The sequence below is a fragment of the Bdellovibrio bacteriovorus genome (assembly GCF_002208115.1).
GTDB classification, from domain to species: domain Bacteria; phylum Bdellovibrionota; class Bdellovibrionia; order Bdellovibrionales; family Bdellovibrionaceae; genus Bdellovibrio; species Bdellovibrio bacteriovorus_C.
Map to the genome: position 1 here is coordinate 3,041,289 of NZ_CP020946.1, position 57,238 is coordinate 3,098,526.

55 protein-coding genes (2 of these 55 only partly in view) are annotated in these 57,238 nt (G+C 50.9%); 27 read left to right on the forward strand and 28 right to left on the reverse strand.

Annotated features, from left to right (window positions below; translation table 11 throughout):
* The 3 genes from lpdA to B9G79_RS14615 all read left to right on the forward strand — a co-directional run.
* Positions 1–159: the end of a dihydrolipoyl dehydrogenase gene (gene lpdA / locus B9G79_RS14605; protein WP_088566157.1), read on the forward strand. It extends 1,263 nt beyond the left edge of the window; the window shows 159 of its 1,422 coding nt (coding positions 1,264–1,422); its start codon lies beyond the left edge, outside the window; it ends in the stop codon at positions 157–159.
* 163 nt (positions 160–322) lie between these two features.
* Positions 323–961 (forward strand): hypothetical protein, encoded by a 639-nt coding sequence (locus B9G79_RS14610; RefSeq protein ID WP_232468714.1) that lies wholly within the window; start codon positions 323–325, stop codon positions 959–961.
* Positions 962–1,055: 94 nt separating this feature from the next.
* Entirely contained in the window at positions 1,056–1,481 is a 426-nt protein-coding gene (locus B9G79_RS14615) for a DUF3011 domain-containing protein (RefSeq protein WP_232468716.1), read from the forward strand.
* 76 nt (positions 1,482–1,557) lie between these two features.
* Here B9G79_RS14615 and B9G79_RS14620 read toward each other — a convergent pair whose 3' ends face one another.
* Positions 1,558–2,289 (reverse strand): hypothetical protein, encoded by a 732-nt coding sequence (locus B9G79_RS14620; RefSeq protein ID WP_088566159.1) that lies wholly within the window; start codon positions 2,287–2,289, stop codon positions 1,558–1,560.
* Positions 2,290–2,455: 166 nt separating this feature from the next.
* Here B9G79_RS14620 and B9G79_RS14625 point away from each other — a divergent pair, with 166 nt between their 5' ends.
* Positions 2,456–3,256: an SdiA-regulated domain-containing protein gene (locus tag B9G79_RS14625; protein ID WP_088566160.1), complete on the forward strand. Its 801-nt coding sequence runs from the start codon at positions 2,456–2,458 to the stop codon at positions 3,254–3,256.
* Positions 3,257–3,276: 20 nt separating this feature from the next.
* On the opposite strand, the gene B9G79_RS14630 is transcribed toward B9G79_RS14625, so the two are convergent.
* Positions 3,277–4,026, reverse strand: coding sequence for a tyrosine-protein phosphatase (locus B9G79_RS14630; protein WP_088566161.1), 750 nt, complete (start codon positions 4,024–4,026; stop codon positions 3,277–3,279).
* A gap of 128 nt (positions 4,027–4,154) precedes the next feature.
* On the opposite strand from B9G79_RS14630, the gene B9G79_RS14635 reads away from it, so the two are divergent.
* On the forward strand, positions 4,155–5,297 hold the full coding sequence (locus B9G79_RS14635) for a hypothetical protein (protein WP_232468718.1): 1,143 nt from the start codon (positions 4,155–4,157) through the stop codon (positions 5,295–5,297).
* A 270-nt stretch (positions 5,298–5,567) separates the two neighbouring features.
* On the opposite strand, the gene B9G79_RS14640 is transcribed toward B9G79_RS14635, so the two are convergent.
* Entirely contained in the window at positions 5,568–7,196 is a 1,629-nt protein-coding gene (locus B9G79_RS14640; protein WP_088566163.1) for a hypothetical protein, read from the reverse strand.
* A 207-nt stretch (positions 7,197–7,403) separates the two neighbouring features.
* On the opposite strand from B9G79_RS14640, the gene lipB reads away from it, so the two are divergent.
* The gene (gene lipB, locus B9G79_RS14645) at positions 7,404–8,063 is read left to right on the forward strand and encodes a lipoyl(octanoyl) transferase LipB (RefSeq protein WP_088566164.1); all 660 of its coding nucleotides are present in this window, start codon (positions 7,404–7,406) and stop codon (positions 8,061–8,063) included.
* Between the two features lie 57 nt (positions 8,064–8,120).
* Here lipB and B9G79_RS14650 read toward each other — a convergent pair whose 3' ends face one another.
* From B9G79_RS14650 to B9G79_RS14670, 5 genes are all read right to left on the reverse strand, one after another.
* Positions 8,121–8,552, reverse strand: coding sequence for a DoxX family protein (locus tag B9G79_RS14650; RefSeq protein WP_088566165.1), 432 nt, complete (start codon positions 8,550–8,552; stop codon positions 8,121–8,123).
* A 66-nt stretch (positions 8,553–8,618) separates the two neighbouring features.
* On the reverse strand, positions 8,619–9,047 hold the full coding sequence (locus B9G79_RS14655; protein ID WP_088566166.1) for a BLUF domain-containing protein: 429 nt from the start codon (positions 9,045–9,047) through the stop codon (positions 8,619–8,621).
* Positions 9,044–9,463, reverse strand: a complete 420-nt coding sequence (locus B9G79_RS14660; RefSeq protein WP_015089911.1) for a MaoC family dehydratase — start codon at positions 9,461–9,463, stop codon at positions 9,044–9,046. Before B9G79_RS14660 ends, B9G79_RS14655 begins: the two co-directional genes overlap by 4 nt.
* An 18-nt stretch (positions 9,464–9,481) precedes the next feature.
* The gene (locus tag B9G79_RS14665; RefSeq protein WP_088566167.1) at positions 9,482–10,825 is read right to left on the reverse strand and encodes a PhoH family protein; all 1,344 of its coding nucleotides are present in this window, start codon (positions 10,823–10,825) and stop codon (positions 9,482–9,484) included.
* A gap of 155 nt (positions 10,826–10,980) precedes the next feature.
* Positions 10,981–11,490, reverse strand: coding sequence for a PilZ domain-containing protein (locus tag B9G79_RS14670; protein WP_088566168.1), 510 nt, complete (start codon positions 11,488–11,490; stop codon positions 10,981–10,983).
* 92 nt (positions 11,491–11,582) lie between these two features.
* Between B9G79_RS14670 and B9G79_RS14675 the strand changes: the two genes are divergently transcribed.
* The gene (locus B9G79_RS14675; protein ID WP_088566169.1) at positions 11,583–12,470 is read left to right on the forward strand and encodes an energy transducer TonB family protein; all 888 of its coding nucleotides are present in this window, start codon (positions 11,583–11,585) and stop codon (positions 12,468–12,470) included.
* A 9-nt stretch (positions 12,471–12,479) separates the two neighbouring features.
* Here B9G79_RS14675 and B9G79_RS14680 read toward each other — a convergent pair whose 3' ends face one another.
* Together B9G79_RS14680 and msrB are read right to left on the reverse strand one after the other, a co-directional pair.
* Positions 12,480–13,199 (reverse strand): DUF3750 domain-containing protein, encoded by a 720-nt coding sequence (locus B9G79_RS14680; RefSeq protein ID WP_088566170.1) that lies wholly within the window; start codon positions 13,197–13,199, stop codon positions 12,480–12,482.
* Positions 13,200–13,261: 62 nt separating this feature from the next.
* The gene (gene msrB, locus B9G79_RS14685; RefSeq protein WP_088566171.1) at positions 13,262–13,678 is read right to left on the reverse strand and encodes a peptide-methionine (R)-S-oxide reductase MsrB; all 417 of its coding nucleotides are present in this window, start codon (positions 13,676–13,678) and stop codon (positions 13,262–13,264) included.
* Positions 13,679–13,765: 87 nt separating this feature from the next.
* Between msrB and B9G79_RS14690 the strand changes: the two genes are divergently transcribed.
* From B9G79_RS14690 to B9G79_RS14735, 10 genes are all read left to right on the forward strand, one after another.
* Positions 13,766–14,338 carry an outer membrane beta-barrel protein gene (locus B9G79_RS14690; RefSeq protein ID WP_088566907.1) on the forward strand — a complete coding sequence of 191 codons (573 nt, stop codon included), beginning with the start codon at positions 13,766–13,768 and terminating at the stop codon, positions 14,336–14,338.
* Positions 14,335–15,384, forward strand: a complete 1,050-nt coding sequence (locus tag B9G79_RS14695; RefSeq protein WP_088566172.1) for an aminopeptidase — start codon at positions 14,335–14,337, stop codon at positions 15,382–15,384. The genes B9G79_RS14690 and B9G79_RS14695 overlap by 4 nt, the downstream gene beginning before the upstream one ends.
* A gap of 358 nt (positions 15,385–15,742) precedes the next feature.
* The gene (locus B9G79_RS14700; protein WP_088566173.1) at positions 15,743–16,276 is read left to right on the forward strand and encodes a protease; all 534 of its coding nucleotides are present in this window, start codon (positions 15,743–15,745) and stop codon (positions 16,274–16,276) included.
* Positions 16,277–16,304: 28 nt separating this feature from the next.
* Complete coding sequence (locus tag B9G79_RS14705) at positions 16,305–19,001, forward strand: hypothetical protein (protein ID WP_088566174.1); 2,697 nt, start codon at positions 16,305–16,307, stop codon at positions 18,999–19,001.
* On the forward strand, positions 19,001–19,591 hold the full coding sequence (locus B9G79_RS14710) for a cation-transporting ATPase (RefSeq protein WP_088566175.1): 591 nt from the start codon (positions 19,001–19,003) through the stop codon (positions 19,589–19,591). Before B9G79_RS14705 ends, B9G79_RS14710 begins: the two co-directional genes overlap by 1 nt.
* Before the next feature lie 31 nt (positions 19,592–19,622).
* A complete protein-coding gene (locus B9G79_RS14715; RefSeq protein ID WP_232468721.1) occupies positions 19,623–20,654 on the forward strand; it encodes a protease in 1,032 nt (343 codons plus the stop codon).
* Positions 20,655–20,700: 46 nt separating this feature from the next.
* Complete coding sequence (locus B9G79_RS14720) at positions 20,701–22,272, forward strand: hypothetical protein (RefSeq protein WP_088566176.1); 1,572 nt, start codon at positions 20,701–20,703, stop codon at positions 22,270–22,272.
* Between the two features lie 2 nt (positions 22,273–22,274).
* On the forward strand, positions 22,275–23,108 hold the full coding sequence (locus B9G79_RS14725; protein WP_088566177.1) for a pilus assembly protein: 834 nt from the start codon (positions 22,275–22,277) through the stop codon (positions 23,106–23,108).
* A gap of 8 nt (positions 23,109–23,116) precedes the next feature.
* Positions 23,117–24,307 carry a hypothetical protein gene (locus B9G79_RS14730; protein WP_232468723.1) on the forward strand — a complete coding sequence of 397 codons (1,191 nt, stop codon included), beginning with the start codon at positions 23,117–23,119 and terminating at the stop codon, positions 24,305–24,307.
* Positions 24,298–24,699, forward strand: coding sequence for a hypothetical protein (locus B9G79_RS14735; RefSeq protein WP_232468725.1), 402 nt, complete (start codon positions 24,298–24,300; stop codon positions 24,697–24,699). Before B9G79_RS14730 ends, B9G79_RS14735 begins: the two co-directional genes overlap by 10 nt.
* A gap of 31 nt (positions 24,700–24,730) precedes the next feature.
* Here the strand turns inward: B9G79_RS14735 and B9G79_RS14740 are convergent, their stop codons facing one another.
* The 8 genes from B9G79_RS14740 to B9G79_RS18165 form a co-directional block, all read right to left on the reverse strand.
* The gene (locus B9G79_RS14740; protein WP_232468727.1) at positions 24,731–25,105 is read right to left on the reverse strand and encodes a hypothetical protein; all 375 of its coding nucleotides are present in this window, start codon (positions 25,103–25,105) and stop codon (positions 24,731–24,733) included.
* A 135-nt stretch (positions 25,106–25,240) separates the two neighbouring features.
* On the reverse strand, positions 25,241–25,720 hold the full coding sequence (locus B9G79_RS14745; protein WP_011163303.1) for a hypothetical protein: 480 nt from the start codon (positions 25,718–25,720) through the stop codon (positions 25,241–25,243).
* Between the two features lie 6 nt (positions 25,721–25,726).
* Complete coding sequence (locus tag B9G79_RS14750) at positions 25,727–26,347, reverse strand: RNA polymerase sigma factor (protein WP_011163302.1); 621 nt, start codon at positions 26,345–26,347, stop codon at positions 25,727–25,729.
* Between the two features lie 443 nt (positions 26,348–26,790).
* Complete coding sequence (locus B9G79_RS14755) at positions 26,791–27,723, reverse strand: diguanylate cyclase (protein WP_041583460.1); 933 nt, start codon at positions 27,721–27,723, stop codon at positions 26,791–26,793.
* Positions 27,724–27,760: 37 nt separating this feature from the next.
* Positions 27,761–28,978: a glucose-6-phosphate isomerase gene (locus tag B9G79_RS14760; protein WP_088566180.1), complete on the reverse strand. Its 1,218-nt coding sequence runs from the start codon at positions 28,976–28,978 to the stop codon at positions 27,761–27,763.
* Positions 28,979–29,212: 234 nt separating this feature from the next.
* Positions 29,213–30,292 (reverse strand): metallophosphoesterase, encoded by a 1,080-nt coding sequence (locus B9G79_RS14765; protein ID WP_157678792.1) that lies wholly within the window; start codon positions 30,290–30,292, stop codon positions 29,213–29,215.
* A gap of 61 nt (positions 30,293–30,353) precedes the next feature.
* On the reverse strand, positions 30,354–31,646 hold the full coding sequence (locus tag B9G79_RS14770) for a hypothetical protein (RefSeq protein ID WP_232468731.1): 1,293 nt from the start codon (positions 31,644–31,646) through the stop codon (positions 30,354–30,356).
* A gap of 118 nt (positions 31,647–31,764) precedes the next feature.
* Positions 31,765–31,917 (reverse strand): hypothetical protein, encoded by a 153-nt coding sequence (locus tag B9G79_RS18165; protein WP_157678793.1) that lies wholly within the window; start codon positions 31,915–31,917, stop codon positions 31,765–31,767.
* A gap of 291 nt (positions 31,918–32,208) precedes the next feature.
* Between B9G79_RS18165 and B9G79_RS14775 the strand changes: the two genes are divergently transcribed.
* Together B9G79_RS14775 and B9G79_RS14780 are read left to right on the forward strand one after the other, a co-directional pair.
* A complete protein-coding gene (locus B9G79_RS14775; RefSeq protein ID WP_088566182.1) occupies positions 32,209–34,011 on the forward strand; it encodes an alpha/beta hydrolase in 1,803 nt (600 codons plus the stop codon).
* 6 nt (positions 34,012–34,017) lie between these two features.
* On the forward strand, positions 34,018–35,706 hold the full coding sequence (locus B9G79_RS14780) for a GMC oxidoreductase (protein WP_088566183.1): 1,689 nt from the start codon (positions 34,018–34,020) through the stop codon (positions 35,704–35,706).
* A 31-nt stretch (positions 35,707–35,737) separates the two neighbouring features.
* On the opposite strand, the gene B9G79_RS14785 is transcribed toward B9G79_RS14780, so the two are convergent.
* The 3 genes from B9G79_RS14785 to rlmN form a co-directional block, all read right to left on the reverse strand.
* Positions 35,738–36,631 (reverse strand): hypothetical protein, encoded by an 894-nt coding sequence (locus tag B9G79_RS14785; RefSeq protein WP_157678794.1) that lies wholly within the window; start codon positions 36,629–36,631, stop codon positions 35,738–35,740.
* 171 nt (positions 36,632–36,802) lie between these two features.
* Positions 36,803–37,711 carry a PfkB family carbohydrate kinase gene (locus tag B9G79_RS14790; RefSeq protein ID WP_011163293.1) on the reverse strand — a complete coding sequence of 303 codons (909 nt, stop codon included), beginning with the start codon at positions 37,709–37,711 and terminating at the stop codon, positions 36,803–36,805.
* Between the two features lie 10 nt (positions 37,712–37,721).
* Positions 37,722–38,921 (reverse strand): 23S rRNA (adenine(2503)-C(2))-methyltransferase RlmN, encoded by a 1,200-nt coding sequence (gene rlmN, locus B9G79_RS14795; RefSeq protein WP_011163292.1) that lies wholly within the window; start codon positions 38,919–38,921, stop codon positions 37,722–37,724.
* 282 nt (positions 38,922–39,203) lie between these two features.
* On the opposite strand from rlmN, the gene B9G79_RS14800 reads away from it, so the two are divergent.
* From B9G79_RS14800 to B9G79_RS14815, 4 genes are all read left to right on the forward strand, one after another.
* Positions 39,204–40,355 carry an MFS transporter gene (locus B9G79_RS14800; RefSeq protein WP_088566910.1) on the forward strand — a complete coding sequence of 384 codons (1,152 nt, stop codon included), beginning with the start codon at positions 39,204–39,206 and terminating at the stop codon, positions 40,353–40,355.
* The gene (locus tag B9G79_RS14805; RefSeq protein ID WP_088566185.1) at positions 40,346–41,146 is read left to right on the forward strand and encodes a hypothetical protein; all 801 of its coding nucleotides are present in this window, start codon (positions 40,346–40,348) and stop codon (positions 41,144–41,146) included. Before B9G79_RS14800 ends, B9G79_RS14805 begins: the two co-directional genes overlap by 10 nt.
* Before the next feature lie 129 nt (positions 41,147–41,275).
* A complete protein-coding gene (locus B9G79_RS14810; protein WP_232468733.1) occupies positions 41,276–41,620 on the forward strand; it encodes a KH domain-containing protein in 345 nt (114 codons plus the stop codon).
* A gap of 104 nt (positions 41,621–41,724) precedes the next feature.
* Complete coding sequence (locus B9G79_RS14815) at positions 41,725–42,360, forward strand: substrate-binding periplasmic protein (RefSeq protein ID WP_088566912.1); 636 nt, start codon at positions 41,725–41,727, stop codon at positions 42,358–42,360.
* 5 nt (positions 42,361–42,365) lie between these two features.
* On the opposite strand, the gene B9G79_RS14820 is transcribed toward B9G79_RS14815, so the two are convergent.
* Genes B9G79_RS14820 through B9G79_RS14830 form a run of 3 tightly spaced genes read right to left on the reverse strand, consistent with a single transcriptional unit; the run spans position 42,366 to position 50,241 of the window.
* A complete protein-coding gene (locus B9G79_RS14820) occupies positions 42,366–44,447 on the reverse strand; it encodes an NHL domain-containing protein (protein WP_088566913.1) in 2,082 nt (693 codons plus the stop codon).
* A gap of 21 nt (positions 44,448–44,468) precedes the next feature.
* On the reverse strand, positions 44,469–49,997 hold the full coding sequence (locus tag B9G79_RS14825; RefSeq protein ID WP_088566186.1) for a beta strand repeat-containing protein: 5,529 nt from the start codon (positions 49,995–49,997) through the stop codon (positions 44,469–44,471).
* Positions 49,990–50,241, reverse strand: coding sequence for a hypothetical protein (locus tag B9G79_RS14830; RefSeq protein ID WP_088566187.1), 252 nt, complete (start codon positions 50,239–50,241; stop codon positions 49,990–49,992). Before B9G79_RS14830 ends, B9G79_RS14825 begins: the two co-directional genes overlap by 8 nt.
* Positions 50,242–50,629: 388 nt before the next feature.
* Here B9G79_RS14830 and B9G79_RS14835 point away from each other — a divergent pair, with 388 nt between their 5' ends.
* Positions 50,630–51,244 carry a DUF4423 domain-containing protein gene (locus B9G79_RS14835; RefSeq protein WP_232468735.1) on the forward strand — a complete coding sequence of 205 codons (615 nt, stop codon included), beginning with the start codon at positions 50,630–50,632 and terminating at the stop codon, positions 51,242–51,244.
* Positions 51,241–51,675: a hypothetical protein gene (locus B9G79_RS14840; RefSeq protein WP_088566189.1), complete on the forward strand. Its 435-nt coding sequence runs from the start codon at positions 51,241–51,243 to the stop codon at positions 51,673–51,675. Before B9G79_RS14835 ends, B9G79_RS14840 begins: the two co-directional genes overlap by 4 nt.
* Before the next feature lie 15 nt (positions 51,676–51,690).
* Here the strand turns inward: B9G79_RS14840 and B9G79_RS14845 are convergent, their stop codons facing one another.
* The 3 genes from B9G79_RS14845 to rfaE1 all read right to left on the reverse strand — a co-directional run bounded on the left by B9G79_RS14845 (position 51,691) and on the right by rfaE1 (position 53,799).
* Positions 51,691–52,170: an FKBP-type peptidyl-prolyl cis-trans isomerase gene (locus B9G79_RS14845; protein ID WP_088566190.1), complete on the reverse strand. Its 480-nt coding sequence runs from the start codon at positions 52,168–52,170 to the stop codon at positions 51,691–51,693.
* A gap of 210 nt (positions 52,171–52,380) precedes the next feature.
* Positions 52,381–52,758 (reverse strand): DOPA 4,5-dioxygenase family protein, encoded by a 378-nt coding sequence (locus B9G79_RS14850; protein ID WP_088566191.1) that lies wholly within the window; start codon positions 52,756–52,758, stop codon positions 52,381–52,383.
* 12 nt (positions 52,759–52,770) lie between these two features.
* Positions 52,771–53,799: a D-glycero-beta-D-manno-heptose-7-phosphate kinase gene (rfaE1, locus tag B9G79_RS14855; RefSeq protein WP_088566192.1), complete on the reverse strand. Its 1,029-nt coding sequence runs from the start codon at positions 53,797–53,799 to the stop codon at positions 52,771–52,773.
* 116 nt (positions 53,800–53,915) lie between these two features.
* Between rfaE1 and B9G79_RS14860 the strand changes: the two genes are divergently transcribed.
* Entirely contained in the window at positions 53,916–54,827 is a 912-nt protein-coding gene (locus B9G79_RS14860) for an alpha-ketoglutarate-dependent dioxygenase AlkB (RefSeq protein WP_088566193.1), read from the forward strand.
* Here the strand turns inward: B9G79_RS14860 and B9G79_RS14865 are convergent, their stop codons facing one another.
* Positions 54,828–56,456, reverse strand: coding sequence for a hypothetical protein (locus B9G79_RS14865; RefSeq protein ID WP_232468737.1), 1,629 nt, complete (start codon positions 56,454–56,456; stop codon positions 54,828–54,830).
* Positions 56,457–56,644: 188 nt separating this feature from the next.
* Between B9G79_RS14865 and B9G79_RS14870 the strand changes: the two genes are divergently transcribed.
* Positions 56,645–57,238, forward strand: partial view of a Glu/Leu/Phe/Val family dehydrogenase gene (locus B9G79_RS14870; RefSeq protein ID WP_088566195.1) — the beginning only. The gene runs 681 nt beyond the window's last position; the window shows 594 of its 1,275 coding nt (coding positions 1–594); the start codon lies at positions 56,645–56,647; the stop codon falls past the right edge of the window.

The following is a 57,238-nucleotide window of genomic DNA, read 5'->3' on the forward strand; positions in this document are numbered from 1 at the left end:
ATCTCTGAAGCAGTTTTGGCGATCGAAATGGGCGCACGCATTGAAGACCTGGCGCTTTCCATCCACCCTCACCCGACTTTGGGTGAAACCATGATGGAAGCCGCAGAGGCGACCCTGGGTCACGCGATCCATATCATTCAAAAACCTTTGAAAGCATAAGCTTTCTGCGAAAAGGCCGGCCGCAAGCCGGCCTTTTTCATACAGCCGTGAGATTTTTGCCTGTTTCTCCCCCATCTGCCTTACAAATCTGTAAGTAAGTTCAAAAGTGCACCCACTTTCAGTCCTTATCCGGTATGAATTATACCTAAATACGGATTAGATTATGGAATTAGCATTAAATACACAGACAGCCATCTATCGCTCAAAACTTATTGAGTTGGCCTCCCTGCTGAAATGCCTGGGCATTGAAATGCGCGCTTATGACAACCCTCAATTGCAATACTTTACAAAGCTGTCTCCCGCCCAGCAGGCGACGGTAAGCCAAGCGCTGGAAGCCTATGTGGGTGCCTTGCGCTCTGAGTATGTAGAGGGTGATTTTTCCAACGAGCGCTTTGTGCTGCAGTTTCTGTTTCGCATGGGCATCGTTCCGCCGTCGGATCTGCACGACACTCTGGACAAGGAAAAGTACATCCAGATCTATAATGCCGACCAAATTCAGATCTTCCGCTCTTTAAGCTGCTATGACCGCTGTTCCTTCACTCTGGAACAACTGACGACTCACACGTGGTTTGATCTGTGGGAACGCGACAGCCTGTTTTATTACGCCTGCTTTGGATTGGCGGCCACGGCTTTGAAGATCGTAAAGTTCACCAAACTGCGCTTGAACTTCCCTTATCACCGCGTGACTGAAATTAACTCGGCCCACGAATTCTCATTTGATTACCGTATCAAATCCCTGAGCGCCTTGACCCGTCAGGGAAAGCTGCAGGCGGCTCTTTTGATCGAAGACTGGAAATTTTAGCCATTCTGACACCAAAAACCGTCGGCATCGTTCCTGCATAAAAGCGGGGTACAAGATTTTTGAAGTCATAATGACACCTTTTTTGGGGGAAACGATGAAAAACCTATTCTTTGCAATGCTAATTGTCTTTGGTTTGGCACCATGGGCTCACGCCGATGTTTTGGAAAGCCAGTATCAAGACGCGGAAACAAGCTACATCCGCCCAGGACCGCGCCCAGCGCCTTATCCAGGCAACCCGCGCCCGGATCCATACCCGCATCCAAATCCACGTCCAAACCCACCAGCTCCGTACCCGAATCCATATCCAGGTCCGGGCCCAGGTGTTGAGTACATCACTTGTGAATCCTGGAATTACTATTATCAAGAGTGCTACTTCAACCCGTACAGAATTCACTCTGTCAGACTTTACAATGTGATCTCTTACGATGCGTGCCTGTACAACAACACGTACGGCATCTATGGGGATCGCGTGTGGGTGAACCGTGGCTGCCGCGCTATCTTTGAAGTCATCCGCTACTAACATTGGGATACATTCAAAATCAAAAAGCCGACCTTGCAGGGGTCGGCTTTTTTTTGTTTTTAACGCCAGTGCTTTTCTAGCGAACGCGCAAAAAGGACTTGCGCTGATTCAACTGCATCAGTTTTTCAGCCACTTTATTCTGTCGACTTTTCGATGTGCGATCAACAAAGACCACACCCGGCGCGGATGATTTCAGGATAGAACTAACATCGGCAAACACCGCCACCCCGCTTTGACCAGGCAACAGTCCGCTGTAAACTCCTCCGTAACCCGTCACCCCTTGAGCACTAAACCCGGTGAACAGATTCGCGACGATCCCGGCACTGAGAGAATCCGTACCCAAGGCATACCCCAGCACCACCTTGGGAGCCTGCAAATCCAGATTCAGATATAGCTTCGAGACACGACTGTCGCTCAGTGGGATCGAATACCATTCTTCCGCCTTCACTCCCATGACCGGAAACAGGGTTCCGTTGGGCAAACCTTTTTCCGCCTGCAAAGCGGGAATCTTGGTCACCCGAGAAAAGTTCAATACCAGATCGATATCGGTAATCCCCGGCACTAGGGACGAGACATTGAGCATTCCCAGCATCTCCACTGGGTTTTCCGGATTATAAATCGGCAACTGCACGCTCATAATCTGCAGGTTGTTGGAATCCACCTGAGTTTTTAGAGAAACATACACGTCGCCTTGGGTGATTTTGGAGGAAAGGGCCGCCCCTTTAATAAGGCCTTCCTGCGAACAAGCGGCCAGGGTCAACACCGTGGCAGCCAACAGCACTGTTTTTTGAATCAGGGATGAGATCATTGAAACGCACTCCTTGGTTGAAACGAACAAACTTGCCCCTCCAGTTTCGGAAAAAGCCAACTGGACTAAAGGGGGGCTGTTTAAATCTTTACAAAATCGAAACTCAGTCAGAATATTCTTTCAGGCCCTACTGTCTCAGGTTAAGAATTCCGCGCGGGAGATATTCATGAAAACTCAAATCGTTCTGGCCACTTTGCTGTCCTTATCCACATCTGCTTTCGCAGCCGAAACAGTTTCGGTCCAAAAAGCTTTGCCCGAGGTCGGCAGCAATCTTTCCGGGATCACATACAATTACGACAGTGATTCTTACTTTCTGATTCAGAACAATTCAGGAAATATTTTTGAATACAAAGCCGACTTTACCAAACCCGTGCGCACGATCCGCATGACCAATCTGACTGACGCAGACACCGAAGACATCGTATATCTGGGCAACAATCAGTATGCGATCAGCACGGAATCAAACCAGGTGCTGATTTTGAAAATTGATGAGGTTCAAACGACGGTGGATGTTCGCGACTCCCGCGACGATGTGCAAATGATGCAACTTCCGGCTCCAGCGAAGCACAACAAGGGACTGGAAGGAGTATGTTTTTCAAAGAAACACAACACGTTCTATGCCGTTCAGGAGAAAAAGCCCAAGCGCATCTTTGAATGGACCCGCCCTTCTCATGGCAATGACATCGCCGACGCTGCGGCTTTGGGTGTGAAAGAACCGTTCGATACCGAAAAGATTCTAAAACACGTGATGAGCGATCTGTCGGCGTGCATTTATGACGATAAAAATGACCAGTTGCTGCTGCTAAGCCACGAATCTTCCCGCGTGATGCGACTGAACCGTCAGGGACAGGTGGTCAGCACCACAGATCTTCCACTGCTTCCAGATCAATACGAAGGAATGACGTTCTCGAAAGACGGAAAGCTCATCGTGGTCAGCGAACCCAACATCGTGGTGATCCTGAAATAGGATCACCACCCTAAAGAGGACTATTCCAGATAGTTCTTTTTCAAAGCGGCGAGCTTTTCAGGGGTCAGGGAATATTCGACGGCAAAATAGCGATCCATACTGCCGTAACGCTCATGAATTGCATCCAAGGCCGAACCCAGGAAGTTCTCTTTTACTGACATCAGGTAATGCAGGTTCTCAAGCCCCTTGGTGGACAGCTTGGATTCAACTTTGCTTAAGACTTGTTCCCGGAACGGCTGCAGGGTCTGCTCGGTGCGCAGATAATCTTCCAAAACAGCGTCACGGGACACTCCCAAAGACAACAACATCAAAGCCGAACCAACACCCGTGCGATCTTTACCGACAGCACAGTGCTGAACCAACGCGCCCGTTTCAAGGGGCTGCACACGTTCAAACAATCTGTGATAAGCGCGATTGGCAAAAGGCAGCTGCTTATACAGGCTTTCCATAAAGTCATGGGGAATCACACGCAGGTTTTCATCGGCCCAAAAATCGTGATTGTCGTTTTTGACAGAGTGAGATTCCGGATTGGCCGGATGGCATTCATACCGAGCCCCATTCCAAACCACATCTTTGTCGGCGGCGGACTCTTTCAGATCGCGATAATCCAGAATATCAGTCACCCCAAGAGATTCCAACTGAGCACAGTCTTCAGCCGTCAAACGAGACAGGGAGCCGGAACGATATAGACGGTTTTTTTTAACCCGTCTGCCGTCCGTTGTCAGATACCCACCCATGTCCCTGAAATTGATTCCGCCCTGAAGTTTCATTCCGCACCTTTCCGTAAAAACCCATGATAACACGAAGCGCGTTTAATTCATTTTCAATTAGGTCCTTGGCCCGGCGTTTTATGGGAATCTTGTTGAATTGGCGCATCAAAAATGGAAATTTGCGTCGCATGAAAGCCAAATTCGCATTCGTTTTTGCCCTGTTCCTGGGTCTTCAGGCCACCGCCGCCTGGGACCTGAATGACGTCTCTTATCTGATGCCATTGCCAGTCCGTTTTGGCGACGACAATCTGATGGGTATCAACACCCCCGGCCGCGGCGGCCCGCTGCTGAATCCGGCCTTCATGGGAACGATTCCCCCACTGACTCCGGTAATGAGTGAAAACGACGTAGCCACATCCCTGCGTGTGATTGCCGTGCGCATCGACCCGTGCTTCCCCCTGCCAACCCCACAATCCTGCCAAAAACAAATCCGCCTGGTATGGCAACCGCTGGAACCGGGCTTCCACAACCGCGTGCAAACGGTCGATGCCGCCCTTCACAGTTTTTATGTGCTAACCGACGCCGACTTTGATTCCCTGACAAAGGATCTGATGGCGTGGAAAGCCCGGAACAAAGTCGAAACCAAAGGTCTGCCTTTGCAGGTGCACCCCGCATGGGCCGTACAAGCCGATAAATCTCCAACGTTGTTAGAGTTCAACCACATCGTGCGCAAATACGCAGGCCCCGTAAACCTGACCCGCATCACCGCAATGGTGGTACGAGGCGCCGGCGACATGTGGTCCTTCCAAGGCTTTGAAGTGCGCAATGGTCAGTTAAAATTGATGAAGATCCCACGCGTAGACAGATCAGCCCAAGCCTTCGTCAACTTCGCAGTCCCTTCAGACCACTTCGAACGCGGCCTGATTTCCCCGGAAGCCACCGGAGAAGATTCTTTCAACAAAGTCATCGGCAATTCCGCCCGCATGAAAGTAGGCAACGAAGACCTGCTAAGAAAAGAACTGCGCGCTATCCACCGCGCCGAAGACCCGCACAGCTTCAACCCAGAAAACATGGACTGCGCCAGTTGCCACGTAGCCCAGCCAGCAAGAGTATGGTTGGAAAGAAACCGCACAGATCTAAACCTTGAAAGCCTGTGGAATACCCACGCCTACAAAAACCCAGCTTATGATTTGTCCAACGTAAGCCCCGACCAAAAAAACACCCAAATCATCCGAGCCTTCGGCTACTTCCTGGAAAACCCAGCCATCAGCCAACGAGTCATCAACGAATCCGCCGAAGTAGCCACAGCCCTAAACCAAATCCTAAAATAGCTCTGCACGAAAAGCGGCGCGCGATAGCGCCAGCGCTCTCCCAAAAGGCGGCGCCCGAAAGGGCCAGCCAAAAAAACCGCGGCGCGCGCAGCGCCAGCCCCCCCCGAACCCCGAAAACGCAAAAAACCAACCACCTGGAACAGCGGTTGGTCAAAAGGGTTCAAGCGCAAGGCGGAGGGTCCTACCGCAGCGGAGGCGTGCTCCAAGCACGTCGGAGCGAGGACAGGGCCCGACAACGCAGTCGATTGGGCCCTTTTCACCAACCGTAGCTTACTTAATGCATGAGTAGTAAACTTCGTAGTTTCCTTGTGGCAGCATTTGGTCGAAGACTAGGTTCAGTCCTTCCATCTTGCGAGTGCCATCATAAACCTGCCCATCTTTCAGAACCAGGATGGATCTCATGGCATCCACAACCGGCGCGCACGTCAGGGTGATGGATTTCAAAGTCTTGCGCACACCTTCGGCGATGCCCTGAACTTGGGCTGCATAATCAGATGCACACACGTCCCCGATCACACCGCCGGTCAGTTTGGAGATCTGCTCATAGCGGAAGCCGGCAGAATAACCTTCACCTTTCAAACACGCCTGATCATCAGGACGCGCGATGATGGAATGGAAGCTCATGGCTTTCTGGGAACCGAAGCTGTCGGCCACGAACTTCACAAAGTTTGCAGGATCATTCTTAGGACCGTTGGCCGATTCATCTTCGTCCGAGATCACCACAACCGCCAGTTGGGAATCGTTACGGATGAAGTTCGCGTTGCCACCAGAGGCCGTCATCGAGCGTTCGATGGCGCGGTAAGCAGCGAAGATACCCTGCTCACTGCCGGAACCGGTTTCAGATCTTTGCAAAGTGTTGCTCAATGTTGTGCGGGCTTCAGCGTCGTTCATGGAGGACGTCAGAATATACTGCCCCGGTTTGTTATAGAGAGGAACCAAGCGACCATCACCCAGGGTCTTGTGGACTGGATCGGTGGTGGTCACGGCAAGCTGCCAGTCCAGACCTTTCACCACATCCAGGAAGTTACGAACTCGGGACGCCATGCTTTTTTGCTCGTATTCCATGGAACCCGAGTTGTCGATCACGAACAGAATATCCACTTTTTGGTATTCGTTCACTTTCACATTGTTCACCATCTGTTTGTACATGGAGGACACTTTGAAAGAGATGGATTTTTCAGACGCATGACCCAGTTTGTCTTTTGCAGAAACTTTCAGAGTGTAATCACCACCAGCAAGCTTTGGCAGAACGATCTTGTTCTGACCAGCAGCGCAGGCTTTGGTGGAAGTGCCCATAGAACAAGTCACAGAGGCCACACCGGCACCCGCGTCCGTCACGGTGAAGATCAGTTCCACATCCAGGCCTTCTTCAACCGGAGCGGAAGGATATTTTGCAAACACGATGTCCGGACCGATCTGGTCAATATAGATATGACGAACATAGCAGGAACTTGTGCGTCCGTCGTGATCGCGGAACTGCACGCTGACAGGAACATTCTGATTGGTCTTTGAGCTTAGCAAGGTGCCAGAGTCCGCATAGTCCACCCAAGCACCGCCGCCGCAGGATTCATTTTCAGAAACCTTGGTGTAAGCCGTGTGGAACGGAGGATAGAAATCAAGACTGAGGGTGGTGGAAGCAGTCAGAACAGCGCCTTTGTTGATGTCAAAACCATCCGGTTCGGAAGGAGCTGGAGTGCCGCCACCATTGTCGCCCCCGGTACTGCCCTCTTCGCTGCTGCCGCCGCTGGAGCCGCCACCAGAGCCTGTTTCCGGCTCAGTGATCACACTGAAGTCACCATTGTTGAGGTCTTGTTTCACCTCGGTGCCGCCGCCATTGTCCAGACATCCAGTCAGAGCGATCGCTGCGATCAATGTGCTCATCAGTCCTAGATTCTTCATACCCTCTCCCTGCTTCTTTTGTGTTCCTTGAAACCATTTTGTCGGTATCCTCCGCCGCTTCTCAAGCGAATCTCATTTTGAAATTTTTGTGACTAGTGCGTTTACACCTCGAATGAAATTGCTGTCCAAAGGTTGCACACTGCTTTCTGAATTGGACCTTTGAAGAGAAAGAATGACTTGGACCTAAATCAGTGGCACAAACAAAATATGGCTGATCTGATTTTTCAGGATTGGGGACTTATCAACTATGATGAGGCCTTAAAAAAACAAAATGACCTGGTGGAAAAGGTGCATAACGAAGACCTTCCGGGCTTTCTTGTGTTCTGCACGCATCCTCCGGTGGTGACTGTGGGTCGCGCCACTCAGGCCGAGGATATCTTTGCCTGGCAAGGCCCGCTGGTGGAAGTCACTCGTGGAGGCCGCGCCACTTATCACGGTCCCAGCCAGCTTGTGATCTACCCGATTTTGAATCTTTCCCACACCCGCAAGGGTCGCAAAGACCGCGAGATCAATCCTTACTTGAAAGTGTTTGAAGACGCCATTGTCGACGTGTTGAAAACTTATGGACTCAACGGCATCGAAGGTCGCTCTTCGGCCAAACAAAACCTGAACCGCCATGATGCCGATGACACGGGTGTCTGGGTGCAAGATCACAAGATCGCCTCTGTTGGCGTGGGTGTGCGCAAATGGGTCGCCTTCCACGGAGCGGCCATCAATCTGACTTTTGATGAGAAGGCCTTCCAAGGGCTTCGTCCCTGCGGCTTCCCACCGGAGGTGATGATCAGCCTTGAACAACTGCTCAAGGCGCCGGTCGACGTGAAGGAATTTAAAGAAAAACTGAAACGCCGTTTGCTGGAAGTGCTTTGATTCCACAAAAACAAAAGGAGCCTTGCAGCTCCTTTTTTGTTTCCCTTGAATCAGGAATTACTTCTTTTTCGTGATCAGGTGATCGACGGACCAGCGGCCCGCCCCGTGCAACACAAAGAACAAACCCGTGAACAGGTACAACAGACCCATTTCCTTCTTCACAAACGGATCGGCGGCGTGCACACCAAAGACGGCTACGACCATCGTGAACACCATGAAAGCCGCTGCCGGACGAGTCAACAGACCCAACGCCAGCAAAATACCCCCGGCAAATTCAGCCAGGCCCGCACACCATGCAAAGAATTCCGGCGCCGGGAAGCCCATAGAGCGAACACCTTCCACCAGCATCTCTGGCGGAGGAACTTTCCCCAAACCGTGAGAGAATGCCATCGTCAGACCAATGAACACGCGCAGTACAGTCAGCGCAAAATCATCCATCTTGGTATTGAAATTTCTAGGTGCAATCAGTTTGCTCAGCAGTGTTTTCATCAGGGAATCCTTTCTATGATGTTCATTTACAACGCACAGTGGGACTAAAAAAGAACCAGGAACCTTTTATTTTAACTCGGGGGCGGAGGCGCGGAACTTTTTCAGGATTGGCATGATCAGCGCACGCTTGCTCAGATCACTGGCGGATACTGATTCAAACAATTCCACCAGATGCTCGCTGGATGCTGTGGTGATATCGCCGTCATGAAATGCCATGGACCAGTCCGGGAACAGACGTTCTGCCCCGATGGCTTCAATCAAAACTTTGACGGAATAATTTCGATCATCGTCACGGATGGCAGTCAGTACGTTGCGCACCGGAGCCTCGTCCCCTTCCAGAAGCTGAACGAAATATCCATCACGAAAAATCAGCAGACCCGTAATGCCCAGGCGGGCATTGTTTCTTCGGGACACTTCGAGGATCTCACGGATGTCCGTGTAGCTCAGATCCTCGGCGGCCTTGCTGAAGTAGACCAGATGGAAGACTCCGCTCATATGCCGGCAGGGCCAGTCGTAGACATCATGATCACGGCATCACCCTTAACCACAACGTCACCATTAACCTTCGCCACGTTCGTTTCAACCGTCGCGATGCCTTTTTCTTTTCTCAAACCGGTGATTTTGATGGTGATAACAATCGTATCATCAACGAATACCGGATTAACGAATTTCATATTTTGAGCAAGGTAAATACCACCCTGACCGATACCATCAACCAGCGCTCTGGAAATCAGAGCGCCGACGATCATACCGTGAGCGATACGACGACCAAAACGGGTTTTTGATGCGTATTCATCATTCAAATGAATTGGATTGTGGTCTCCGGATAGCTCCGCAAATTGCTGGATCATTTTGTCCGTCACTTGCACAGTTACCTTTGCTTCAAATCCTACATCAATCACTTCAGCCATGAAAAAACTCCTAAAAACCTACAAGATATTTGCTGCCAGCTCGGCCAGCTCAGATCTTTCACCTTTGGTCAGAGTCACATGGGCCGCAATTGGGTGGCCCTTGAATCTCTCAACCGCATAGGTCAAACCGCTGTTCGCGGAATCCACGTAAGGATTATCGATCTGATAGACGTCGCCCGTAAGGACAACCTTTGTCCCTCGACCGGCACGCGTAACAATTGTCTTGATCTCGTGCGGAGTCAAGTTTTGTGCTTCGTCGACGATCAGGTACTGCTTCGGAATGCTGCGACCGCGAATGTAAGTCAGAGGCTCAATGTTCAGCATCCCCTGATTGATCAATTCTTGCGCACGCCCCGCTGCTTTTTTGTCCGCACCCATCAAAAATTCGACGTTATCGAAGATAGGCTGCATCCAAGGATTCAATTTCTGCTCGATGTCACCAGGCAGGTAACCGATATCGCGTCCCATAGGGAAAATCGGACGGGACACCAGCAAACGCTGGAACTGCCCTTGATCCAAAGTTTTATGAAGACCCGCGGCAATCGCCATCAATGTTTTACCCGTACCGGCTTTACCCACCAGGGATACAAACATGATTTCATCATTCAGCAAACAGTCCAATGCGAAGGCTTGCTCGACATTTCGGGCATGAATACCCCAGATGGAATCAGCGGCCTGCATCAAAGGAACAATGGCCTTGTCCGCCAGGCTGTAACGACCAATCGCAGAATGATTCGGGTTCGCCGCATCTTTCATGATCACGTACTGATTGCCATAAAGTTTCACGTCTGTGATGAAGCGTTTTTCGCGATAGAAGGCATCAATCTGCTCTGGAGACACCATGATCTCCTGATAACCCTCGTAAAGATCATCACGGTTGATATCGTTGGCATCATAGTCATTGGCAATGACACCGTAAACATCCGCCTTGATACGCAGGTTGATGTCTTTGGTGATCAGCTCAACCTTGTAGCGCGGGTGCTGCTTTTGCAAAGCCAAAGCTGTGTTCAGAATACGGTTGTCCGCTTTCTGATGATCCAGCTCTGACGGCATACCTGCCAGCATCAGATCCGTGTTGATGTATACCATGGTTTCGGAGTTGTCGATCTGAACACCGCTGGCCAATGAGCCCTTGGACCGAAGAACGTCGATAAAGCGGCTGAACTGACGCGCATTTCGACCGTTTTCACCCTGGTCACGTTTGAACTTGTCGACTTCCTCGATAACAGAGATAGGAATGTGTACGTCAGCCTCACCGAATCTCAGGATTGCCTGGGAATCGAAAAGGATCACGTTCGTATCGACAACAATTTTTCTGCGCTTAGCTTTGCTCAATGGACACCCTCCGTAGTTATAGTCCATGCGTGCTGCAAACTGTTTTCAGCTGCAAACACTTCACAGCTAAATTGCAACAAATCGCAGGACCAAAGTCCACGCAAAACGGCGTCCCAAAAAATAAAAAGACCCGGCGAAAAATCACCGGGCCTTTGCCACTTTCATAATATCAGGACAGGTTATCAGGAGATGTGAGAAACAAGAACGTCGCCGGAATCTGTTTTCAGACTCGCACTGACGTTTTCGATGAACTTCACAAAGTGATGAAGCGCTACATCATTCATCGTGCCTTTGACAAAACCGGCACCATGACGAACAACGCCTTCGTCTTCGATGGCACGGCTGTTGGACACAGTGATCGTGAATGGGAAGTACGTGGAGTGATTCAAATACACTCGCATCGCCACTTCATCCCCGGCCACAAAGCCGCCTTCAGCCAGCTCCAGATCAAAAGCCAAACCGTTTTCCGAAATGTCGTATAGCGCGGCCTTCAAAAGGCCCTTTTCAGGAAGTACGACAAAAGCTCCCACGAATTCAGTTAAAATTGTTCTTTTTACGTCACGACGGTCCCGGCTCAAAATTTCCTGGCGGGCCTCTGTAATGTCGAGAACTTCCGCGCGGACCTCAATTCCCTTGTTTTCCAAAGAATTCTGAGATCTTAGGCGTGGCGTAATATCGAGAACTTTCCCCATTTTTCCCCCTGTTGACTCATTTCTTATCGGCAGAATGTGTTTCAACTTTAGCCGTCTTGCCCAAAGGTCCAGTTTCGGCTTAAAATGAGACAATGGCAGTCATTAGGGCGATTCTCTGCAGTTTTATGTTCCATTTTTTGGTCATCGTGGGCCTGATCTGGCTTGCGCCCAAACTGCAACTGCCAGAACCCGAGGTAATCGAAGTCACCCTTTCCGACGAACAGAAAATCTTCAATGCCCTGAAACCCAAAGACCGCTCCGTGGTACGCCAGGCGGTGGTGCCGGAGAAAATGAAACTGCCCGAGGATGAAACTTTGGCGCGCTTTCTGTCTGAGCAAAAACAGCGCGTGAAAGAAGAAACTCAGGCGGCAAAATCCGGTATGACCCAAAACCGCAGCAACCGTGAAAGTGCGGTGAACAAACCCGAGTCCGCCCCGCCAAAAGTGGCTGAACAGAAAAAACAGCAGCACAACACCGAGGATGTCGACAAAGACGGCTATCGCAATGTGGATATTTCCAAAGAACTGGCCGAAATGAAACGCTACAATGACGGCTTTTCTTCCGTCGGCGAATCCCTGCCCACCGATGTGAAGGTCGGCTCATTCACCGCCCTGAACACAGACCGATATCTGTTTTATACTTTTTATGCCAGAGTGGAAGAGCTGATCCGCTACCGCTGGGAAACCCGCGTGCAGCAGGCCATCGATCAGTTCGATCGCATTGATCGCATCAACGCCGGGAACCGCAACTGGGTGACTCAGGCTGAATTTATTCTGGATCGCAACGGCAATCTGCGTTCGGCATTGATTATGAAAAGCTCAGGAATCAAAAACTTTGATATGGCGGCGGTGAATGCCTTCAAGGAAGCCCGCATCTTCCCGAATCCGCCGCAAGAGATGTTGAAAGAGGATGGCTACATTCACCTCGTGTTTTCTTTCACTGTGCGCTACAGCCCACCAGCTCTGGTGAACCGCAACTAAAGATCACGACTAAGGCTTGTCGCTCATTCCAACCCGGCCAACCATCGGCAGCTTCAATGCCGGTCGCATGAAATCAACCCCGAAGTTCAGGCCCAGCAGATTCAGCTCAACACCCTCGCCCAAGCCCACAGTCAGCCCCAGCATTCCAAACAAGGAAAACTGCACGCCGGTCTTGGATTCACTCCAGCCGACAATGTCCGCCTGATTGATCCAGTCCTTGCCGATAGCGTGCGGAGGAAGTTCCACCTTCAGTTCCGGCACGTTGCGGATGATATGGGAAATAAAGGTGTTGCTGTTCGGGCCCGGATAAGCGCGGTAAGTGTTTTTGTAGGCATAATCGCGCGCCAGCTTGTCGATTTGCGGAATGGCAGCTTCCGCCTCGGCACCCCGCAGGTCTTCGATCAGTTCGGGCTTGGCACCAAACCAGTGACGATCCGGAATGTCCGCCTCGATGCGAACAGCCTCCAAACCTCTTTTCACTCGCCACCCGATCACGTGATAGGTCCTATAGTGATCGGCATCTTTGGCCTTGGTCGCGATCCAGGAATGAACGGCAAAGTAGCCACGCCAACTGACCGTGCGGGCCGCATACACCTGAACCACGGCGCCTTTTTCTTCCTGAGGGGTTGGCGCCAGATGTGCACTGTCCCGGGTGGCCGTGCGCCAGTCTTGCGCTTGCGATTGAAAACCCAACAACATGAAAGCAATAAAAGATCCGATGAATTTCATTTCACCAGTATGGACTAATTTTTATTTTTTTGCGGGATTAAATGCTGAGGTCTGCTCAGAACTTAAGCTTTCCGCGGAATGAATTTCAACGACGCCGAATTGATGCAGTAACGAAGTCCCGTTGGCTCCGGTCCGTCATCAAACACATGCCCCAAGTGGGAATTCGACGACGACGCTCGCACCTCGATACGAGTCATGCCATGGGAATAGTCGGCGATCTCTTTCACCGCATCCGCAGAAATCGGATGCGTGAAGCTGGGCCAGCCCGAACCGGAATCAAATTTGTCGTCGCTGGAAAACAGCGGCACTCCGGAAATCGCATCGACATAAATGCCCTGCTCATGATGATTCCAATAGGCATTCTGGAACGGACGTTCAGTGCCATTTTCAACCATGATGCGATATTGTTCAGGGGTCAGAATCTTTTTCAGCTCGCTCTCGTCAGAGGGAAGCCCGCATTTTAAAACCTTGTCAGCCATACTTTAGTTGTACCCGGTCCAGGAGCTTTAGTCCAGAGTGTGGCCGAATTCATGTCGTTCGCCACTCAACCTTGCTACTATGTGGGAATGAAGAAGTTTTTATCCCTGACCCTATTGGCCGTTCTGATTTCGACCTCTATGCCCGCTTATGCCATGTTCACAGAATTGGGCCTGTCTTACGGAAGAAAAACCACCACCTTCGACAAAGACAACTCTTTTGACTCTGAATCCATCACAGGTTCGCTGTCCCTGTATTTCCTGGAGCGCCTGGCTCTGGAACTGAGCTACACCGACGCCACGGGCCTGCGTGAAGAAAAAGCCAGTCCATCCGACGCCCGCCGTACAACGACACAAAAATCCCAGATCCTGGGGGCGGATTTGATTTTGGTTTTTGCGGATAAAACCGCGTTGTTCCAGCCTTACATCAAAGGCGGCGGAGCGCAGATCAGCCGCTATCAGCAGATTAAAATCGAAGGTCAGGACACTTACACAATCGAACCTGAATCCGTCACCGTTCCCAGCTATGGCGTGGGCTTGAAGATCAAAGTCACTGAATCTTTGGGCATCAAACTGAGCTATGACGTATGGAAGACACCGATCGGTGACGGCCTGCAAACGGACGACAGCTCCATCCGGGCCGGTGTGACCTGGGCATTATGAGGCTGAAACTTGGCCTGACACTTCTTGCCGTCGCCACGCTGAACAGCGGATGTCAGATGGGCTATCTGATGAAGTCGGGCTATGGGCAGATGAAGCTGCTAAACAGCCGCATTCCTGTCGATGAAGCTCTGAAAGATCCAAACCTGGATGAAGGCAAAAAGAAAAAGCTGAAGCTTGCGCAGGAAGCCCGCACCTTTGCCGAAACCGAACTGCATCTGAAATCCACCAAGAACTACACCTCTTACGTAGAACTGGGCCGCCCCTATGTCACCTACGTGGTCAGCGCCGCCCCCAAGTGGGAACTGAAACATCACCAGTGGTCTTATCCGTTCATGGGAAAAATGCCTTACAAAGGTTACTTCAATGAAGACGACGCCAAGGAAGAGGAAAAGTCCCTGCAGCAGGACAACCTCGACACCTACATGCGCGGCGTTTCAGCCTACAGCACGCTGGGCTGGTTCAATGATCCGATTTTAAGTTCGATGCTTCGCTATGATGACTATGATCTGGTGAACACGATCATTCATGAAACTGTGCATGCCACTCTGTACATCAAAAATTCCGCCGACTTCAACGAACGCCTGGCCACGTTTCTGGGCAACAAAGGCGCCGAGCTTTTCTATTTGAAAAAAGAAGGTGCAGACTCGCCGACACTGAAGTTGATTCAGTCTGAAAACGACGACAGCAAAGTCTTTTCGCAGTTTATTTCGGCTGAACTGGATGCACTTGAAAAGTGGTACAAGGAACTTCCATCCAGTGAAAGATCCGAAGAAAAACGCACGCAGCGAATACAGCAAATTCAGAGTAAATTTTCGGCTGAAGTGGTGCCGCGCCTGAAGACGGAAAGCTATAAAAGATTCGCCGATGCGAAGCTGAACAATGCCCGCTTGCTGGTGTATCGCACGTATATGCAGGACTTGAGTGACTTCGAAAAGCTGTACGAACTCAGGGATCGCAGCTATTTTTCCTTCATTGAGGCCTGTCGCGGCCTAGAAAAAGCCAAAGATCCGTCCGCAGAACTCAAAAAAATGCTCTCTCCCCCGTAAGGGCTAACCCCCGAAAATCAGGCTTATTCCACAGCCTCCTGTTTAGGCAAAAATCTGCGAAATTTTCTGCCAGTTTTGTAATGTTTCGCTAAACACGTAAAACCACGATCAAAATCCAGTTCAAATAGCAGCCGAGCATTGTTAAGAATCTAACAATGCGAAATTGCTAAAGTATCATATAACCCATTCGGGTGATGTGACCCTTTGATATCATTGAAGAATTCTTTACACGCGCAGTGTGTCTCTGCTGGCGGAATAAAAAAAATACGACTAAAACTCGCTCACTTTCAAAAAACCATGTCAGGAAGTAACAGAACGTAACAGGACCCTGACAAGTCACAAAGAAACCGGAGAGAGCATGAAATTGAAGTTCCTAGGCGCTGCCCTTGTAGCACTAGCAATGTCCCTTACTGTCCACGCTGATGAATTCGATGGTGGCAGCCCAGATTACGATCCTCGTCCAAATCCACATTACACAGAAGCAGAGATCCAGAGAAAGATCGAAAACGAAATGGCCGTGGCTTGCAGAGGCAACCTTTGCTCTATCGTAGGAACTGATGGTCACGGCGAAGGCTGGACGGTGAGCTTCCAGGTTGGCTACGGCGACAATCCAAACAGCGGCGGCAACAACTTCTACATCGGCGACAGCCAGAATTCCACGAACAATGGTGGTGACTACTACGCAGGTATCACAGTGACTTACAAGAACTACTCCTGCAACTCCACTCTGCGTGTGACTCCTTCGGTTTATCGTTTCGTGAACACGTACATGTACAACATGGTGAACGCCGACGGCTCAACAAAGCGTAACTTCTCTCCTGCAGATCAAACTGTGATTCTGTTCTACACGACGATGCTGAACAAAGTCGATAACTGCAAAGCGCTGAACTAAACCCGGTAACTGGAAATACAGAGGACTCATGAACAAACTCACGTTGATCACTTTACTGATGGCCTGCACCCTGCCGGCACTAAGCCGTGCGGAAGTGCCAGCCCATCAGACAAGTCTTCTGAGTCCTCTGAAATTCACCAACCGCGCCCAGTGCGCGCTGGATTCTGAAAAACCGACATCCTCCATCATGATCATGATTGATGGTTACAATGCCGGCAAAACCGCGAACTCCGTCGCCAAATTGCGCGGCCTGAACACGGAAGAATACAGCAACAAGGCCATGAAGGAATTCCGACTTTCGGTGGCCTACATGACCCTGAACATCATGAACAAAATGATCCGTGGGCAGCTTCCGGTGCTGCCCATGAATCTGAAAACTGCGGATCTGCCAAAGTATCTGCAGGTCAACCGCAGCTGCGAAGCCAGTGGTGGCAATTGCACCGAGTTGAATGACTACCTTTCTCAAATCTGGGCCCGCGCCGGAAAACGCGCTGAACTGCTAGCCTTTGACAGCTTCACTCAACAAAATTTCCCTCTGCATGCCTCCAAAGACCGCCTGGGCTGCTATTACATCAAAAAATTCTCGGCTCTGCAGGGGCATCTGCAAAACCCTGAAGTCAACCAGGCCAACCTGCAGGACATCGCCCTGGCCTACCTGAACGAAGCGGACTATCTGACGGGTTGCTTTAACGCCGATGACAAACTGAACAACCGTTTCGTGACCCTGCAAATCGACTGGGAAACGAATGCAAACTCCCTGGCACAACAGGGTTTCGACTTCTGGAACAGCTTGAAAATCTATCTGTCCTGGGCGTGGAGACACACCAACGAAGTTGAACAGCTAAGCCCTTCATTCGGTCGCATCTTCCGCTCTATCGCCTTGGAAGAATCCATCATGTTCACGCCGAACGGCTGCAAGTCCATGACAAAGCCTTCCTGTGACAGCGAATATCTTTCTTCAAACAGCATCCGCGAGCTGGCTAAAATCAGCGGCCCGACGCCTGAACACTTCGACACCGTCCCGGTGGGAACGGAAGCCGAGATGCTGGAAAAAGGCGTTCGTGGCGTGAACAATGACTTCCTGGGCACGCAGTCCTTCGACAGCGCTCAAGAATGGCTGGCGAACTTCCGTAAAAATGTGATTCAGTCCCGCGCTCTGATGAAAACCAAGTATCAGGCCGCGATCACCATTTTGAACCTGTTGCAGGATCAACTGGGCGCCGCCGTGCTAAGCACTGTGGTTTCCAAAGACATCAGCGCTCACCGTGGCAATGAAGCCATGATGAATGAGCTTTACTACATGTGCACTGAGATCCGTCTGGCCGGCGACGAGACCCTGGACTTCCTCAAGTCCGATATCGATCGCATTGCTCAGCTTAAAAACATGACTCAGATGCAGTACTCTGACCGTCGCTCTTTGCAAGAGCACGTGAACTTCTTCAATGCGGTTTCAGCGCAGGTTCTGCCCTTCTGTAACGAGCTTGAAAAACAAAACTACTGGAATAAATCCGGATACACCGTGAACAAGTCCGGATTCGCCCCCTGGGCGAAAGAGATGATGCAGCTTCAGGCCAATCCGGAAGAAGCCAAATTCATCCCGACAGCATTCAACAACCAGCCTCTGCTGTCCTGGAACAACCAGTCCGTTGCGGGCGCCCAGGCGATCTGCTACAGCTCTGTGGACTGCACCCGTCTGATGGTGAAAAGCATGGTGGACCTTTATGCGGTTTCTACCTATGCCGATGCGCTGGTTCCCCTGGCAGGTAAAACTTCTGATCCGAATCTGTTCAACCCGTACTCTGAACTGAAAACCTGTAAAATGTACGATCCCTGGTTCCAAACCCAGCGCATGAACAAAGTGCTGATGGTGGATCTGGCCAATACCGCCCTTTTCGGCTGGAACATCCTGCCAATCTATGTGGACGTGAACTTTACCGCTCCGAAAGTGGCTTCTTTCAACCAGTTGGTGAAAGACGGTAAAATCAAATTTGATCCACGTGTGGAAAAATCCAAAATGCAAACATCTCTGGTGGCAGATTTTGGTCCTTTGCTGGGCGCACCCTGTGCGGTTTCCCTGAATAACAACGGTATCAAGAACTATAACTTCTATTCTTTCTCTGGTCTGACGGTGAATTACTGTGATTCCAAACAGTCCAATGAAGTTGTTTCCAACAATCCAAGTGATTTTGCGACCGGCGCAAAAACCGCACGTTCTTTCTGCGGCGGCTGCACCCTGAACTTCACTGCGGTGGCGGCAGCATCCACCTCCACATTCGGCGTGGTGAATCCCGCGAAGTTTGTAGTGTATCTGTTCCGCACCTTCCAGAAGTACTTCTCTGCGAAGAAAGACAAAGTAAACATCCCGAAATCCTGGGAAGTGAACGCCGCCTACGCGGCCGAAGTTTACAAAAAATACGGCCAGATCCCATCCCACTGTGTGGATCAGCTCAGCAAAGGTCTGAAATGTTTCAGAGACAGTTGTGCCGCCAAAGCCGCTGATGTCTTTGAAAAGGCCTACAACACCAAGGTTCACGAAGTTTATATCCGCGAAGATGATGACAGCCAATGGCCGCCATCCGACACCAAAGAAGCATGGATCAAGTCTGATCTGTGCAAAGGCGAAGCGGTCATTCGCTTCACCTGCAATGAGCGGAAAGTTGAAAACTTCAGAACACATTCCATGTACGGATTCCACAAGTCCTGCAGAAGAGCGATGGGGAAATAATGAAATCGATTTTTCTGTCCCTGATGCTTCTTTTGAACGCCCCAGCAGCCTTTGCCTGGTCGGTTGAATCCGCTGTCGGCACTGGTCCTCGCGGCGAATTCCAGGACACCGTCACTCTTTACTGCCGTCCCGACGAAACCCTGTGCCAGGAAGTTTGCAAATCCCAGAATTCATGCTGGAAAGAGCAGGAGCTTTGCTTCAACTGCCTGGGCACCACCAACCCGATCCTGCGCACCGTGTTTACCGAGATCGACCGCCTGTACCGCAACAATCAGCGCGTTCTGCCTGCAGCGGAAGTGGCCCGAGTGTTCACAAAGGATCACATCTTTGTGGCCGCCAAAAGCATCTATAACTTCTATTCCGCCATCGACAATCAGGAAGTGATGGCAAGATTCCAAGGGCTGTGCCCGACCGGCACCGGGCAACCGCTGATTGTCCTGGAAAAAAACAAGTTTCAGGAACCTTCCCGGATCAAATTCATAGTTTGCGAAGGGACCGGCCAATACAACCAGGGAATGTACGTTTTGGAGTACAACCCTCAAGTGGAAACCGGAACCAACAACGAAATTAAAGTGAACAGTAAACCTTAAAAACAGAACGTTAGATCAAAAGGAGAAAACAATGACTAACTTGATGAAATTTGCAGCGGTAGCCATGCTACTGATCTCTGCACAAAGCGCGAACGCAATCTCTTTGCGTTTCAAATTCAAAACCTTCAGCTCTGGTCCAGACATCTACGCTTGTAATGCTGGTTTGAAGCACAATGCATCCGCTCACAAAGCGTGCTACTTCGAAGACACTCAGATCGCTTGTACTGCGGGTACTTGTACTGATGCTACCTGCCACACTCGTTGCGTTTGCACTAACGACAACGGTGGTGAGTACCTGATGGACTACATGAAGGGTCAATACAGCTCTTGGAACACTGGCGATGCTAAATGGAACACAAACTGGACAGCGACTACCCGTCAAGCTGGTCAGGGTTCTTTCGCAACTTTGGTAAACCACGAAGATGCATTCTCTAACCGTATCAAAGAACTGAGCTTCAACCTTGGTTCCGAGCTTTATGGTGCTGAGTACTTCGTTGATATCTGCTACCGTGGCCCTCAGATTGAGTACTGGGAAGACAACGTAGTTGCTAACTTCAGCCTGTTGGCTCAGGTTTCTGCAACTGACTTCGTTGCTACTGGCGTTAACCCAGGTGACAACAACCCAGACGGTCCAGGTTTCAACCACGGTCGTGATGGTTTGAACATGACTCCAAACATCAAGTACACGACTTTGTCCGGCTTGACTGTTGAGTCTTACACTGTGTGCGACCTTCAAGGCATGAACACATTCAAATACGCTCGCAACAACGCTAACCAGTACAACATGCTGGATAACGAAGCGAAGTTCTCTGACTGGAATGCTCCACAAAACGGTGGCGGTGACTTCTTCACTGGTACAAACCAGCCAACCACTTTGAATGGTGCTAAAGACCTTTACAACACATGGATCAACCAAAACACAAAAACTCCACGCTTCTGCCGTGTACGTTATGTGTTCAAAGAGACAAATCATGCTGCTGCCATCAAAAACCTGAGAAAATGGCAACGTCACGGTGCTGAAATGTGTACTTACACTAAAATCGAAGAAGGCGCTGCGAACTAATCGCCCTCTTGGTCTCTGAAAGGATCGGTCTTATGAGATCGGTCTTATGAAATTCAAAAATCTTACGGTTCTGATCCTTTCAGGGGTTGTATTTGTGCTGGCAGGCGAAGCTTTCGCCTGCCGCGCTTCTCGTGACATGAAACACAATTTTGCGATCAACTTTGAATCCAATCCGCCGATCCGTATTTACGGCGATGGCGAAGGTTCGACGATCCTTCCGCAAATGATCGACAAGTGCACTGAAAGTGCCGGCAGCTTCCTGATGCTTTCCAAAGGCGTCTATATGCCGAGTGATGTTTCGGATGTGGCGGATATTTCCCTTGATGGTGACCTACCGGATGAAAACATCTGCAAAATCGAAAATTCGATTTTCAGCAAGCCGATGGATCACAATCAAAAGAAATCTCTGGTTAAACGACAGCACAAATTCCTGCAGCAATGCGCCTTTGTGACCGTGGCCGAAGTCAACGGCCGCCCCCTTCGTTATAAATCCGACCAGCAATACTGCAAAACCATCCCGCAGGGTGCCAGCATGGTGCAAATGGAAGGGGAGTACTGCTTCCTGACCATCAACCCCAGCTACAATCTTTCCATCACCATGGGTTTAAAGCCTGAGTGCGCCACTCAGGAAAAAATGAAAGAACTGGGGCTTGAGTTCGGCGACATCGAAGCGGCTTTGAATTCTTATGTTGCAGGCGATGATTCCGGTCTCAGCCCTGACGTGACTGCCATTGGTTCTTCCCGCTATCGTTTTACTCTGCAGGCTCCCGCCAACATGATGGAGCTAAGCGAAGACGTGGGAATGGAGGCTCCACGCTTCCCCACCACTTACAATGCTGAATTCAACATGGGCGACCTTCAGTTCCGTCAAGCCGGTGAAGAGCGCGTGGATCTGAACATGTACCTGTCCGTGGATAACCGACAGCCTTTATTCTGCAACCAGGCTGGCCTGTGCACGGCACCGTCTGCTTACAACATCCCGGTGGCGGCCGAAGTTGAAGTCTTTAAGGTCGGCTCGCAAAAGTCTGTCTTCATCGACGGATGGACCAGCGGCGGCACCATTCAGGGCAACTGGCAGGGGCTGATGCGCTTCCCGCAACAAAGCATTGATGGCCTGAATTTCGTCAAAGGTGAGCGCTATAAAGTGGTTGTAACCATGATTGACCCGTTTGAGGACTTCTACATCTATCTGAACAGAGCCGAGCAGTTTCTGATCGATCTGAAAGCGGCCAATGGTGTTGCGGGATTGGATCAAATCCAGTCCATTCAGCCATTGTCTGACCTGCTGGGCCTGCCACGTTTGACGGGCTTGCCGCATATTTCCTCCGGCGATCTGAATTCAGATCTGGACATGTCCTTGAGCTATTTCAAGAAACTGGGTTCCACGCGCCTGTGGCCGACTTACTATGAGCGCCTGTGCGATCCCAGCCATGGTCAGTGCTATCTTTCCGGAAAACAAAAGTTCTGGAACCGCTTCTCTGCTGAATTCACCGTGGGTGAAAAGGGTGATGGTGGCAACTTCGACTTGAATGACATCCGCGTGATCAAAGAATCCCCGCAGGGCGTGGTTATGAACAAGCAGGTGAAAACTCTGCCTCGCTACAGATGTGAGCCGTAAGAATGAAAGCACTTCTTGTCACCCTGATTGCTGTTTTTTCCTGCCCTGCTTTGGCCCAGGTGGATGTCACAGTTTCATCCAGCTCTGAGGATATTTTTGTCTGCAACCTGACCCGCACCGCTTCACCTGTGGCCCCTTCTCCGGGCTCGTTTTCGGGCAGTGTGAGCTATGAGGACCTGAGCTCTCCGGTAAGTTCCCCCTGGCGCAACCGCAGTGTGGGACTGGCGCTGAATGAGGACTCTGACAAGCTGTTCTCTTTTGCCAATCAGTGGTTGTCCCGCATCACCCGCCTGAAGATGTCTTTTTCGTATGAGACCATGGGTGTCGGATACAAAGTGCACATATGCTATCTGGGCCCACTGGCTCAGTGCAAAGGCAATAATGGCAATGGCGAGGGCCATGGCTATGGCAATTGCAAAAACAATGGCAACAACGGCAACGGTGTTGGTAACGGCAATACCGGTGAAGAAGACTTCAGCGAAAGAATTTATTCATTGGCCGCCAACGTCCGAAATTCTGCCAATGCCTATACTGCGGCTGCGAACCTGTACTATCGTGTGACAACGTCCTGTGATTTGCGCTCGGGTCGCACCGACACCCGCCAGGCCAATCAAGTCAGCCCCGGCGACAGTATGCAGGTGGACTATTCTTACACGACCAACTGGGCGGCCTTTGACGGAACCTTCCGTGACAACGTCATGGTCCTAAACGCCAACTGGCCACAGCGAGCCCCCAAATTCTGCGAAGTGGTTTTTGAGTTTAAAGAGGCCTCGGCCGCAGCACGCTCCAATGTTTTGACGGATAATGAAATCGAACTGTCCGTCGATATCTTCTAGGTGTGAACGTGAAAGCACTGATTATTGCCCTGATCATGTCAACCGGGCTGACGGCCCAGGCCGCCGTCTGGAATGCCCAGAATGTGTGGTCTCAAGCGCAGGAGGACCGCTATTCCCAATGGGTGGTGGAAAACTTCAAGGCCGATATTTTTTCAAATCCAGCGAATCCCTGGTACGGCATTTCCACGGATTGCGCAGATGCCGTCTATGCAGCAAGGATCATCTTTGCTTACGAGAACTCTTTGCCAGTGGCCTTCACAAATATTGAAAACATGAAGCGCAGCCTGACTCAGTCCATGACGAACTGGGATCGCCTGCCGGAAAAGGACCGCGTTCGCAAGTTCATCCAACTGGTGTCGGATCTGACCAGCACCCAGACACTGGGACATGATACGGTTCCGGTGGCAATCAAGCGCGAATACGTGCGCCCGGGCGCCATCTTTCTGAACCCCACTCTGACGACGGAAGAGGAAAACATCGTCGGCACCCGTGGCGGACACGCCGAAATGATCATCGATGTGAATGAAAACGGTTTCATCCGCTCTTTGTATTCCACCACACCTTCCAAGGTGCGGGAACTGATCACCACGCGCAATCCTTACACCTGGCCGATCAGTCGTCTGGGTGGGTTCCGTGTCTGGAAAACGGCGACATCCCCTGCGGCGAACAATCAGCAGTTTGAAATGGCCGGATGGACCTCTTATGGACGTCCGACCCGCAAGCAGATTTACCAATGGCATGAAAGCATCAGAAAAGAACTGCGCCTCAGACCTCCGACAATCGACGAGCGTATTGATGTGGTCGTGGAAAGCATCTGCAACCTGTGGCAGGGCCGCGTGGATGCGGTGAACGCCGCCTGGAAGGCCGTGCGTGATGCCGGAGGCCGCTGCCCGTCTGCGGGTCTGCTGGATGAACACTCCACCAACCGCCGCGACGCCCGTCTGCGCGAAGCTTACGGTCAGTTGAATGACCTGATGTACTGGCGCAAGAACAACTATGATGTACCTGGTGCTATTGGCGACATCAAGGACGCCAAAGAGGTTCTGACAGCTTGTCATGTGATGACGGGCTTTGCCGCCAACAACGCCTGGGAATTGTTTTTAAAAATGATCGACGGCCATCTGGTCGCCGATGCCCGCTGGAGCCCGGCGGTGCGCTGGGGTGAAACATCCCGCTATGGAGGTCAACAATGTCGCTAGTGACAAGTGCTTTGGTTATGGCGTGTGTGGTCTATGGACCGGCCCAATCCCGCGACAATGTGAACAACTTCAAAATCCTGCAACCGCTGCAGATCCAGGATGGTCGCATCACCACATTGGCTCGCAACCAGATTTCGCAGTTTGAAAGTTATGACTTTAAAATTGAACAATACAATCTGGATCAGTGTCCGAACTCCATCATCGCTCGTGATTCCAAGGGTCGCTATGCTGCGGTCAAAGGGATGTACCGGGCCAATGATGGCACTTCTCAAGGGGTGTTTGTCTTTGACGATGGCAACGACGAACGCTTCAAGGCGCTGATTCATTGTCCTTACCAGTTTCAGCCCTGCGACTCTGGAATCGACGTCATTTCCGGTTGGGAGATCTTCTAAAAACAAAAAGCCGTCGAAAGACGGCTTTTTGTTACTTCTCTTCGATCAATTTCGGAGAAGGCAGTGGTTTGGCGGTCTTCCCGGGAGTGACTTCAGGATTCGCCAGCATGGTTTTAATCCGGTTGGTCAGATCCTGCTTGATCAACAGATACTGCACCATGCGCTCAGGTCCCAACAGGGGCTTGAGCTTGTCGAACTCCTCTTCATTCATTCGACCATAGCTTTGCAGGGACTTGCGATAGCGGGTCAGCTCTTCATCTTTGGATTTTGCCGTGGTGGCTTTGTTCATTTTATCGACGGAAGCCTGCAGCTCCAGATTGAACTGGGCTTTGCGTTTATTGATGTCCCGGACAATTTCAGAGAATTTCTTTTCTTCGGAGGTGTTCAGCTTCAATTCGTCGCTCATTTTCCAGATGAGAAGTTCTTCAAGCTGATTGCGTTTCTCCGCAGCCACAGCCACGGAGAAAGCCGAATTTAGACATATTAGGAATATTAGGAACAGAGTCTTCAGCAGCACGTTGTCTCACCCGAGTCAGGGTGATTAGCGTCCGCTTTCACCCATGATTTTATTGAATTTATCTACAGATAAATTTTCGAATGATTCGCGAGCTACGTCCATAAAAAAGTCAGATTCGCTCTGCGTGCTGATCAAGGTCTGGGAAATCTCCTCTGGGGACAAAAGGGCCTCAGAGACAATACGCTCATGCCCGTCGCTCAGAAGCCCGGCTCTGGTCATCGACTGGTTTACTTTTGACACCTGCGGCATCAAAAGAACAGCGAAGGCCATCAGCGAAGCTACGCCGCTGACGGGATAAAGCCATCCTCGCCAGTGAGAGCGAAGCAGATTCCGCGGAGTCATCAATACCGGAGCCGGTTTGATTTCCACGGTTTCCACCTCTGCCATGATTTTATCATGCAAACGATCGAAGAAATCATCGTTCATGGGCAGTTCCATATCGTCGGCGGCTTTAAGGCCTTTGCGCACTTTATCCATGCGATCCATACGGTCCACGTTGTCCATCGATTCTTATCCTTCTGCTTCCGCAAATCTTTGGTTAACCTCGAGGAAGAAGCCACCTACTTCTTCCGTCCAGTTCTTCAATTCAGCCTGCTGTTCGAATGTCTGACGAAGTTTCATCAGAGCATGTCTGTAATTCGCCTTCGCTGTATCGTATGGGCACTCCATAATATCAGCGATCTCGTTAAAGCTCAGGTCCTCGTACACACGAAGAACAAGGGCTGTTTTCTGCTTGAACGGCAGCTTCTCTACTTCATTTTTAAGTATGTCAGAAACCGCCGTATGGACGAGTGTAGTTTCGGCCTCCGCATCTACAGCCAATTGCACATCGTCGATATCCACGGTGTCGCGTTTCCACTCACGCAGTTTGTTGCGTGCCGTGTTCACGGCGATCTGGAACAACCAGCTCTTGAAAGAAGAACGACCTTCGAAGGTGTTCAGCTTTTCGTAAGCTTTGATGAACGCTTCTTGCGTCACGTCCTCAGCTGTGTCCATGTCCTTTACGAACCGCAAACTCATACGCAGCACACTTCTCTGATGTCGTTTCACGAGTTCGGAAAAAGAACGTCTGTCGCCAGACTTCACTTTTTCTACCAGTTCAAGATCCGTTACGTTTAGATCTCTCTCCATACTTTGACTCGTTTCTGTCTAAATTCGGTTAACGTTCTGAATTTTTTTCCCGAAAGAGCCATTCTGCTCCCCCCAGCACCCGGTAAATTCGCCCCCAAACCCGCGATGCTTACTCTCTTTCACTAATGCAACGATGATGCCTGATTTTGAAGAGTCAAAGTGGCCCTAAATATATGAAACAACTTAGGAATTACGCATTCCGTTATAACACCCATAATCATTTCTTATGGATCAAAACCTGTACTAAGTTTTAAGCAGAGCTGACGGAAGGCAGCAGTTTTATGTCTATATATAGAGGGACTGTAAAATTGGCCAAAGCGGCCCTAGACCAAGGTAATATGAAAAAAAGCCGCAACTTTTTGGGCTGCGGCTTTAAGAATCCCAGGTTTGGAGTGTCTTCAGTAAAGTCTTGTAAGAAGCCAACCCCGGGATAAAAACTGAAATTAAGCGACGATGGTGGTACGGTTACGGCCACCCTGTTTGGACTGGTACAGCGCCTTGTCGGCACGGTCGTACACTTGAGTCCATTCAGTTTCATTTGGAAGCTTGGTGGCAACACCCACGGAGATGGTCACCGGGATCTTCTTGCCTTCAAATGTAAAGTCATGGGCTTCGATCGTCTGACGGATACGTTCGCCCACTTCACCGGCTGTTTTGGATGGAGAACCGGAAAGCAGCAGCACGAACTCTTCACCACCGTAACGGGCAAAGAAGTCGTTGGAGCGAATCAGCTTGGTGATCACGATACGGCACAGTTCCTTCAGAACATAGTCACCGCCCGGATGCCCGTAGCTGTCGTTGATCTTTTTAAAGTGATCGATATCGAAAGTCACAAGACTGAAGGGCTCGTTCAGAACTTCGGCGCGTTTCATCGCTTCAGGGCCCTTGTCCAAAAGCGCCCCTTTGGAATGAGCACCCGTCAATGCATCCTTCTGCGCACGATCGTACATCGCCGCATTGGTCATGGCTTCGATGCTGCCTTTTTCAAGGAACTTGAAGATCACGTTGCCGGTTTTGATCTGATCATTGTTTTTCAAAAGGCACGATGCCAGTGGCGGGATCACCTGACCATTCACAATGGTTTTATTGGTGGAACCCAAATCGATCACGGACACTTCACTGCCATTGACAGCGAACTTTGCGTGAGAGCGGCTCAAACTTTTATCATCAATGTAGACTTGGCTTTCCACAGAGCGGCCGATGACAATGTCACTGGCCGTGATAGGATATTGTTTACCGACGTAGCCCGGAGGGCCGATCAAAACAACAATTGCCGGCGGAACATCATCCGCCTCTTTAAGACGACCCTTGAAAGTGTCGCTGGCAACAATACTGGTTTTTTCTAAGTTGTCTGAATTGTCATCGTTGTGAGCCATAGGAAAAAGTATAAAACTTCCCCCCGTCACCTGACAATCAAGCTTTCTTCAATTTCTCTTTCGCTAGTCTCTTGCCCAGCTCGACACCCGGCTGATTGAAGGCGTCGATTTCCAGGTAATCTCCAAGCCCCGCAACCACAAGCTGCCAGAACATAAACATGTAACCCAAAGAGTGTTCATCTAGGACTTTAGTCTTAAGAGTCATCGTGGAAACACCACTCTGATTCAAAGCCTCCTGCGTGGCCAAACCTTCTGCCCGCAAAAGTTCACCCATCGTGCGACCTTCAAGGTCCTGAGTTTCTTTGAACTGAGCTTTCTTGATGCGCAAAGAACCCGCCTCGGATTCCTCCACACGCTGGAACACAACGAACTTATCTTTGGTTCCTTCCATCACCTGCTGCAAAATCGAATGCTGATCCGAAGCCCCGACAGCAGACATCGGCGTGCTCACACGCGGAGCCGGTTTCCCCGCACGAGTTTCAGGTTTCCCCAATGACTCGGCCCAAAGCTGCTGATACCAAGCTCCGAAAGACTTCATACGAGAATTGTAAATCCAAAGCAGAGTGATCCATTCTTCACGCTTATAACTTTGCGCCACTTGCGCCATCGTCTGAGTCACAACTGCCGTGTCATTCAAAGCGCGCATCGCCCCGACACGGAACTTCTCAAGATCCAACCCCAGGAACGCCGCCGGCATCATCCCCACCGGAGAAAGCACCGAGAAGCGCCCCCCAACATCCAAAGGAATTTCACAAGTAGGAATAGAATGCTTGCGAGCCCAAGCCATCAAACTGCTGTCTTTGGTTTCAGAAATAACCACACTGTGCTTGGGAAGATTCAGTTTCTCTTCCGTGTAAATCTGATCCACAAGCTCCAAAGCACACAAAGACTCAATCGTAGTTCCGCTCTTGGAAATGAAAACCCAAGCAACCTCTTTCAGGTCCCCCAGCTCTTCAATCAAAGTCTCAAACTCCAGAGCATCCACATTGTCGACAAAGAACATATTGCGAGCACAGAACACTTCCGCAATCACCCGAGTCCCCAGCGAACTACCACCAAGACCCACGATAACAATCTTCTTAAATTTCTCTGCCAGCTCAGTCCCAACTTTATAAGACTGCTGCCACAAAGAAACCCGCTCCATCACCTGCGGAAAGCCAATCTCTTTACGCTGCAAAAACAACTTCAAAGACTCCTGACACTTCACCAAAACAGATTCATCAATTTTATGAAACGAATGCGAAATCTCCAACATACGTGCATCTCTTTCTAAGTTAAAAACCGATCCCACCCGCGGCGCTCCCAAAGGGAGCCAGCCCCCACGCGGCGCCCGAAGGGCCAGCCAGAAACCAACGGAAAATAAGCGGGTGATCAAAACAGTCCGAGCGCAAGGCGGAGGGGCGCCCTCGCAGCGCAGGCGTGCTCCAAGCACGTCGAAGCGAGAAGGCGACCCGACAACGCAGTCGATCGGGCTGTTTTCATCGCCCGCCTAGGAAATAGCTACGTCTTCTTCGATTTTGTGGTAACCCTTCCACTCCTTCAATCTGCCTCGCGGCCGACCTCCGTCTTCAGGGTATTCGATAAGAACATAGGTTAGTTTCGTGATCTTTCCCAAGGACACAATATCCAAAGAAGTGATCTCAGTCCATGTTCCCGTATTGAAATATTCTTTATTCTCTGACCACTGGCGATACTGGTACACGTGCGTGTGACCAAAGATGACTGTGTGCACACGGTCATCCCCCAGGATTTTACGCGCCGATTCACTTAAATCCGGAAAGATGGCGCTTTCCGCAATCACCTGAATGATACGCTTCAAAGGCCAATGACGGCGCGGATCCTTTACCAGGATGCTTTTCAGGAAATATCCCATGGCCATAAAGAACGCGCGAACCATTGTTCCGGTTTCGTTCAGGAAAGCCCAGCGGACCATTTTGCCAAAAGGACGGATCTTGTCGACATGGGGGTAGTGTTGTTTGATTTTCAACACGACTTCCAGGAAGAAATGGGATCCAAACGGCAGGTTGAGGATCGGTTCCACCAGATCCTTTTTCAGGAAAAACTTTTTGGGGTCCATACGATTGGCGGCCTCATGCATGTGGCCGTGTTCGATATGAACTCCATCAAAGAAATAGACGATGTTTTTAAAACGAATTGGCGTCCCGATGACCTGATTCAGGTAAGCGCGGCAGGCGGGCCACAGCATCCCTTGATCGTGGTTGCCGACGATATAGGTGATGGTGTTACCGGGTTTTGCGGCGAATTCGGCCAAAGCAGTAAAGACAGCTTTATGCCCGTTCACGCAGTCTTTCAGAATTTCCAAGGTGACGGATTCGGTGATCACTGAAAGGAAGTGGCCCTTGTAATCACACTGCAGGAAGTTCAGGAAGTCCCCGTTGATAATCAGTTCGACTTCATAGTCACGATAGACACCGGTGGAATAGAAGTGGATGAATTCCACCAGCTTTTCCCCGTAATAGAATTCTTCGAGTGAATTGATTCCGCCTTTTTCCAACAGGCGGCCCTTCCCCAAATGGAGATCACTGACGATGATCTTGATTTTTTTCACGGGAGCAGGTTTCGCGACGGCGGTGCCCTCGCTACTTTCTACCTGGGAAGCGGACTCCATACTACTCAGCTTTCTTCAACGGAACGAGATTCTCTTCTTTCGCCTCCAGGTTCGTCAAAGCCAAACGCAGTGCGCGCTCGGTTCGTTTGACTTGATCCTGGTTGGCCTCGATCGTCTTGTTAAGCTCAAGACATTTCTTACGGTAATTATCGAGTTCCTGAGAGAGCTGATCAATCTTTCTTTTTTGTTCTAAAATATACTCATCTTTGGACCGAACAAGGGCGGACTTTTCCGCACGGAGCAACTCCAGGCGGTTTTCCAGTTCCCGTTCGCGGACGCGGATCTTTTTGAAGTCAGATTTTAGTCTAGTTTCAAGTTCTTCAACCTTGATGCGCGCCTTGGCAACCTCGTTCTCTTTGTACTGAAGGTTCCCTTTCAGGATCAGGATCTCGCTTTGCGCGGATTCCTGCATCTCGGTTTTTTCTTTTTCAATTTCAGAAATACGGACGGTCAGGTCATCAGTGCGGGAACGAATGATTTCACCGGCCGAAGCCAGCTCTTCATTTTCGCCACGCAGGTGTTCCACTTCGCGTTCAAGCTCCAGGATGCGCTGCTGCGCCAGCTTCAGGTTTTCGGCCTGAGCCAGGCTGGCATCCACGGAAGTCATCACGTTGGCGGCCCCACGGCTGCCACGGAAGTTTCCGACGCTGACTTTGACGTCCACTTCGGGCTGGGATTTGCGTGAACCCACACGGGCGTTGGCAAAACCTTCAACCGCCACGGTTTTATCCGCATCAGTACCGCCCACAACAGAGCTGGTGGCGTTGAAATCCTGTTGGATGGAAACGGTTTTGTCTTCACCGGCAGGTTGCGAGCTGAACACCGGACGAGTGGAATCATCATCCATCGCCGACACAGGCATCGCATCCAGATCATCCGCAGACTGATAGCCCGCCTCCGCAGAAGGACCGTTGTAACGTTCCTCTTCGCCCACGGAAGGACCCATCATGAAACGCTCAGAAGGCGGCAGATCGCCGAAGCCTTCGGGCATTTCAAAATCGTCGGAATCGGATGACTCCACTTCAGGAATCTCCGGAGTGTTGTAAGAACCATCGTAAGAACTTTCATTGGACTCTGCGGAATATTCCGCGCCACCGACAAACTCTGAAGAGTCGATGTCTTTGGCAGCATCTTTCCCAAGTCCCTGTTCCAGACTGTCCCAGATGTTTCCGCCCACGGCCGTCGCATCCAGACGGTTTTCGTCTGTGGCAAGAGCAGGCAGCCCATTATATTCCTCGCCTGTATCGTTCGCACGATACGAGGACTCGGATTGAATCTCCTTGAGATCATCCATCAATGACTCAATCAGATTCTCTGCGGCTGAAGATTTCTTTTTCTTTTTGCTCATGTCTAAGGGAAATATCGGAATTTTCCGGACTTCCCTTTAAGTATAAAACAAAGCCGGATCAATATCAGGATCTAGGTCCGGGGTGTCTCGTATTGAGATCGTCTTTCTCGGATTTCCGGGCTTTTTGCAGACGGTCCAGCACGAAGAAGGCAACGATAAACAAACCAAGAGGGATGATGATCACCAACAGGTTCAAAAACTTCTGTGGAAGTTCCATAGGGTCTCCTTTTGATGGCGACCCTACCATCCATAAACTTCCGCCAAATCAGCGGAACCCGGTTTACTATTTAGTTTTCACTATCATAGCCTCCGCTGTTCCGTTTGTCTGCGATTTTCGGTCAAACTATGGATCCCTTATTCCATCATATTCGGACGAATCTTTAACTGAGCCTTTACTGCCCTGTAATGCGTCCGACAATTTTTAGCTGCGTCCACTTTAACTGGGCTTGAGACATATTCATGTTTTTGTAAAAACACCGTTACGTTAATATAAACAAAGGATAGTTGCATGTCTGTTGAAGTCCTCTCTCTTGAGTTCAGTGAAAGAATGGCGGGTTTTTTTGTGGCGAAGAAATTCACGCTGCAGCCCTCGTCACCGCTTGCACAATCTGACTTTCAAAAAGAATCCGAACGCTTTGATAAACTTCCTTTTGAATTCAATCTGCAGATTCATGTGCCGGACCTGGCCAAGTTTCACGCCGACAACAGCACCCCTTCCAAAGTTTCCGGCACCGTGACTGACATTCGCTTTGGTGATGAGCTTCCCATTCTGGAAGGCCATTTTCATCTGTTCACCCGCCCGGCCGCCAGTCCCAACATGGATACCGCGAAAGAAATGCACTACACGTTGTTCTTCCAGGACCGTGAAGAAAAAAAGTGGACCTTGTTTGGCTTTAAAGACGTGATCAAAGAAGACGCCCGGGAAATCTGGGAGCAAACCACAACTTTGTATTTCTATTTGTGGGAAGGCCATTCCACCTATGAAAACTTTGGGGAAAAGAAGGTTCAGGGGGTGGGTATTCTGCGCATCTCTTTAAAAGACTTCATCAAACAGATGGGAAGCTTCAAAACCAATGCAGCGAACTCTTTGGAAGACAAAGAGGCTATCTTGAAGTACTTCAAATCCTTCCTGGGAAATCTTTGGGAGGTCTATGCTCCGTTCATCTTTACCACCTCTTCGGCGCGCTGGAATGAACATATTTATCCGCCCCACACCACGCAAGGTGTGGCTTTGGGGGAAAAGACCCTGCACCCGCTGGACACCCGCGACGGCCTGAGTATTTCGATTCAGCGATTCAACTGCGGGCCACAAAAAGATGTGGTGTTGCTGCTGCATGGACTGACAACGTCAACCGATATGTTCATCATGCCGGAACATGAAAATCTGGTGAATCACCTGCATGGCGCGGGCTACACCGACGTGTGGTCCCTGGACTGGCGCGGAAGCGGCAGATTTAACTACAACCTTTCACCGCACGGCTACACCATCGATGATATCGCCAAATACGATATTCCCCGCGCCGTGGAATTCATCCGGGAACTATGCGGAAACGACGTGCGCATCCATGTGGTCGCCCATTGTGTCGGCTCATTGGCATTTATGGCCTCTTACGCCGCCGGATATGTGACGAATATCGCAAGCATTATTTCCAATAGTGTGTCGTTGACTCCGCAAGTGCGCTGGCAATCCATGCTGAAAATGATGGTGGGTCCTGAAATCTTTGAAACGGTGTTTGGCTATGCCTATGTCAGTCCACGCATCCCTTACATGCCCGGCCGGGCCTTTGGCAAATGGCTGTACTGGATGGAAAGATCCCTTCGCAGTGAATGCCGCGAGCCCGCTTGTCATATGGTGAGCTTCATGTGGGGCTGGGGTTTTCCGGCAGTTTACAACCATCGCAACATTCATCCGGTGACTCATCGTCGTCTGATGGACCTGCTCGGCGGAACAAGTTTCCACTATCATAAGCACATCCGCAAAATGCTGCTGGCTCGTCATTCGCTGTCGTTTGATGGTCAGATCAACTACCTGGAAAAAATGAAGCTTCAGGAAATGCCGCCCACGCTGCTGATTTCCGGGGGCGACAATCACATCTTCCCCGGATCAAATAAAAAGACCTATGAAGAATTAAAGACCACAAAAAACGCCGACCGGGTTCAATACAAAGAGTTTTCCCAGTACGGGCATCAGGATGTTTTCATGGGACAGTACTGTCACACCGAGGTTTTCCCGCAACTGGTGGAATTCCTGAAACAGCATTCTTTGCAACAAACTCCGGCCGCCGAAAAGCCGAAACTGCGCATTGCCTGAGGTTCTATGAAATTGGATTATGATTATATTGTGATCGGCTCTGGTTTTGGTGGTTCCGTCATGACCTGCCGCCTGGTCGAAAAAGGCTACAAGGTCTGCCTGATGGAGCGAGGCCGTCAGTGGAAGATTGGCCAGTTCCCTCGGCGCCCCCACGATGTTCAACAGCGCATGTTCTGGGATCCCGAAGATCAAAAGTACGGGCTGATGGAATTGCGGGACACTCCCGAAAGCGACGTGCTGTCACTGACAGCCAGCGGACTGGGGGGTGGCAGTCTGATTTACGCGAACGTGCTTTACCGCATGCCTGAAAGATTCTTTCAAGGCTGGCCGAAGATTTACAATCGTAATACTCTGGATCCTTTTTACGACCGCGTTCTGCACATGATGGAGGCGAAGCCCTACCCTTATGAAACGCAGAACTATTACAAGGCCACACCCAAGACCGCACTTTTGAAAAGACTGGCGGAAGAAATGCCGCCTCCGCCGGACTCCGTCGGGAAACCCAGTTTCACTTTGCCGCCCCTGGGGGTGCGATTTGAGGGAAGCTTTCCCGGACATCAAACCCACAACATGCACGGGGCTTTGCAGTCCAAATGCAACAAGTGTGGCGACTGCGATATCGGCTGTAATATCAATGCCAAGAACTCTTTGGATCTGAACTATATCTTCCGGGCCCGAAATCTGAAAACGGCCGGGGAACCCGCTGACATTCGCACCCACGCGGATGTCGTGCGCATCGAACACTGCGGTGATTACTACAAGGTGACTTATGTCATTCCGGAATTCCCACAGCAGGAAACAACCTTCACTGCGAAGAATGTGATTTTGTCAGCCGGTTCCATTGGATCAACATCCCTGCTGTTGAAAATGAAGAAGCAGGGTCACCTGCCGAAGTTGAACATCTGGCTGGGCAAAAAATGGAGCGGTAACGGAGATTTGCTGGGTTTGATTTTTGGATCCCGCGAAAATATTGATGCCACCAACGGCCCGGTCATCACGGGTGCCATCGAATACAATTTCAAAGACTATGAGGATGGTTATCACCATGGAATGTATCTGCAGGAGGCCGGATTTCCGGTGGGGTTCGCCTGGTATCTTTCCGGGAAAATCCCTCAACTGCCTGGCATTCGTGGACTGGGGACCTTGTTCGCTCACAGTATCAAGAAGTACATCTTCAAAATTCTGAATATCGAAAGCCGTGATCAGATCAACGTCGGAGATGAGTTCGCGCAGGCCATTGATCGCGCGGATTTCACCAAACGCTGCTTTGTGCTTTTGGGCATGGGAAGAGATAAACCCGACGGAGAAATCCGTCTGCGTTCCGACGACCAGGCCATCATCAAATGGAAGATAGATGGCAGCAAGCTGCACTTTGATCGTCTGCGCACACAAATGAAGAAAATCGCCGAGCGCATTGGCGGTGTTTTTGTCGACAATCCGCTGACTCACTTGAACAAGGTCGTGGCCGTTCATCCACTGGGCGGCTGCCCGATGGGAGAAACAGCGGACACCGGCTTCGTCAATCCACTCGGGGAAGTGTTTGGATATAAAGGTCTTTACGTGGTGGATGGCAGCATCCTGCCCACCTCCACCGGACCGAATCCTTCCCTGACCATTGCGGCAGTTGCTGAATACATCGCAGAACAGATCCCAAACAAGGTAACCACAAAAAACAAAGAGACCCAGGAAGCCTAGGTGTCTTTGCTTTTAAGCTGTTTCGTTTAAATCAGTTCCAGTCCTGATAGTCATCGGCACCACCACTGCTATCCCAGTTCTCGTCGGAAATAGTCAGTGTGATACCAAACAATCGCTCGCCCCAGTAGCTCGTACATTCAAATTCGTAGTCATAGAAGTAATCAGCGACTCTTTCGTTAACTGTACCAAGGACAGCATTCTGTCTGTCTGCTGCTGAAAGATTATTGGTAACCATAAAATTTACACGAAACGAACCATAATAGCGGACTGAGTTTGAAGAAGGCAAAATGTAGCTGCTGCTTGTGGCTACACTAGTAAGGAAGTACTTCCCTGTGCTCTTCGGAAACTCTTCAATCAGATGTGGAGCGGCGCCACCGAAACACTCCTTCACATTGGTATTTGCCCCACAGCTTAACGCATTCGAGTTTGCTTCAGCAGTCGCCGGGATATAACCACCGCTGGTCACATCTGTCGGTACTCCATTTTCATCTACCGGACCTGTCGGCGTTGTGACGGGATAGGAATCGGAACGTTTATAATAATAAGGCCTAAAGCTCAAAATAGGACAATATGCAGGGTTCAGCGAGCCCACTTTGAACTCGACAGCACTGCGATACAATTGGGCCTCTGGTACAGTTACTTCGCACTCAATGTTCGTGCTGGGAGAGCTCGGCGATACAGCGCAGGTCTTCCAGTTTTTAAAAGCTGCGTTCTCTGCGGCAGACTCCCACCGCGTGCCCACCTGAAGATAAACAAAGGCCCCTGCCGGAACTCCTTCTGGCACTGGGATTGTTGGATTTGTTGGTGTAGGATTCTCTGTACTTGGGGTGTCCGTCGGAATGAGCTCCTTCGGCTCTTCCGAGCAAGAAATCACTGATACTGCCAAAAACAAGAATGCCAATAGTAAATATAATGCTGTTTTCATGCCCTACACATCGGAGTTCCGTAGACTCTCACGAGAGGACTAAACAAGAATTGTTTTCTTCTTGCCAGAAATCCGGACTTTTAGTAACAAACATGTTTCAATTTATCTTCAATTCACAAGACATCTTAACAAAGAAAAAAGGCCTCCGGAGTGGAGGCCTTTGACAGGATCTTAAACAGTGATGACTTTTTTGTATTCGGTCAGGCGTTTTTCAAGATCGCCCAAGGTCACTTTCGCCAGAGCTTTCACAGAGAAATCCTGGATCGTGTGAGAAGCCATCATGGAACCCATGATGCAGGCTTGCTTCAGATTCGCGATAGTTGGAACTTCCTTCTGAGCTGCCAGGTAACCGAAGAAACCACCGGCGAAGGTGTCACCAGCGCCTGTAGGGTCCACAACTGTCGGGATCGGCATGGCTGGAAGGATGAAGTAGCCCTCATCCTTCGTGTACATCGCAAAGCCGTACTCGCCGCGCTTGATAACCACCGCCTTGGGGCCCATAGCTGTGATGAGCGGAGCTGCAGAGATCGCATTGGCAGCGCCCGTCAGCATCTTCGCTTCACCTTCATTGATCAAAACCAGATCCACCTTTTTAAGAACATCGATCAGCTTGTCTTTTTTGATGGAGATCCAGAAGTTCATGGTGTCCATACCAACAAACTTAGGGGATTTCACCTGCTCCAAAACCTGCAGTTGCAGCTCAGGGGCAATGTTTGCCAGGAACACGAAAGAGGAGTCTTTGAAATGCTCTGGCAATTGCGGATTGAAGTCCGCAAACACGTTCAGATCCGTTTTCAAAGTTTTAGCCTCGTTCAGGTCACCTTCATAGGAACCCGCCCAGTGGAAGGTTTTCCCCGGAACCTTGGAAAGACCCGCCAAGTCCACACCACGGTTGTTCAGAAGATCATAGTCCTTCTGGTCATAGTCTTCACCAACAACACCGACAACACGCACTTTGGAGAACAAAGATGCTGCCAAAGAGAAGTAGTTCGCGGAACCACCCAAAGCGCGGTCCACTTTACCGGATGGAGTTTCAATGGAATCGTAAGCCAGACTGCCGACAACAAGAATTTCAGACATAATGTTACCTCTAGTGTTGATTGTTTTGTTCTGCTTCTTGCGCAGCCAAAAGTTCACGTTTGTATTTAGGAAGACCCGCCAGACGAGAGTTGGAAATATCCATCGTCTGAGGACGCTCTTTCACCGTGGTCAACTGACCGCAAGCCGCGAAGATGTCACGACCCATAGAGCGACGAAGAAGAACGTGCGCACCCAGGTTCATCAATTCCGTATGGAACGCCTGGATTGTGTCGTCATCAGGACGCTCGTAACCAGAACCCGGGTGTTCGTTGAACGGGATGATATTGATTTTGCATGGCACATCTTTCACCAGTTTCACCAACTGACGAGCGTGCTCCAACTGATCGGTGATACCTTTCAGCAACACGTACTCGAAAGTGATCTTGTCTTTGGAAACACGGTAGTGCTCTTTACAAGCTTCCAGCAACGCCTTGGTATCCCAGCGTTTATTGATCGGCATCACCTGAGAACGGATTTCATCGTTAGGACCATTCAAGCTGACTGCCAGACGCACTTTCGCGTCAGCCACACGCCACATTTCCGGCACGATACCGGAAGTGGAGACCGTGATCTTTTTGCGGGACAGGTTGATACCCCATGGGGAATGGATCACGTCGATCGTTTTGAAGACTGCTTCCGGATTGTCCAGCGGCTCGCCCATACCCATGAATACGATATTGGTGATGCGCTGGCCTTCCGCCAAACGGTCGTGAACCTGCATGAACTGACCCACGATGTCTTCAGTGCGCAAACGGCGTTTCAATTTCTGTTTGCCGGTGAAGCAGAACTTGCAGGCCATATTACAGCCCACTTCAGAGGAAATACACAAAGTCAGGCGGTCTTCAGATGGAATCACAACCGCTTCAACGGACATGCCGTCTTTCATGTCGAACAGGAATTTCTGGGTGCCATCAACAGATTTCAAGTGCTGAAGAACCGGAGGCAGGTCAAAAGACAGCATGGAAGGAAGATCCTGACGGAACTCTTTGGACAGATTCGTCATCTGCTCCGGATCAGTCACACGCTGCTCATAAACCCATTTGAAAATCTGCTGGGCACGGAACTGCTCTTTGCCTTTGCTTTTGATATAGGCTTTCAGATCTTCCAGTGTCAGGGAGTAGAAATTGACAGGTTGATTTTCAAGGGGTTTGGCGACGTTGTCGTCAGAATAATTAACGGGCGCAAGAGTGCTGCCGGCGTTTGCTTCCATCTTCGGGCTCCTTGGCTTTTTACAGCCGTGCTTGTTACAGCTGGGACCTTACCTTCACTAAGGCTGATCCCGTTGGTTAAAGGATTATGTGTGCGGCGTTTGTAGCACAAGCACCCCCCTTTTCCTAGGGATTTCATATAATTGGGGGCCCAATAGAGCGCCTTCAGAGTCTTTTTCAGGAATTCTTACACCATCTGCCTAAGCCCTGACCAATACTGCAAAGAATCCAGTGCCCCCCGGGGGCCCCTTGTTTTTCCCCGGCGCATCTCTATATTGGCGAACATGATTTGGCCCTTTATTTTCCTGTCCTATGCCAGCTTGTTTGTTTTCGGCCTTACCGACAACATCCGAGGCCCCCTTTTTCCAGAGATTCTGAAGCAATTCGGGGTCAGCGACGGCATGGGATCCCTGATGTTTGCCTTCTCAAACATTTCGGGTTTGATTTCCAGTTATGCCTGCCGCTATCTTCTGCGTCGCTATGACCGTTTGACCGTTTTGAAGGCCGGCACTCTGGGGTTGATCATTTCCCTGCTGGGGCTTGCGGCATCCCCGATCTTCCCGGTGTTTTTGATCTTCAGTTTCGGATTTGGCTTCAGCATGGGGATTTTAGGCCTTGTTCCCAACGTTCTGGTTCCGATGGGTTCCAGTCCGGAGCGCAAGCAGCAGATGCTGGCGGGCCTTCACACCATGTATGGCCTTGCCAGCTTGATGGCTCCGTTAATGGCCGCCGCCATTGAGTACCTGACCGGAAGCTGGAGATGGACCTTTGCCGCCGCCACAGTGGGTCCGATAGCACTTTACCTTTACATGTTTCATTCAAGTCACAAGTCCCTGCACACACGCTCTTCAGTGACAGACGACCAGCACCGCGCGAACAAAAAGAAAAACCTGAAGCCCCAGTTGTTCCTGGCCATCATGCTAAGCTTCGCAGTTGCTGCGGAGATCATGGTGTCCTCGCGCCTGGCTCTGTATATGCAACGAACCTGGAACTATTCCATGGAGGCTTCCAGCATCTATGTGACTTACTTCTTTGTCTGCATGGTGCTGGGACGTTTTGCTTTTGCTGTGATTCGCTTCCGTCAAACGGCGCGTTTTCTGCTGTCGGCCTCTGCCGTGATCTGTTTGATGGTGCTGCTGGCAGGCCTCTATATTCATCCTCTGTTCCTTGCGGGAACGGGCCTCGCCATCGCGCCTTTTTACCCCTTGGCGATTTCGTGGATTTCATCCGAGTTTCCGGAAGATCTCGACACAGCTGTGACTTACATGATGACCACGGATTCCCTGATGCTGATCCTGATGCATGTCGGAGTTGGCAAATTGACAGATTTTTTCGGTATTCAAAATGCGATACTGGCAGGCTCAGTCTTTCTGGTGGGATCCTTCATAATGGTCAACAGCTATGCGTGGCTGTTTAAGAGGTCCAAATGCGCTTAACACTGTTGGCAATTTTCCTGTTTGGTTTCAATCTGGCCTTCGCCGCACTTGAACTTCCCCACGAAAGCCAGTTGTCTGCGCTGATGCTGAACCAGAATGATGATGAACTCTATCTGCGAGGAGTGATTCCTCATTCCCGCCCCAGTTCATTATGTGGTCCCGCAAGTGCGATCAACTGGTTGCAGCTTGAAAAAAAGTCACTTTCAAAGTCCCAGCAGATTGACCTTTTGGCCCAGGCCGCAAGTGTGAGTCTTGCCCAGGGCACCGATGTGAATCAGGGACTGATCGAACCACAGCTGGTGCAGTACTTGAAGAATCTGGATCAACTGATGGGGCGAAACAACCACTACGGTGGAAAAGGCCGTCACTTTAGCGGAACTGAACTGACCGTTTCTGATCTGCTGTCTTCTGAACCACAGATTCTGCTGCTGCGCTATGACTCCCGTCCTCGACCGGTGCAGCCGCCGATGGGACGCGGCCGCAGCCCGCGCATTGGCGGTGATCGAGAGGGTGGTCGTGATATGGGAATTCCCATTCTGGATGAAAACGAGATCCGCGGTTTTCACTTCGTCCTGAAGGTCGCTGCAGACTCGGCAACTCAGGAAATATTATTTATCGATCCCGAAAATCCGGGCCATTATTCCCGCGCCCGTCTTGAAATTCGCACCAATCCCCGCAACCAAAAGCCGGAAGTGCGTTTGCTGCCGCACTCAGCAAGGGACCTGGTCAGCTTCTCTGGAGGCGGACTGCTGATCTGGACGGCGCTTTCAGCAATCGAAAAGAATCCCTGAACGAACGTTCGGGGCTTAACCCAAAGCCTCAGTTTACCGTCGACAAGGTCTCGTTTTTGCTGCTTCAGTCATGATTGTTTCTGCAAACCCGCATACTCTTTAAAGAGCAACTGTTATTGCGGGAGTTCTATGAGTTTGCCGAAAATTATTACCAGATCCGCCTCTTCATCTTCCTCAGCACCCAAAGTGGATGTGTCCCCGTCTTCGACTGATCTTGCAGCAGAACGGGAAAACGGACGCAAACTGATACTGGGGCTACTGACTGAACTGGTCACAGACAGTTCAAGCCTGTCCATTGATATCGAGGTTGGAGAAAGAACCACCGTATATCACGTCGGCTGCAAAAAAGAGTGCATTGGACAAATACTGGGATCCAAAGGCAAAAACATCGGCGCGATTCGAACCCTTATCTCTTCCATTTCAGCTCGGAAAGGATTTCGCGCAATAGTTGAAGTTCCTTATTTTAGTGACTAAGATAAGGAGTGCCATTCCGAAAAATTTTCGCTTTCATTTTTGTTTCCGTTTTTCACCTGCAGACACAGGCCTCTTCACCGTTAAAAACCGTGATTGGGGAAAATATGTCGGCGCCATGGTATTTTGCAGATTCGGCGGCATCTCCAAAGGGAATTACCGCTGACTATATGCGCGCACTGGCTGCAGAGCTGGGACGGCAAATTGACATTCTTGTCCTGCCAAAATTCCGAATTCGCGAGTATTCCCAAAAAAACAGAATTGATCTGAACTGCTATACTTCCCGTGAATGGGCCCAGGTTAGCGAGGCGGACGTGTTTTGGTCGGAACCTCTTTTTATTTCAAAAAACCTGATTGTTTCAAATACCGCAGCGGTAAAGTCTCTGGATCAACTGAAAAAACAACGAGTCGGAACGGTGTTAAAGTATCGCTACCCGGCGCTTCAGGAAAGCTTTAATGCAGGAACACTTATTCGGGATGACTCCCCGAACGAAGATGCCAACCTGCAAAAGCTGGATGCTTCACGCTTTAGCTATGCGGTGGTTGAAGAAATACATTTGGCTTATTATCTTAAGCGCCACAAAAGTTCAAAGATCCAAAGACATGGACTTGTCATCGAGGAAATCCCGGTCCGCTGTTGGCTGCGCCGCGACTCGCCACTGAAGATTTCTGACTTGAATCGTGCCATTGCTGAAGTAAAGTCGAATGGCACACTAGACAGAATTTTTGGAAAGTACAAGTAAACGCCCTAGGGGCGTGGCACCCACTTGACAGTATTTTCGCCCACGAAAAAGATTTTTCGCCCTGACACAACAAGACCGAAAGCCGAGCCAACTTCTGAATCCTTGCTTCCATTTGACGGAGCTCCCGTATACCCAGGAGCTGTGCTTCGCAACCCAGCGATGGTAGTGACAACCGCACCTGGAGTGATCTTGCGAATTATCGGTTCACCCCATTCCGCAGTATAAATATTGCCTGCAGAGTCTGAAGCCAGGGAATGGGGTTGAGAAAAACGCGCACCACTGCCCGTTCCGTCAGTACTTGCACCCTGGCCGGCCGCACCGGCAAAAGTGGTCACGACCCCCGCCGAAGTGATCTTGCGAATGATGTGGTTGTCTGTATCGGCAACAAAAATATGTCCGGAAGAGGAAACTGTGATCCCCCTAACATTGGAAAAGGTTGCGCCGGTTCCTGTACCGTTCGTGCTCCCTTGAACTCCCACCTGTCCTGCAAATGTCGTTACAACCCCTGCAAGCGTGACCTTTCTAATGACGTAATTGCCCGAATCAGAGACAAAAAGATTGCCAGCCCCATCACTTGCGATTCCAGCCACTCCAGCAAAACGGGCCGCAGCCCCCGTCCCGTCAGCGAATCCGGAATTATTATAGCTTCCCGCCAACGTGGTCACCACACCCGCCGGAGTGACCTTTCTAATGCGATATTCGTCGGCAACATAAATATTGCCGTCTTCGGCCATACTTAAGCTTGTGGGGTAGCTGAAACGGGCTGCCGAACCTGTTCCGTCGGCATCTCCAGCCTGCCCTGGACTTCCAGCAATGGTGGTTACAATTCCAGAGGGGGTGACCTTTCGGATAGTTCTGTTCGCAGTGTCTGCGACATAGATATTACCGGCAGAATCCGTCGTGATACCTTCCGGGGCAGAAAACAGCGCGGTGGTCCCGGTCCCATCCACTGAACCGTCTCCGCCCCAGCTGAAGCTCCCTGCCACCAAGGTCACAACACGTGCGGGCGTGATCTTACGAATTGTCGAATTGTCTGAATCAGTGACTATCAGGTTCCCGGCTCCATCCATGCCTATGCCCGTAGGACCGGAAAATTTCGCTGCGGTCCCTGTGCCATCTTCTGCACCATAATCACCGTAAGCCCCGGCAACATTGCTGACCACTGCCGAAGGTGTGATTTTGCGAATCGCAGAATTGCCATAGTCGGCCACATACAAGTTGTCAGAACTGTCGATGGTAAGCCCCACCGGCCAGTTAAATCGGGCCGCCGTACCAGTCCCATCCACGGCACCATTAGCATAAGCTTGTCCGGTAAAAGTCGTTACGACCCCGGCCGGGGTGATTTTACGAATAGTCGCACAAGTCGAGCACGCGACGTAAATATTCCCCGCTGAGTCACCCACAATACCCGTTGGATAACTGAACTGGGCTGCAGTTCCGGTCCCGTCAGCGCAGCCAGCGACTTCGCTTCCGGCGAAAGTCGTCACCACCCCCGCAGGAGTCATTTTCCGAATCATACTGTTGTTTTTATCCGCGATATAAAAATTGCCGTCCGCCGCCAAAGTAATGCCCTCCGGGTCACTGAATCTTGCAGCAGATCCGGTCCCGTCTTCGCTTCCGGTAATTCCAGGCGATCCCGCCACCGTCGTCACGACACCCCCCGGGGTGATCTTGCGGATGGTGGATGTATTTCCTTCAGTTACAAATAGATTTCCAGCTCCATCGATGGCGATTGCCTTCGGATAATCAAACCGGGCATTTTCACCCGTTCCATTCACATGTCCAAAAGCGCCGAGCTTCCCCGCAAAAGTCGTAACAAATCCATTAGAAATCTTACGAATGACAGAGGCATTGCTGTCTACGATAAAGATGTCGCCCGCCGCATTGACGGCGACCGCACGAGGTTCGCGAAACCTGGCTAAGCTCAAGGGCCCATTTATCATGGCGGATGCTTGGAACTGACCCGCAAGAAGCTGCAGCCCGACATACTTTTTTTGCCAAAAGGCGCCTCTACCGAATCCCAAAGAGCCAATTGGCGATACCAGCACCGAGATGAATGAAAGAAGCATCACAGCCTTTTTAAACATTTCTCCCCCGCTTTCAGACACTTAGTTGAATCCTTCGATCCACGACACGTAAATAACTGTCCCCACCTTCATAAAGGAATAGATCACATGACCTGGGGCCGGAGTCGCATTGCTCGGCTGATAACGGAATGTCGAACCAGAATTCGTAAAGATGCAAGCCCCCGTGTGCGTGTTGTTCTGGACAGCAATGGTGTACGTCGCACCTTCCACCATGTTTTGCAGGTCCCATGAAGCCCCGGAACATCCTGTCGAAGTGTGCTGGGAGTTTCCAAGTGAAAGATCAAAACTAGTCGGACTGGCATCACTTACCTGATTCGAAGCGATGGTTCCGTTGACCTTCAGCTTCACCCCTGGATCGCCAGAAACACCAATACCGACATTCCCTGCCGGAAACGCAGTTAAAACCTTTGTGTTATTGGTAAACAGTGCGATCTGGCGAACTCCGTTAGAACCAAGAACAACCGTATTGGAGACGCCACTGGCACTGCTGTTCCCCCAACCCACAAATCCTTCTGAGCCGCCCCCTGTATTAAAGAACTCGACAGAGCTCACACCACTGCCATGATTGTTCTGAACGTTGATCGCCCCTTGCCCCGAGGAATTGTTTACCACCGAAAGATTGCGATCCGCACCCGTAGACCCGATGGCCACCTTGCCGGTGTTGAAGTAAATATCGGAGGCCGAGCTGATCCACTGGCTGGAAGGAATGTCGGTATTACAAATAATTGAGCTGGTCCCATCGGCAGTACACATCTTATTCGCCGTGATCCCCGATACCCCCACCAACGGGACATTTCCAGAAACTGCCCCTGTGTCTCTTGTACCGGCAGATCCGATGCCCAAACTTGTTCGGGCCGATCCCGCGCTGGTAGCCCCTGTACCACCGTTGGCAATGGACAAAGTCCCCGTCACATCTGACGACAAAGCCACCAGTGCGTTCACCCAGGCTGAGCCATTGTAACGAATATGTTGACCTGCCAAGGGCGAGGTTACAGTGGCAGCAAACTTTCCGTTGAAGTTGTCATAGTCCGACTTGCTGATCAGACCGGCGGTCACTGAGGCTGCCGACGCCATCGGAATATTCAAAGTGTGCGTGCTGGTCGCTGAGCTGAAGGCTGGCGCTGTTCCCGCTGTACCAACAGCGAACGTTTGCGTTGCCGCAGTCAAACCACCCAGCGAAGTGATGCCACCTGCCGCCGGCGTTGTCCACGACAACGTGCCTGATCCATTCGTCGTCAGAACCTGGTTGGCGCTACCGTCTGCTCCTGGCAAAGTGTAAGTGATATTATTGCCGGAAGCTGGCGCTCTGAATCCTGAATAACCAGAAGTCGTTCCAGATGTTCTGATTTCGCCTTTCACATCCAAAGCCGAACCCGGCACCCCTGTACCGACACCAACGTTACCGTTCGCGGCAATACGAACACGCTCCGAACCATTTGTTCCAAATACAATGGGCGCGGCGGAACTGGAGATTGCAAATGTTTGTGAACCTGCATAGGCCAAAACCCCCATCCCAGCCTGCGGAACACCTAGATAATTGCCTGTCGCTGCAGTCCCTTGAATCCGGAACGAAAGCATGTCGGCACCATCATTTATTAAATCAAAACTTCCCATCAGCGATGAGTTTGTTGATTGGACTCTGAGTTCGGGCATCGGTGCACTCAGATTTAACAGGTGACCAGGTGTACTGGTTCCAATTCCCACATTTCCATTCGCTAACACTGTCAGCCCGCTACCAGCCGTTGAATTAGACTGGATTCTGGCAATTTTACCATTGGTTGATGCTCCTGTATTGGCCACATACAAAAGACCATTCGTTGAATTGACTGAACCATTGGACGTCGTAAGTCTTAAAATCGAGCCCGTCGACAAAGCATTAGCACTGATTGTCATCGGATTCTGCGTTGTCGCAGTTGACCAGTTCCAGGTTTGGGCGAAGTTCAAGTTGTCTATGGTATTGGTTGCGGTCGCTGCAGTCAGTGCCGACAAGGCCGCACCACTAGCGGGCGTAGACCACGCCAAGCCCCCCGTTCCATCTGTTGAAAGCACTTGCCCCGACGAACCGGCCGTTTGCGGCAAAGTCAAAATCACATTGGACGACACTGTCGACGGCGCACGCACAGCGATATAGTGCGATGAATCTGAATCCGCGAAGCGCATCTGATTTTGCGCGGCCATTTGCACAGAGTTCGTAAAGGTCTTTGCTCCGGCAATAGTTTGAGTTGATGATTTGTCGACAAGGCCCGCCGCATCGGGTGATCCACTTGCCCAGGCCGCCGGACCTGATGCATATACCACATTTCCCGCCGTCCCCCCAACCAGAGACGTCACAGCACTCGTGCCATTACCTACAATCAGACCTCCAGCAGTCAAAGAAGTAGACCCCGTACCCCCCTTGGAGACCGCAACAGTTGCCAAGGTCAAAGCGCCAGAATTTGAAAGTGTCGCATCCCCAGACATAGCTACGGCTGTGGCCACGTTCGAACCGTTCCCAACCCAAATGTTTCCAGAATTCAAAGTCGGCAACAGAGGCGTCGGAGCCTGACAGGCAAAACCAGCGACAGTCCACGTCGGCACATGGCCCGCAGTGGCGCAGGCGAAGTTATAGAATTTCCCAGTGCTGTCTTTCATCGCAAACGAAGTCGTTGCGGAGTTCACGCCTGTGAAATCGATATCTGCACCGATGATCGTTCCATTGGCAATTTTAGCGGAAGTCACCGCATTGGCGGCGATGGTTGCAGCAACGGATCCAGGGCCCGTCGCCGTCACATCTCCTGTCAAGGCTGTCACGTAGTTACCAGCAGCCTGCTTTGCAGTGAAAGAGTCATAATCTGTTTTGGAAATAAGCCCCGCGGTCACCGATGCCGTAGAAGCCATCGGGATATTCAACGTGTGCGCATTACCCGCGGAAGACCAAGCAGGGGCCAAACCGGACGTCCCCGGTGTGGCAAATGTTTGAGTCGAACCCGTTTGACCATTCAAAGAGGTCAACCCAGCGCCCGACACTCCCAAAGCCACCGCTGCGGAACCATCCCAGTACTTCACTTGATTGGAAGTCGTATTAAACCAAGTTTTCCCTTTATCACCTGCTCCCCAGAAGGTGATCAAAGTGGTCTCTGTCGCATTCGTGTAGTTGCCAAGCCCCAAAGAGCCGGTCATCACGTCGCCAGCTTTGTTTACTGGTGTATATCCCAACGCGGTCGTCACATCACCTGCAGCGATATTTGCTCCGACGGTCACACGCCCCTTGGCATCGACAGTCACTTTGGAATAAGTTCCCGCCGTCACACCAGAATTAGCCAAAGTCGTTGCAACAGAACCCGCAGAGGATGTCACATCACCAGTCAGCGCCGGCATACGACCTGCCGCTAATGTGCCCGTCGCATCTGCCGTACCCAGGTCGACAGCATTCTTCACTGCCAAAGAACCAAGCCCCGTGATGTCAGAATTGGACAACTGCGCCGCCACCCAATTTGTGCCATTCCAACGAAGGGTTTGGCCCGTCGTTGTTCCAGATGCAATTGAAATCACCGGAGCAGTCCCGCCCGAACTTGCCAACGGAGCTGAGGCTGTGACACCCGTCACAGTTCCCGTCCCGGCATTGTCGACTCCGCAAATCCAGCCTGAGCCATTCCATTTCAGAACTTCATTGTTCGCACAAGACACGTTGTTGGGTTTGTAAGACAGGTACTGACCGGCTGCTGAAGAAACACGGTCTGCACGCACATTGGTTACCGTCACAGCACCGGCATTGGAAACCGTTGCATCCCCCGACAGGGTTTGCGCAGCCGCCGCGTTGGTGCCATCGCCGATCCAAATTTTACCATCTGCCAAAGCTGGCAAAAGTGGCGCCGGGGCCTGACAGGCAAAACCAGCCACCGTCCATGTCGGCACATGACCCGTGGTCGCGCAGGCAAAATTATAGAACTTGCCTGTGCTGTCTTTCATCGCAAACGACGTCGTCGCGGTGTTCACACCACTGAAATCCATATCCGCGCCGACAATCGTGCCGTCGGCGATTTTCGCTGAAGTCACGGCGTCGGCGGCAATCGTCGCTGCGACAGAACCTGGCCCGGTCGCGGTCACATCCCCCGTCAACGCCGTGACATAGTTGCCTGCGGGCTGTTTCGCTGCGAAGGCATCATAGTCTGTTTTATTCAGCAAACCAGCAGTGACTCCCACCGCCGATGCCATAGGAATATTCAAAGTATGTGTGTTTGAAGCAGAACTCCACGCAGGTGCCGTGCCCACAGTACCGGTCGCAAACGCTTGTGCACCACCCAAAGCCTGCACAGTCGTTCCATTCCAGAATTTCACCTGATTGGCTTCACTGTTGTACCAGGTGTAACCTTTGTGAGCGGCCGAAAGACCACCTGTCAAAGTGGCTTCTTGCGCATTCGTATATGTTCCCAAACCCAACGCGCGCTGCGGGCTCATCAAAACATAGCCTGTTGCAGTCACATCGTTAGAACCCATGTTCAAGGCGCCGGCCATCGTGTCGCCGTTTTTACTGACGGCATCCGTGATCCCGTACCCTGCCAAGGTCGTAGGTTTCCCCGTGGTGATCTTGGCCCAATCCAAAGCCGGAACATCCGCCGCCACCAAGGCGCCGTTGATCCAGGCTCCGCTCTCAAAGCGCAGGAAATGGCCGTCAGCTAAAGCCGTGGTGTTCACCGCCGTGCCTTTGATCTTATCAACGGTGTTTGCGCCCACGGCCCCGCTGACGTCACCGGCCAGAGTTGGCGCCGATGGCAATCCGGTCCAAGTGCCGTCTCCACGCAGATAAGTCGTAGCATCCGCCGTTCCTGTGGGATTCATCACCGCCAAAGGCCCCAGTCCCAGATTTGTCCGAGCACCCGCAGCGGTGCTGGCTCCGGTTCCGCCGTTAGCCACGGCCACAACCCCGGTCACATTGCCGGCGGTGGTTGCCGTGGGGGCCGCGTAAGTTCCCGCCAGAATATCGGCCATCATGGTACTGCCAAACCAGGACTCGGCCGCTGTTTGAGTCAAACCGCCCGGCGTGTTCACGTTAATAAAGTCTGCACTGGCTTTGCCATTCAGTGTTTCTGCACTGCCGGCATTTTCAGCGTGCACGGCCAGAGGAGCTGAACGCATATTAAAGTCCGCAGTGATTCCAAGACTGCTGACCACGACACGCAGTTTACGACTGTCGGTCGCCAGAGGTGTGTAATCCGTAAATCCGTTTGAACATGTCAGACTGGTTTTAGGTTTGTCGTTAAAAACTTCTTTAAGGCTTAAAGTCGGCAGCGCAGATTTATTCCCACGCCCCACAACCAGGTAAAGGTATCCTTTTTCAATCTGCACACCCGAATGCATTTCTTCCCACAGGATGCAGGAATTGCCGTCACTGCGAACACCCAAAATCTGCACCACCACATTGGAGGTCACAGTGGGAAACGCGGGACTTGACGGGTTGGAGTTGTCCTTAATCACACCTTGAAAGGTGATCCCTTTGTTGCCATTGGTTTGCGCCAATGCCATGGAGGAAAGCAACAACAGATTCAAAATCAGAAATTTGGATCTATTCATAAGCGATAACCCCTTCTACAACGTAGTTCCCGCTAATCCGTTTTTCCGTTGTTTCTGCAATTTGACCTTGAACTTGATATTGGCCCGATACGGCCACTTCGGTATTCTGATAGTCTTTGTCGTGACGGATAGCTGCAGGAGTCGGCAGCGCCTGCTGATTCAAGTCACTGATGTTGGCCTCCAGCGAACACCCACTGGCAGAAACCATCAGAACTGACATTGTTAAAGTCACAACCCAAAACATCCCTGACTCCGTCGCAAAACGTACTGCATTCAAATCTATAGAAAGGTTCGGGTTTTTCTCAGTGTTGCTCTATTTGGTCGCCACATTATGTTGTGGAAATGCATTTAAAGTGAAAATGGGAATGCGCTTTGAAGTCCTTGGTCCAGCCCTGAAATCCGCACCCAAAGCGCATTGCGATGCGCAATGTGGCTCGCGTTAAAGCCACATTTCCACGCTTCATTTCATTTTTTTGTTTTAAAGCGAATGACAGTCATGAATTAATTGTTCCATGACAGTCCAACAATTCATGCAGATACAATTGAAAAAGCGACAAGAGAAGAATCCCAAATTCTCTCTGAGATCTTTTGCCCGCTTGCTAAAAACTGACCCCAGTTCTTTATCAAAAGTATTGAACGGTCTGCGTATTCCGTCAGATGAAACAGTGGCAAAGTGGGTGGATTGCATGAAGCTGTCCGCAGAGGAAACTGAACAACTGAAGGGAGTGGTGAATGGAGCCAATTCATTCAACCCTCTGAATTCAGATTTCTTTGAATCCACGTATAGCTGGGTTCACCCGATTCTGCTGGAGACACTGAAATTACCAAACGCCACCCGCAATATGGCGGCCTTGGCGGATCTTTTCGGAATGACCGAAGAGCAGATTCAAAAAACCATCGAGTATCTGGAAAACCACAAAATTCTGCACAAGCACCCGGAAAGCGGAAGCTACCTTCCGTCGAACCTGACCACGGTCACAATTCCTTATACGACCGACCTGCGCCGGGGACTGCAAAAGAAATATCTGGAAATGGCACAAAAAGCCCTGGAAGAAGTGCCGATGGAGAGACGGGACAACAGCACCCTGACTGTCGCCATACACACCGATGACATCCCAGCGATCAAGGACATCATCCGCGAAGCCCGTCATCGCATTCACCGCCTGGCTGAAAAAAGAAGACATCAACTGAATGCAGTCTACAACTTCAGCAGCGCCCTGTATCCGGTTAAAGAGGAGACCGTATGAAGTTCATATTGACGCTATTGATGACATTGGGCGCTTCCACTCACGCTTCACCTCTGCAGGATGGTCAGGAAACAAACGGCGGTGATCCTTATGCCGCAGAATTTCTGTTTGTTGTGGACTCAACCTTACAACAACTGCCGCTGACTTTGCCTTTGGAAAACGAAGCCGCGATCCAGCGCGAAGTTCTGGAGGAAGCCCGTACAGCAGTTTTGGTGGCGTCGGTTGAAGTTTTGAATCTGGATGGACGAGAAGTGGCGGCGGTCAACCAACCCCTGACGATCCCGCCCCGAATCGTCGTCTCCAGATCTGCATGGAAGTCTTTGGATATAAAACAAAAAAGACTGCTGGTGTTGCACGAACTGCTGCCAATCGCCGGTATCTACGACGATCACTACAAAAATTCTTTGCGCCTGTGGCAACTGCTTCCCTAAAGGACCACAGGGCCGTCAGTGCAGACGATCCCCATCGTCTGCTTCCGGCAGCGACTCTTGAACCTCTTCGGGGGTCGCTTCACGAACCTCCAAGGCCTCAATTTCAAAAATCAGATCCTGCCCCGCCAGCGGATGATTCGCATCCAGCGTAATACGATCCTTGGAAAGCTCTGTTACGCGGAATTTTTCCGCCTTCTTGCCTTCACGGGCAAACAGGATACTTTCCCCGACTTTCAGTTTCGGACTGCCCACCAAAGATTCCCGGGCCACTTCCAAAACTTTCGTGGTGTCGTAGTAGCCATAAGCTTCTGCCGCACTCAATTCAATCTGGCGTTTTTCGCCCTTGCGAAGATTCTTGAGACCATCGGAAAGCCCCGGCAAAGCATGCTCTGGGCCCGGAGCCGCTGTCATCACATCACGATTGTAGGTTGAGCTGATGACCTGCCCCAGTTTGTTTTTAAGAACACAGTGAAACGATATAATCTGAACGTTCATAGCATGTCCTTTTGTTGGCGAAACATTGTTGGGACGCGAGCACTTTATGGTTCAGTATCGATAATTAACAGGAAACGAATATCGAGTATCAGCGTACAGAATCGAATATCATTTTGAGACGAGCAGCCCAAGATTTCCATGCTGCCTGAACCCCAGTATAACATCCTGAGGCCCCGGCACCAGTCCGAAAATCACAAAAAAAGCAGAAGATCACTTAAATCTATCGTATTTGAGCTCAACAGCAGGACCCAGCCACATGGCAGCCTGGGTATGGTCGTAAAGATCATCCCCGGTCAATTCATGGACCAGGACCGACAGGTCCCCGCGCTCATGCATAAGCCACAGGACCACTTCCGTAAAATGTTCTTTGGGGAAATTGATTTCAAACATAGGCACCGGATGCGGACCGATGGCTTCAGGAATCATCTCGCCAACGAAGACCTTCTTGCCTTCAAACATGCGAATGGCTTCAGCACGAAGATGCTCGGCCTTTTGCAGGCTCGCATCCTTAAAGTAAATATGTGCGTCGAACTCTCGAGGAAAACCCGCCGGCAAAAGTTTGCTGTTCACTGTGTAAGTCTTTTGCATGGCAGGTCCCTTTTAATGTGCGGTCTGAATGTATTCTTTCAGTTCTGGGATTTCACAAGGCACGCAGCCCACCTTACCCACAACCACGCCGGCCGCATAGTTCGCCAGCATGCAAGAATGAACCAGTGACAAACCAGACATCAACCCCAAAGACAAAGCGGCAATCACCGTGTCACCGGCACCCGTCACGTCAAAGACCTTGCGGGCATAAGTTGGAACTTCCGTGATTTCATCACCAGATACAATGGTCATGCCGTCTTTACCACGAGTCAGAACCACGTCTTTAGCGCCCGTCAGTTTTTGCAGGGCGCGAGCAACATCAACAACCTTGTTCGGATTGTCACGCAGATCATCGAAATCCATTCCCGTCAGCACAACTGCCTCATCATAATTCGGCTTGATCAAATCCACGCCCTGATAGAAAGAGCCGTGGTTGTTGCGATGTGGATCGACCATCAGTTTTTTGCCGTGTTTTTTGCAGATCGCAGAAACCTTTTCAACCACGTTGCGGGAAATCACACCTTTGGCGTAATCCTCGATCACCACACAGTCAGCTTTAGCCACATTCTTTTCAACAGTTTCAATCAGGCGGGCTTCGGCTTCGGCAGAAAGATACTTGCGCAATTCATAGTCCACGCGCACCAGGTGATGGTGCTTGGCCATCACGCGGGTTTTGCGTGTGGTGGGACGGGCTTTGTCGACAATCATGTAATCCCAGCTCACGCCGCTTTTTACGAACAATTCACGCAGAAGATTTGCCCCGGTGTCATCACCCACAACGGAAACCAGCATGGCTTCCCCGCCAAGGCTTGCCACGTTCTGTGCCACATTGGCAGCCAGACCCAGGCGCATGTCTTCTTCTTCCACTTCCAAAACCGGAACCGGTGCTTCGGGGCTGATGCGGCGAACCTGGCCCATGACGTATTCGTCCAGACCCACGTCACCGATAATGAGGATTTTTTTGCCTTTAAGGAAAGGGATCTGATTCAGCAGAAGTTCTTTTTCCTGAGGACCCACGGAGGCCTTTACGGGTGTTGTCATTTTTTCATTCTCCCGGAGCAATTGAGCTTCCCTTGTAGCCCAAAAAGGCCCGGCCTGTCACCCCCAAAACCCCGCACTTGGCGGCCCCGGGGGCCTCGTGATAGAACCCATGGCCTATGTTTAAACCCAAAGGCAGATTCCCATCCAAACCAGCCCCACGTTCCGCCAGCGCAGGCCCGAAAAAAGGCGGCAATGACGGCGGTGAAAAGGCCCTGCCCTATGGATTGATTTACAAACAGAACTACATCTCCGCCCGCGAAAAGGCCGAGATCATGACGTACCTGAAGACGCTCTATCCGATCTGGGAAATGCGTTATTCCAAAAACAATCCGCCCCCGGAAAACCAAAAACAGCGTCCGCTGCTGCGCCCGGTGTACTGGCTGGGGAACTGGCAATTTGCCTGCCTGAACTACTATCATCCGCCCAAAGGCATCTACAACCGCTGTGTCACTGCCGAAGGGTATCCGCCGATTCTGGAATATCTGATCCAAAAGATCGAAGCGCTGGTGCATGACACCTATGCACCCAGAGATATTCCGCGCGGCTGGCATTTGAACACGTGTCTGATCAACTATTACGGTGATCAAATCGGTGAGGATGGCAAAAAGAACGACTGCGCCCGCGTGGGTGAACACAAGGATTTTGAACCCGGCCCGGTGGCGTCGATTTCTTTCGGGGAACGCGCCTTCTTCCAGTTTGTTTCAAGCCAGGGCACAGAATCCAAATCCAATGCGGTTTTTCAGCAATGGCTGGACGACAGTTCCTTGCAGATTTTTGGCGGGGATAAATTCAAAAAACATCTTTTCCACCGCGTTCAGCGCGTGGACCGCAAATCCGGGGATTCTTTCCCGCTTAACGAGATTTCAAACTTTGAAACCCGCCGGATCAACTTCACCTTCCGTTATGTGCCGGACGAGCACATCACTCCTTTCCACCGTCTGTCGGCAGAGGCAAAAGAGGATGTGCAGGGCTACGTGGAAAAGCTGGCGGAACATTCGGACTTCTTCAGAGACGCACTGACAAAATAACTAAAGGGCCACGGGCCAGGCGGCTACAAGCAAAGCCTTGCCCTTGCTTTGATCAATGCGCACTTTCAAATTTTGATTCAGCCAGCGCACAATCATTTCCTGTTCAGATCCCGTCATGTCCTTGTTGAAGAAGCGGAAATCAAACTGCGACAGGGGCAGACTCAGGCTCATGGATTTGGTTTTGCCCTTGGCGTTTTCCACTTCCAGCGCCACAGTGACGAAGCCCTGTTTTTTACCCGGCTCTTCAACTTCAAACTTCACGCTGGAACCGGAATCAAAAAAGCCGGTCCATTCCTCGTCAGAAAGATCCATTTCCAGTTTCTGTTCGGTCATTTTAAAATTCGGCGAATGCGACAGAATGTAGGACTGGAACAGCGAGGTCAAAGCACTCCAGTCATAAGGAATCGGTAATGTGCAATGCACCCCTTGCGGCAGCTCCACAACGCGGATATTTTTACTGTCGACTTTCAGATCTTTGTTCAAGAGCATCTGGGCATTCAGATCATAAGGAACCGCCGGATCCTGTTCGGTCGCGTAAATCAAGACCGGCTCTTCCACTTGTTTGTAGTGGCGCCAGAAATCATTCAGTTCCCAGAAATGAATACTGTCTTCCTGGCCAGGAGGCAGCTTCACCGCGTTCACATAAGAAAGACCGCCATGATAAGTGCGCGCAATTTCGGATATGGCTTTGCTCAGGAAAGAAAAATTGTCATAGGTGACCAGTGATGGAATTTTCTGATCAAGACCTTTCAGCCGCTGACGGCTCCACAGGTCCACAAACGCTGATTTTACTCCGCTGTGGGTCAGTGATTCCATGGTCGAACGCAAGTTCACCACCGGGCACAGGGCCGTGAAACTGTTGATCAGCGGTCCGCGCTTGGGTGAATTGTACTTGTTCAGCAAAGACGAATAAAGCACACCGTGCCCACCCAGACTGACACCGAACACATGCACGCTGTCCACCATCTGTGACAATGGCTCAATCGGATCCTGCAGCAGGCGTGCGACCAGAATGTTTTGAATGCCCTCATCATAGCCACCGAAAGAGAAGCGGCTGTTATTGGCAACAAAGTCGGGACTCGACATGTTTTCAAGCATCAGTACATTGAACGGCGACTGCTCAAACAGCATCATCAACCAAGCGCGCTCCGGCTTAAAGTCCTCGACGTTCGAAAAAATACCCAGGCGCACAATCACCAGCGGGCGGCGTTTCATATCGCCCTTCAGTCCCAACAGACCTTTCAGTTTTACGTTGCCCGGCAGATTCACCACCACCCGGCGCAGGAACGGATGCCCCTGCGGATCGTACTTCATCGTCATCATCCGGCGCAGGTTGACCAGATATCCGTTGTCTTCCGTTTCCAGTTCAGACCGGCAGTCCTGGAAGTATTTCTGAACCAACGCCCCTTGTAGCTGGGCTGACTTCTGCACCCGGCTGTCCTGCATGCGGGCCGCCCACACCTCGGGCGTGCAACCTGAAGACATCAGTTTTGGCTCACCTGTGGGGATCCAACTGATGACATTCGTCATGATAAAATTCAGCGGCTCCGGATAACGCCCCGGGCTGTCCCCCAGCAATGGAGAATCCTCGGCCGGAAAGCTGATTCGGGAGCTTTGGAACTGCTCCATGAAAGCTCTTTGGGGGCTTTGGGCGTAAAGTTGGGGACTGAATAAAAGGACGCTAAATAGGCTAAACCACGACTGAAGCATAGGCTCATTGTGGTCAAAAAGAACCACTGAGTCATCACCTTTTTCCGGAGTGACTTTGAGTATTTACTTCACTAACATTTCACCGTGTACTTAAGGAGACACATATCATGGAACACAAGATAGAGCCTCTCTATGACGGGCCTCTTTTCAGAAACGCCATTCAAACTCTCGATGAAGCTGCTAAAATTATCAACTGCGATCCCAACATCCTTGAGCGTCTAAAAAGACCTCGTCGTTGCATCACAGTTTCCGTCCCTGTTCGTATGGACGATCACAGTGTGAAAGTATTCACGGGCTACCGTGTACAGTACTCTCCAACTTTGGGTCCTTACAAAGGCGGTATCCGTTATCACCAAAACGTGGATCTTTCCGAAGTTGTCGGCCTTGCGGCTTTGATGACCTTTAAAAACTCTGTTTTGGGTCTGCCTTTGGGCGGCGCAAAGGGTGGCATCACTGTTGATCCGACCAAACTTTCCCGCACTGAAAAACAAAACCTGACTCGTCGTTATGCTTCTGAAATCGGTCCTTTCGTGGGCCCGACAAAAGACATTCCTGCTCCGGACGTGGGCACAGATCCACAGACGATGGCTTGGTTCATGGACACTTACTCTCAGGAACAAGGTGGCTTCGCTCAACCGGGCGTGGTGACTGGCAAACCGGTGGAAATCGGTGGTTCTTTGGGTCGTAACCATGCGACCGGC

What these genes read in the sequence shown, in the direction of transcription:
- B9G79_RS14610 (WP_232468714.1), top strand. Translation starts at nt 323, where the DNA reads ATGGAATTAGCATTAAATACACAGACAGCCATCTATCGCTCAAAACTT.
- B9G79_RS14615 (WP_232468716.1), top strand. Translation starts at nt 1,056, where the DNA reads ATGAAAAACCTATTCTTTGCAATGCTAATTGTCTTTGGTTTGGCACCA.
- B9G79_RS14620 (WP_088566159.1), bottom strand. Translation starts at nt 2,289, where the DNA reads ATGATCTCATCCCTGATTCAAAAAACAGTGCTGTTGGCTGCCACGGTG.
- B9G79_RS14625 (WP_088566160.1), top strand. Translation starts at nt 2,456, where the DNA reads ATGAAAACTCAAATCGTTCTGGCCACTTTGCTGTCCTTATCCACATCT.
- B9G79_RS14630 (WP_088566161.1), bottom strand. Translation starts at nt 4,026, where the DNA reads ATGAAACTTCAGGGCGGAATCAATTTCAGGGACATGGGTGGGTATCTG.
- B9G79_RS14635 (WP_232468718.1), top strand. Translation starts at nt 4,155, where the DNA reads ATGAAAGCCAAATTCGCATTCGTTTTTGCCCTGTTCCTGGGTCTTCAG.
- B9G79_RS14640 (WP_088566163.1), bottom strand. Translation starts at nt 7,196, where the DNA reads ATGAAGAATCTAGGACTGATGAGCACATTGATCGCAGCGATCGCTCTG.
- lipB (WP_088566164.1), top strand. Translation starts at nt 7,404, where the DNA reads ATGGCTGATCTGATTTTTCAGGATTGGGGACTTATCAACTATGATGAG.
- B9G79_RS14650 (WP_088566165.1), bottom strand. Translation starts at nt 8,552, where the DNA reads ATGAAAACACTGCTGAGCAAACTGATTGCACCTAGAAATTTCAATACC.
- B9G79_RS14655 (WP_088566166.1), bottom strand. Translation starts at nt 9,047, where the DNA reads ATGAGCGGAGTCTTCCATCTGGTCTACTTCAGCAAGGCCGCCGAGGAT.
- B9G79_RS14660 (WP_015089911.1), bottom strand. Translation starts at nt 9,463, where the DNA reads ATGGCTGAAGTGATTGATGTAGGATTTGAAGCAAAGGTAACTGTGCAA.
- B9G79_RS14665 (WP_088566167.1), bottom strand. Translation starts at nt 10,825, where the DNA reads ATGGACTATAACTACGGAGGGTGTCCATTGAGCAAAGCTAAGCGCAGA.
- B9G79_RS14670 (WP_088566168.1), bottom strand. Translation starts at nt 11,490, where the DNA reads ATGGGGAAAGTTCTCGATATTACGCCACGCCTAAGATCTCAGAATTCT.
- B9G79_RS14675 (WP_088566169.1), top strand. Translation starts at nt 11,583, where the DNA reads ATGGCAGTCATTAGGGCGATTCTCTGCAGTTTTATGTTCCATTTTTTG.
- B9G79_RS14680 (WP_088566170.1), bottom strand. Translation starts at nt 13,199, where the DNA reads ATGAAATTCATCGGATCTTTTATTGCTTTCATGTTGTTGGGTTTTCAA.
- msrB (WP_088566171.1), bottom strand. Translation starts at nt 13,678, where the DNA reads ATGGCTGACAAGGTTTTAAAATGCGGGCTTCCCTCTGACGAGAGCGAG.
- B9G79_RS14690 (WP_088566907.1), top strand. Translation starts at nt 13,766, where the DNA reads ATGAAGAAGTTTTTATCCCTGACCCTATTGGCCGTTCTGATTTCGACC.
- B9G79_RS14695 (WP_088566172.1), top strand. Translation starts at nt 14,335, where the DNA reads ATGAGGCTGAAACTTGGCCTGACACTTCTTGCCGTCGCCACGCTGAAC.
- B9G79_RS14700 (WP_088566173.1), top strand. Translation starts at nt 15,743, where the DNA reads ATGAAATTGAAGTTCCTAGGCGCTGCCCTTGTAGCACTAGCAATGTCC.
- B9G79_RS14705 (WP_088566174.1), top strand. Translation starts at nt 16,305, where the DNA reads ATGAACAAACTCACGTTGATCACTTTACTGATGGCCTGCACCCTGCCG.
- B9G79_RS14710 (WP_088566175.1), top strand. Translation starts at nt 19,001, where the DNA reads ATGAAATCGATTTTTCTGTCCCTGATGCTTCTTTTGAACGCCCCAGCA.
- B9G79_RS14715 (WP_232468721.1), top strand. Translation starts at nt 19,623, where the DNA reads ATGACTAACTTGATGAAATTTGCAGCGGTAGCCATGCTACTGATCTCT.
- B9G79_RS14720 (WP_088566176.1), top strand. Translation starts at nt 20,701, where the DNA reads ATGAAATTCAAAAATCTTACGGTTCTGATCCTTTCAGGGGTTGTATTT.
- B9G79_RS14725 (WP_088566177.1), top strand. Translation starts at nt 22,275, where the DNA reads ATGAAAGCACTTCTTGTCACCCTGATTGCTGTTTTTTCCTGCCCTGCT.
- B9G79_RS14735 (WP_232468725.1), top strand. Translation starts at nt 24,298, where the DNA reads ATGTCGCTAGTGACAAGTGCTTTGGTTATGGCGTGTGTGGTCTATGGA.
- B9G79_RS14740 (WP_232468727.1), bottom strand. Translation starts at nt 25,105, where the DNA reads ATGAGCGACGAATTGAAGCTGAACACCTCCGAAGAAAAGAAATTCTCT.
- B9G79_RS14745 (WP_011163303.1), bottom strand. Translation starts at nt 25,720, where the DNA reads ATGGACAACGTGGACCGTATGGATCGCATGGATAAAGTGCGCAAAGGC.
- B9G79_RS14750 (WP_011163302.1), bottom strand. Translation starts at nt 26,347, where the DNA reads ATGGAGAGAGATCTAAACGTAACGGATCTTGAACTGGTAGAAAAAGTG.
- B9G79_RS14755 (WP_041583460.1), bottom strand. Translation starts at nt 27,723, where the DNA reads ATGGCTCACAACGATGACAATTCAGACAACTTAGAAAAAACCAGTATT.
- B9G79_RS14760 (WP_088566180.1), bottom strand. Translation starts at nt 28,978, where the DNA reads ATGTTGGAGATTTCGCATTCGTTTCATAAAATTGATGAATCTGTTTTG.
- B9G79_RS14770 (WP_232468731.1), bottom strand. Translation starts at nt 31,646, where the DNA reads ATGGATGATCTCAAGGAGATTCAATCCGAGTCCTCGTATCGTGCGAAC.
- B9G79_RS18165 (WP_157678793.1), bottom strand. Translation starts at nt 31,917, where the DNA reads ATGGAACTTCCACAGAAGTTTTTGAACCTGTTGGTGATCATCATCCCT.
- B9G79_RS14775 (WP_088566182.1), top strand. Translation starts at nt 32,209, where the DNA reads ATGTCTGTTGAAGTCCTCTCTCTTGAGTTCAGTGAAAGAATGGCGGGT.
- B9G79_RS14780 (WP_088566183.1), top strand. Translation starts at nt 34,018, where the DNA reads ATGAAATTGGATTATGATTATATTGTGATCGGCTCTGGTTTTGGTGGT.
- B9G79_RS14785 (WP_157678794.1), bottom strand. Translation starts at nt 36,631, where the DNA reads ATGAAAACAGCATTATATTTACTATTGGCATTCTTGTTTTTGGCAGTA.
- B9G79_RS14790 (WP_011163293.1), bottom strand. Translation starts at nt 37,711, where the DNA reads ATGTCTGAAATTCTTGTTGTCGGCAGTCTGGCTTACGATTCCATTGAA.
- rlmN (WP_011163292.1), bottom strand. Translation starts at nt 38,921, where the DNA reads ATGGAAGCAAACGCCGGCAGCACTCTTGCGCCCGTTAATTATTCTGAC.
- B9G79_RS14800 (WP_088566910.1), top strand. Translation starts at nt 39,204, where the DNA reads ATGATTTGGCCCTTTATTTTCCTGTCCTATGCCAGCTTGTTTGTTTTC.
- B9G79_RS14805 (WP_088566185.1), top strand. Translation starts at nt 40,346, where the DNA reads ATGCGCTTAACACTGTTGGCAATTTTCCTGTTTGGTTTCAATCTGGCC.
- B9G79_RS14810 (WP_232468733.1), top strand. Translation starts at nt 41,276, where the DNA reads ATGAGTTTGCCGAAAATTATTACCAGATCCGCCTCTTCATCTTCCTCA.
- B9G79_RS14815 (WP_088566912.1), top strand. Translation starts at nt 41,725, where the DNA reads ATGTCGGCGCCATGGTATTTTGCAGATTCGGCGGCATCTCCAAAGGGA.
- B9G79_RS14820 (WP_088566913.1), bottom strand. Translation starts at nt 44,447, where the DNA reads ATGTTTAAAAAGGCTGTGATGCTTCTTTCATTCATCTCGGTGCTGGTA.
- B9G79_RS14825 (WP_088566186.1), bottom strand. Translation starts at nt 49,997, where the DNA reads ATGAATAGATCCAAATTTCTGATTTTGAATCTGTTGTTGCTTTCCTCC.
- B9G79_RS14830 (WP_088566187.1), bottom strand. Translation starts at nt 50,241, where the DNA reads ATGTTTTGGGTTGTGACTTTAACAATGTCAGTTCTGATGGTTTCTGCC.
- B9G79_RS14840 (WP_088566189.1), top strand. Translation starts at nt 51,241, where the DNA reads ATGAAGTTCATATTGACGCTATTGATGACATTGGGCGCTTCCACTCAC.
- B9G79_RS14845 (WP_088566190.1), bottom strand. Translation starts at nt 52,170, where the DNA reads ATGAACGTTCAGATTATATCGTTTCACTGTGTTCTTAAAAACAAACTG.
- B9G79_RS14850 (WP_088566191.1), bottom strand. Translation starts at nt 52,758, where the DNA reads ATGCAAAAGACTTACACAGTGAACAGCAAACTTTTGCCGGCGGGTTTT.
- rfaE1 (WP_088566192.1), bottom strand. Translation starts at nt 53,799, where the DNA reads ATGACAACACCCGTAAAGGCCTCCGTGGGTCCTCAGGAAAAAGAACTT.
- B9G79_RS14860 (WP_088566193.1), top strand. Translation starts at nt 53,916, where the DNA reads ATGTTTAAACCCAAAGGCAGATTCCCATCCAAACCAGCCCCACGTTCC.
- B9G79_RS14865 (WP_232468737.1), bottom strand. Translation starts at nt 56,456, where the DNA reads ATGGAGCAGTTCCAAAGCTCCCGAATCAGCTTTCCGGCCGAGGATTCT.